This is a genomic window from Pseudoalteromonas sp. HM-SA03 (assembly GCF_002289345.1).
In the GTDB taxonomy this organism is placed as follows: domain Bacteria; phylum Pseudomonadota; class Gammaproteobacteria; order Enterobacterales; family Alteromonadaceae; genus Pseudoalteromonas.
The window spans coordinates 1-53,732 of the sequence record NZ_NSDG01000031.1 but is presented as its reverse complement, the minus strand read 5'-3'; the positions used below and the strand labels follow the sequence as shown (position 1 = coordinate 53,732).

General features: G+C 43.5%; 46 protein-coding genes and 2 pseudogenes. 24 read left to right on the top strand and 24 right to left on the bottom strand.

The window, feature by feature from the left end; all coding sequences use genetic code 11:
- Positions 1-237: 237 nt before the first annotated feature.
- Together clpA and clpS are read right to left on the bottom strand one after the other, a co-directional pair.
- On the bottom strand, positions 238-2,502 hold the full coding sequence (gene clpA / locus CKO50_RS06835) for an ATP-dependent Clp protease ATP-binding subunit ClpA (protein WP_095727554.1): 2,265 nt from the start codon (positions 2,500-2,502) through the stop codon (positions 238-240).
- A gap of 28 nt (positions 2,503-2,530) precedes the next feature.
- Positions 2,531-2,848, bottom strand: coding sequence for an ATP-dependent Clp protease adapter ClpS (gene clpS / locus CKO50_RS06830; protein ID WP_010379297.1), 318 nt, complete (start codon positions 2,846-2,848; stop codon positions 2,531-2,533).
- A 199-nt stretch (positions 2,849-3,047) separates the two neighbouring features.
- Here clpS and cspD point away from each other — a divergent pair, with 199 nt between their 5' ends.
- The 8 genes from cspD (at position 3,048) to CKO50_RS06790 (ending at position 12,105) form a co-directional block, all read left to right on the top strand.
- Entirely contained in the window at positions 3,048-3,266 is a 219-nt protein-coding gene (gene cspD, locus CKO50_RS06825) for a cold shock domain-containing protein CspD (protein ID WP_010379294.1), read from the top strand.
- Positions 3,267-3,756: 490 nt separating this feature from the next.
- Positions 3,757-5,976 (top strand): NADP-dependent isocitrate dehydrogenase, encoded by a 2,220-nt coding sequence (locus CKO50_RS06820; RefSeq protein ID WP_095727553.1) that lies wholly within the window; start codon positions 3,757-3,759, stop codon positions 5,974-5,976.
- Positions 5,977-6,087: 111 nt separating this feature from the next.
- Complete coding sequence (locus CKO50_RS06815; RefSeq protein WP_095727552.1) at positions 6,088-6,756, top strand: pseudouridine synthase; 669 nt, start codon at positions 6,088-6,090, stop codon at positions 6,754-6,756.
- Positions 6,757-6,869: 113 nt separating this feature from the next.
- Positions 6,870-7,970 carry a tRNA 2-thiouridine(34) synthase MnmA gene (gene mnmA, locus CKO50_RS06810; protein WP_095727551.1) on the top strand — a complete coding sequence of 367 codons (1,101 nt, stop codon included), beginning with the start codon at positions 6,870-6,872 and terminating at the stop codon, positions 7,968-7,970.
- On the top strand, positions 7,970-8,572 hold the full coding sequence (hflD, locus tag CKO50_RS06805; protein WP_095727550.1) for a high frequency lysogenization protein HflD: 603 nt from the start codon (positions 7,970-7,972) through the stop codon (positions 8,570-8,572). The genes mnmA and hflD overlap by 1 nt, the downstream gene beginning before the upstream one ends.
- Before the next feature lie 274 nt (positions 8,573-8,846).
- Entirely contained in the window at positions 8,847-10,217 is a 1,371-nt protein-coding gene (gene purB / locus CKO50_RS06800) for an adenylosuccinate lyase (protein ID WP_095727549.1), read from the top strand.
- Between the two features lie 108 nt (positions 10,218-10,325).
- Entirely contained in the window at positions 10,326-11,513 is a 1,188-nt protein-coding gene (locus tag CKO50_RS06795; RefSeq protein WP_095727548.1) for a cupin domain-containing protein, read from the top strand.
- 133 nt (positions 11,514-11,646) lie between these two features.
- Positions 11,647-12,105, top strand: coding sequence for a GNAT family N-acetyltransferase (locus CKO50_RS06790; protein WP_095727557.1), 459 nt, complete (start codon positions 11,647-11,649; stop codon positions 12,103-12,105).
- Here the strand turns inward: CKO50_RS06790 and CKO50_RS06785 are convergent.
- From CKO50_RS06785 to CKO50_RS06715, 15 genes are all read right to left on the bottom strand, one after another.
- A complete protein-coding gene (locus CKO50_RS06785) occupies positions 12,089-12,538 on the bottom strand; it encodes a DUF4826 family protein (protein ID WP_095727547.1) in 450 nt (149 codons plus the stop codon). The two genes, CKO50_RS06790 and CKO50_RS06785, sit on opposite strands and share 17 nt — an antisense overlap.
- A 397-nt stretch (positions 12,539-12,935) precedes the next feature.
- Positions 12,936-13,451, bottom strand: coding sequence for a hypothetical protein (locus CKO50_RS06780; RefSeq protein ID WP_095727546.1), 516 nt, complete (start codon positions 13,449-13,451; stop codon positions 12,936-12,938).
- 63 nt (positions 13,452-13,514) lie between these two features.
- On the bottom strand, positions 13,515-15,155 hold the full coding sequence (locus tag CKO50_RS24490) for a biotin/lipoyl-containing protein (RefSeq protein ID WP_095727545.1): 1,641 nt from the start codon (positions 15,153-15,155) through the stop codon (positions 13,515-13,517).
- A 125-nt stretch (positions 15,156-15,280) separates the two neighbouring features.
- Positions 15,281-16,231: a sensor histidine kinase gene (locus CKO50_RS06770; RefSeq protein WP_095727544.1), complete on the bottom strand. Its 951-nt coding sequence runs from the start codon at positions 16,229-16,231 to the stop codon at positions 15,281-15,283.
- Positions 16,232-16,235: 4 nt separating this feature from the next.
- Complete coding sequence (locus CKO50_RS06765; RefSeq protein ID WP_095727543.1) at positions 16,236-16,775, bottom strand: heme NO-binding domain-containing protein; 540 nt, start codon at positions 16,773-16,775, stop codon at positions 16,236-16,238.
- 130 nt (positions 16,776-16,905) lie between these two features.
- Positions 16,906-18,303: a hypothetical protein gene (locus CKO50_RS06760; RefSeq protein WP_095727542.1), complete on the bottom strand. Its 1,398-nt coding sequence runs from the start codon at positions 18,301-18,303 to the stop codon at positions 16,906-16,908.
- A 100-nt stretch (positions 18,304-18,403) separates the two neighbouring features.
- A complete protein-coding gene (locus tag CKO50_RS06755; protein ID WP_095727541.1) occupies positions 18,404-18,700 on the bottom strand; it encodes a DUF1330 domain-containing protein in 297 nt (98 codons plus the stop codon).
- A gap of 25 nt (positions 18,701-18,725) precedes the next feature.
- The gene (locus tag CKO50_RS06750; protein ID WP_176474620.1) at positions 18,726-19,133 is read right to left on the bottom strand and encodes a VOC family protein; all 408 of its coding nucleotides are present in this window, start codon (positions 19,131-19,133) and stop codon (positions 18,726-18,728) included.
- Between the two features lie 100 nt (positions 19,134-19,233).
- Positions 19,234-19,995 carry an SDR family oxidoreductase gene (locus CKO50_RS06745; RefSeq protein WP_095727539.1) on the bottom strand — a complete coding sequence of 254 codons (762 nt, stop codon included), beginning with the start codon at positions 19,993-19,995 and terminating at the stop codon, positions 19,234-19,236.
- A gap of 6 nt (positions 19,996-20,001) precedes the next feature.
- On the bottom strand, positions 20,002-20,889 hold the full coding sequence (gene mmsB / locus CKO50_RS06740; RefSeq protein ID WP_095727538.1) for a 3-hydroxyisobutyrate dehydrogenase: 888 nt from the start codon (positions 20,887-20,889) through the stop codon (positions 20,002-20,004).
- 12 nt (positions 20,890-20,901) lie between these two features.
- Positions 20,902-22,041, bottom strand: a complete 1,140-nt coding sequence (locus tag CKO50_RS06735) for an enoyl-CoA hydratase/isomerase family protein (RefSeq protein ID WP_095727537.1) — start codon at positions 22,039-22,041, stop codon at positions 20,902-20,904.
- Positions 22,041-22,817 (bottom strand): enoyl-CoA hydratase, encoded by a 777-nt coding sequence (locus tag CKO50_RS06730; protein WP_095727536.1) that lies wholly within the window; start codon positions 22,815-22,817, stop codon positions 22,041-22,043. The genes CKO50_RS06735 and CKO50_RS06730 overlap by 1 nt, the downstream gene beginning before the upstream one ends.
- 10 nt (positions 22,818-22,827) lie before the next feature.
- Entirely contained in the window at positions 22,828-23,985 is a 1,158-nt protein-coding gene (locus CKO50_RS06725; protein ID WP_095727535.1) for an acyl-CoA dehydrogenase family protein, read from the bottom strand.
- 107 nt (positions 23,986-24,092) lie between these two features.
- Positions 24,093-25,583 carry a CoA-acylating methylmalonate-semialdehyde dehydrogenase gene (locus tag CKO50_RS06720; protein WP_010378628.1) on the bottom strand — a complete coding sequence of 497 codons (1,491 nt, stop codon included), beginning with the start codon at positions 25,581-25,583 and terminating at the stop codon, positions 24,093-24,095.
- Positions 25,584-25,679: 96 nt separating this feature from the next.
- Positions 25,680-26,858: an acetyl-CoA C-acyltransferase gene (locus CKO50_RS06715; RefSeq protein ID WP_095727534.1), complete on the bottom strand. Its 1,179-nt coding sequence runs from the start codon at positions 26,856-26,858 to the stop codon at positions 25,680-25,682.
- Between the two features lie 314 nt (positions 26,859-27,172).
- Here CKO50_RS06715 and CKO50_RS06710 point away from each other — a divergent pair, with 314 nt between their 5' ends.
- From CKO50_RS06710 to CKO50_RS06670, 9 genes are all read left to right on the top strand, one after another.
- Positions 27,173-27,565: a MerR family DNA-binding transcriptional regulator gene (locus CKO50_RS06710; RefSeq protein WP_010378624.1), complete on the top strand. Its 393-nt coding sequence runs from the start codon at positions 27,173-27,175 to the stop codon at positions 27,563-27,565.
- A 24-nt stretch (positions 27,566-27,589) separates the two neighbouring features.
- Complete coding sequence (locus CKO50_RS06705) at positions 27,590-28,765, top strand: isovaleryl-CoA dehydrogenase (RefSeq protein WP_095727533.1); 1,176 nt, start codon at positions 27,590-27,592, stop codon at positions 28,763-28,765.
- Positions 28,766-28,774: 9 nt separating this feature from the next.
- Positions 28,775-30,382, top strand: coding sequence for a carboxyl transferase domain-containing protein (locus CKO50_RS06700; protein ID WP_095727532.1), 1,608 nt, complete (start codon positions 28,775-28,777; stop codon positions 30,380-30,382).
- Positions 30,383-30,391: 9 nt separating this feature from the next.
- Entirely contained in the window at positions 30,392-31,174 is a 783-nt protein-coding gene (locus CKO50_RS06695; RefSeq protein WP_095727531.1) for an enoyl-CoA hydratase-related protein, read from the top strand.
- A gap of 8 nt (positions 31,175-31,182) precedes the next feature.
- Complete coding sequence (locus CKO50_RS06690; protein ID WP_095727530.1) at positions 31,183-33,126, top strand: acetyl/propionyl/methylcrotonyl-CoA carboxylase subunit alpha; 1,944 nt, start codon at positions 31,183-31,185, stop codon at positions 33,124-33,126.
- Positions 33,126-34,034 carry a hydroxymethylglutaryl-CoA lyase gene (locus tag CKO50_RS06685; RefSeq protein WP_095727529.1) on the top strand — a complete coding sequence of 303 codons (909 nt, stop codon included), beginning with the start codon at positions 33,126-33,128 and terminating at the stop codon, positions 34,032-34,034. Before CKO50_RS06690 ends, CKO50_RS06685 begins: the two co-directional genes overlap by 1 nt.
- 27 nt (positions 34,035-34,061) lie before the next feature.
- Positions 34,062-34,760 carry a CoA transferase subunit A gene (locus CKO50_RS06680; RefSeq protein WP_095727528.1) on the top strand — a complete coding sequence of 233 codons (699 nt, stop codon included), beginning with the start codon at positions 34,062-34,064 and terminating at the stop codon, positions 34,758-34,760.
- 9 nt (positions 34,761-34,769) lie between these two features.
- Positions 34,770-35,435 carry a CoA transferase subunit B gene (locus tag CKO50_RS06675; RefSeq protein ID WP_010378611.1) on the top strand — a complete coding sequence of 222 codons (666 nt, stop codon included), beginning with the start codon at positions 34,770-34,772 and terminating at the stop codon, positions 35,433-35,435.
- A 695-nt stretch (positions 35,436-36,130) separates the two neighbouring features.
- On the top strand, positions 36,131-37,705 hold the full coding sequence (locus CKO50_RS06670; RefSeq protein ID WP_095727527.1) for a BCCT family transporter: 1,575 nt from the start codon (positions 36,131-36,133) through the stop codon (positions 37,703-37,705).
- Positions 37,706-37,766: 61 nt separating this feature from the next.
- Here the strand turns inward: CKO50_RS06670 and CKO50_RS06665 are convergent, their stop codons facing one another.
- Together CKO50_RS06665 and CKO50_RS06660 are read right to left on the bottom strand one after the other, a co-directional pair.
- Positions 37,767-38,468 carry a 3'-5' exonuclease gene (locus tag CKO50_RS06665; RefSeq protein WP_176474619.1) on the bottom strand — a complete coding sequence of 234 codons (702 nt, stop codon included), beginning with the start codon at positions 38,466-38,468 and terminating at the stop codon, positions 37,767-37,769.
- A gap of 9 nt (positions 38,469-38,477) precedes the next feature.
- A complete protein-coding gene (locus CKO50_RS06660; RefSeq protein WP_095727526.1) occupies positions 38,478-40,373 on the bottom strand; it encodes a DUF294 nucleotidyltransferase-like domain-containing protein in 1,896 nt (631 codons plus the stop codon).
- A 342-nt stretch (positions 40,374-40,715) separates the two neighbouring features.
- On the opposite strand from CKO50_RS06660, the gene astB reads away from it, so the two are divergent.
- On the top strand, positions 40,716-42,056 hold the full coding sequence (astB, locus tag CKO50_RS06655) for an N-succinylarginine dihydrolase (RefSeq protein WP_095727525.1): 1,341 nt from the start codon (positions 40,716-40,718) through the stop codon (positions 42,054-42,056).
- Positions 42,057-42,129: 73 nt separating this feature from the next.
- Here the strand turns inward: astB and CKO50_RS06650 are convergent, their stop codons facing one another.
- Positions 42,130-43,116: a WD40 repeat domain-containing protein gene (locus tag CKO50_RS06650; RefSeq protein ID WP_095727524.1), complete on the bottom strand. Its 987-nt coding sequence runs from the start codon at positions 43,114-43,116 to the stop codon at positions 42,130-42,132.
- 116 nt (positions 43,117-43,232) lie between these two features.
- Between CKO50_RS06650 and CKO50_RS06645 the strand changes: the two genes are divergently transcribed.
- On the top strand, positions 43,233-43,682 hold the full coding sequence (locus CKO50_RS06645; RefSeq protein ID WP_095727555.1) for a hypothetical protein: 450 nt from the start codon (positions 43,233-43,235) through the stop codon (positions 43,680-43,682).
- Positions 43,683-43,757: 75 nt separating this feature from the next.
- Here CKO50_RS06645 and CKO50_RS06640 read toward each other — a convergent pair whose 3' ends face one another.
- Positions 43,758-46,028 carry an acyl-CoA dehydrogenase gene (locus CKO50_RS06640; RefSeq protein ID WP_095727523.1) on the bottom strand — a complete coding sequence of 757 codons (2,271 nt, stop codon included), beginning with the start codon at positions 46,026-46,028 and terminating at the stop codon, positions 43,758-43,760.
- Between the two features lie 362 nt (positions 46,029-46,390).
- Here CKO50_RS06640 and CKO50_RS06635 point away from each other — a divergent pair, with 362 nt between their 5' ends.
- From CKO50_RS06635 to CKO50_RS06625, 3 genes are all read left to right on the top strand, one after another.
- Entirely contained in the window at positions 46,391-48,211 is a 1,821-nt protein-coding gene (locus CKO50_RS06635) for a M2 family metallopeptidase (RefSeq protein WP_095727522.1), read from the top strand.
- A gap of 175 nt (positions 48,212-48,386) precedes the next feature.
- Entirely contained in the window at positions 48,387-49,193 is an 807-nt protein-coding gene (locus tag CKO50_RS06630) for an ABC transporter permease subunit (protein WP_095727521.1), read from the top strand.
- Positions 49,190-50,083 (top strand): ABC transporter ATP-binding protein, encoded by an 894-nt coding sequence (locus CKO50_RS06625; RefSeq protein WP_095727520.1) that lies wholly within the window; start codon positions 49,190-49,192, stop codon positions 50,081-50,083. The genes CKO50_RS06630 and CKO50_RS06625 overlap by 4 nt, the downstream gene beginning before the upstream one ends.
- 57 nt (positions 50,084-50,140) lie before the next feature.
- Here the strand turns inward: CKO50_RS06625 and CKO50_RS06620 are convergent, their stop codons facing one another.
- From CKO50_RS06620 to CKO50_RS06610, 3 genes are all read right to left on the bottom strand, one after another.
- The gene (locus CKO50_RS06620; RefSeq protein WP_095727519.1) at positions 50,141-51,754 is read right to left on the bottom strand and encodes a M56 family metallopeptidase; all 1,614 of its coding nucleotides are present in this window, start codon (positions 51,752-51,754) and stop codon (positions 50,141-50,143) included.
- Positions 51,754-52,146: a BlaI/MecI/CopY family transcriptional regulator gene (locus CKO50_RS06615; RefSeq protein ID WP_095727518.1), complete on the bottom strand. Its 393-nt coding sequence runs from the start codon at positions 52,144-52,146 to the stop codon at positions 51,754-51,756. The genes CKO50_RS06620 and CKO50_RS06615 overlap by 1 nt, the downstream gene beginning before the upstream one ends.
- Before the next feature lie 675 nt (positions 52,147-52,821).
- Entirely contained in the window at positions 52,822-53,286 is a 465-nt protein-coding gene (locus tag CKO50_RS06610) for a hypothetical protein (RefSeq protein WP_095727517.1), read from the bottom strand.
- Positions 53,287-53,418: 132 nt separating this feature from the next.
- Here CKO50_RS06610 and CKO50_RS23925 point away from each other — a divergent pair.
- Together CKO50_RS23925 and CKO50_RS23645 are read left to right on the top strand one after the other, a co-directional pair.
- A pseudogene (locus CKO50_RS23925) lies at positions 53,419-53,526 on the top strand (IS110 family transposase); the annotation flags it as partial.
- A gap of 129 nt (positions 53,527-53,655) precedes the next feature.
- Positions 53,656-53,732: pseudogene (locus CKO50_RS23645) on the top strand (Mobile element protein); the annotation flags it as partial.

Genomic DNA, 53,732 nt, shown 5'->3' with positions numbered 1-53,732 from the left:
GCCAGTGTATGATAAATAACTGACAGAAATCATCGACATCGCAGTAGGTTTCAACTAACTTATTCATGCTCGTTCCTTTTGGTTTAATCACTCTTGGTCGAATGATCGGATCAGGGAACGAGCAATTAGTATACACGAACGACTAGCACTGAGTTTGAGAGACGGTAATGCCGCATCAAACTGAGTGATAACAAAAAGCCCAGCAACGCTAGGCCTTTATCAAATACTTCAAAGGTTTTATGCTGATACCGCTTCCGTTTGGTAATCAAAGGACAACTTGTTGTCTTTCACTGTGACTTTCACTGTCCCACCATCAGACAAATGACCAAACAAGATTTCATTGGCAAGTGGCTTTTTCAGGTTGTCCTGAATAACTCTCGCCATTGGACGAGCCCCCATTGCCTTGTCATAACCAAGATCTGCCAGCCAATCTCGTGCTTGAGCCGTAAGTTCCAGGTTAACCGATTTCTTATCAAGCTGCGCTTGCAATTCAACAATGAATTTATCAACAACTTGCAAGATAACTTCTTTCTCTAGGTGGTTGAACCAAATGATGTTGTCCAAGCGGTTTCTAAACTCTGGTGTGAACACCTTATTGATTTCTACCATGGCATCATGAGAGTAGTCTTGCTGCTGGAATCCAATCGATTGACGAACAGTCTCTTGCACACCCGCATTTGTTGTCATCACCAACACAATGTTTCTAAAGTCTGCCTTACGACCATTGTTGTCTGTTAGCGTACCATGATCCATAACCTGCAATAGAATGTTGTAGATGTCCGGGTGCGCTTTCTCTATTTCATCGAGCAACACCACTGCGTGGGGATGCTTGATTGCAGCCTCAGTCAACAGTCCCCCCTGCTCAAAGCCCACATACCCCGGAGGCGCACCAATTAGTCGGCTAACGGCATGGCGTTCAGAGTACTCAGACATGTCGAAGCGAATAAACTCTATACCCATACACTTAGCAAGTTGCTTGGTTACTTCGGTTTTACCGACCCCTGTAGGACCTGCAAACAAGAATGAACCTACAGGCTTGTCTTCATTAGCAAGACCGGAGCGTGATAAGCGAATTGCTGATGTTAACGCGTCAATCGACTCATCTTGACCAAACACCAACATCTTCAAGTTGCGATCAAGATTCTTAAGCGTTTCTTTATCACTAGATGATACGCTTTGCTGTGGAATACGCGCCATTTTAGAGACGATCGCTTCAATGTCCGACACATTAATCGTTTTCTTACGTCTTGACGTTGGCTGTAGCCTTTGACTTGCGCCCGCTTCGTCAATGACATCGATTGCTTTGTCTGGCAAATGGCGCTCATTGATATATTTAGCACTGAGTTCAGCAGCCGCTTTTAACGCTTTTTGCGTGTAACGAATACCATGGTGCTCTTCATAACGCTCTTTCAATCCATGTAAGATCTTAGTGGTATCTTCGACACTTGGTTCAACCACATCAATTTTTTGGAAACGGCGCACTAACGCTCTGTCCTTCTCAAAAATATTTTTGAATTCAGAGTATGTTGTTGAGCCCATACAGCGAAGTTGTCCACTCGATAACAATGGCTTAATTAGATTAGACGCATCCATCACACCACCTGAAGCAGCCCCAGCGCCGATAATGGTATGGATTTCGTCAATAAATAATATTGCATGCGGTTTCGATTGAAGTTCTTTCAGTAGCGCTTTAAACCGCTTCTCAAAGTCACCGCGATATTTTGTCCCCGCAAGTAACGCCCCCATATCCAGTGAGTAAACTACTGCATCGGCAATTACATCGGGTACCTGATTATTAACGATCCGATACGCTAAACCTTCAGCAATCGCAGTTTTACCAACCCCCGCTTCACCAACGAGTAATGGGTTGTTTTTCTTACGACGGCACAGTACCTGAACCGTACGTTCAACTTCCTCATCACGACCAACCAGCGGATCTATACGACCAGATTCCGCTTGCACATTTAAGTTGGACGTAAAGTTTTCCAGCTTGGTTTTCTCTTCCTGTTGCATTTCACCGCTATCGTCTTGCATCTCTTCATGATCTTCTTGCTCGTGATCATCTTCAATCTTAGAGATGCCATGACTAATAAAGTTAACGATATCTAAGCGACTCACGTCGGCCTTTTTCAGTAAATAAACAGCTTGGCTCTCTTGCTCAGAAAAAATAGCAACAAGTACATTTACTCCAGTCACTTCTGAGCGACCAGAGGATTGAACATGGAATACCGCACGCTGCAACACGCGCTGAAAGCCAAGTGTTGGTTGTGTTTCTCTGTCTTCCTCTAAATCTGGAATAACAGGCGTAGTTTCATCAATAAACTCTGATAACTCGCGCTTCAAGGTATCCATATCGACACCACAGGCATCTAGCGCCTCACTAGCAGAGGGGTTATCGATCAATGCAAGTAATAAATGCTCAACCGTCATAAACTCGTGACGGCGAGAACGGGCCTCGCGAAACGCGGCATTAAGAGTAAGTTCTAAGTCTTTGTTTAGCATTGGCAACCCCCAACAAGAAATTTATAGGTCATTCCTGCTCACAACTACAGAGCAGCGGGTGCTCGTTGTCACGAGCATATCGGTTTACCTGCTCAGCCTTAGTATGGGCTATATCAGCAGGGTATACTCCACATACCGCTTTTCCCTTGTGATGCACTTCAAGCATCACCTCAGTTGCTCTCTCGCTATCCATATTGAAGAATGTCGTCAATACCTCGACAACAAAATCCATGGGCGTGTAATCATCATTGTTTAAAATCACTTTATATTTTCGCGGCGGTTGAAGCTGCTGCTTCTGTTCCTCGCGAACGGCGTCCAATACACCCGAATCTTTTGTCCCACTCATAATAAATATAGTCTTGTCTTATATACTCAAGCAAATAGATTTGAGAAATAAATAAAATGTTAAAAAAAATAGCAAAAAACTTGACTGTTTGCTCATATAAACTACAGTCGTACATGACTGTCTAATCTATGGGCAGTTTAGCAAAATTAAAAGAGTAGATTAACTTAAATTTAGTCAACTTATAGAAGGATGTAGAAGTATGGCTTGCGGAAAAGTCAAATGGTTCAATAACGCCAAAGGGTTTGGTTTCATCGTAGAAGACGGCAGTGACGAAGATATCTTTGCTCATTACTCAACGATTGTAATGGATGGATACAAGACGCTTAAAGCTGGTCAGGATGTATCATTCGAGCTACAACAAGGGCCCAAGGGTCTACACGCAACTAACATTGCTCCAATTACGGAAGATGTTGTTTAAGTGTTAAGTAGTTTTTGGCTAAAGCGGGTTACATGAGTGCTCGCTTATTCCTCTCTTTGAATCACTCCTCCAAATCGAAAAGAAATCTTCAGGCTTTTCTTATCTCATTTGTTATAACTTTTCACTTTTACACTTTAAATTTAATAATTAGCCCCCATATGCAAACACTGTTAGACTAAAGCACGCTTGCAAAGTCAATTTCAGGTTGGTTAGATATTGCTACTTTAATGCATTTCAATGCTGAATGAATACCAGTTATTGTGATAAGCCAAAAGTATAAATACCTAACAAACTTGCTAATGCTGCGCTACCTAGACATAGATCCTAACGAGGATTGTCGAGGTTTTTTACATCTTTCACTAATCGCTTAGTGAACTGGTCCAGTTTAAACCGGCTACAACAACACGTTGTTGAGTGTGAAAATTGCGTTGCTTAGTCCTATTAGCAATTGTTGAACGGCGTAACAGCCCACAACTATCTAGGAATGATGATGACATCGAAAATTATCTATACCAAAACAGATGAAGCCCCGGCTCTCGCAACATACTCGCTATTGCCAATCATCCAAGCATTCACTAAGCCTGCAAATATCGAAGTTGAAACTCGCGATATTTCACTTGCAGGACGTATTATTGCGACTTTCCCTGAGTACTTAAAAGAAGAACAACGTATTGGTGATGCACTCGCTGAGCTAGGTGCACTTGCTAAAACGCCTGAAGCTAACATCATCAAGTTACCTAATATCAGTGCTTCAATTCCACAACTTCGTGCAGCGATTAAAGAATTGCAAGCTAAAGGTTACGCGCTGCCAGAGTATCCTTCTGAAGCCAAAACAGACGAAGAAGCCGATGTTAAAGCGCGTTATGACAAAATCAAAGGTAGTGCAGTAAACCCCGTACTTCGTGAAGGTAACTCAGACCGCCGTGCTCCAACTTCAGTTAAAGGCTATGCTCGTAAAAACCCGCATTCAATGGGTGCTTGGTCTAAAGATTCACAGTCTTATGTTGCATCAATGGCTGACGGTGACTTCTTCGGTTCTGAACAGTCGGTAACGGTTACTGAAGCGACTGATGTTCGTATTGAACACGTGGCGAGCAATGGTGACATCACCGTACTTAAACAAAGCACGCCACTACTTGCGGGTGAAATCATTGACGCCTCTCGTATGAGTGTACAGGCACTACGTGAATTCTTAGCAGCGCAAGTACAAGAAGCAAAAGATAAAGGCGTTTTATTCTCGCTACACATGAAAGCAACCATGATGAAGGTGTCAGATCCAATCATCTTTGGTCATGCTGTAAAAGTATTCTACAAAGACGTATTCGAAAAGCATGCGGCGACATTTGCTGAAATCGGTGTTGATGCAAGCAACGGTGTTGGCGACGTGTACTCAAAAATTGAGTCGTTGGACGACGCGAAGCGCAAAGAAATCGAAGCTGACCTTGCAGCAGTTTACGAGACAGCACCTGATATCGCGATGGTAGACTCAGACCGTGGTATTACAAACCTGCATGTACCTAGTGACGTGATCATCGATGCATCAATGCCTGCTGCCATTCGTTCAAGCGGTCAGATGTGGAATGCTGAAGGTAAACAACAAGATACGGCTTTTGTGATCCCAGATCGTTGTTACTCAGGTGTATACGGCGCAACTATCGATTTCTGTAAAGAAAACGGTGCATTTGACCCACGTACTATGGGTACGATCCCTAACGTCGGTCTAATGGCACAAAAAGCGGAAGAGTACGGTTCACACGACAAAACGTTTGAAGCGCCATCAGCTGGCACAATCCGCGTTGTAGATGCGGCGGGTAACACCTTACTTGAGCATACCGTTGCTGAGGGCGACATCTGGCGCATGTGTCAGGTGAAAGATGCGCCGATCAAAGACTGGGTAAAACTAGCGGTTAACCGTGCGCGCGCAACGAATACACCTGCCGTTTTCTGGTTAGACGAAGCCCGTGCTCACGACGCTGAACTTATCAAAAAGGTAAACGCTTATCTGCCTGAGCATGATACTGATGGCCTTGAAATTTTAATCAAAGCACCAGTAGATGCAACGCTATACTCACTAGAGCGCATGAAAAAAGGCGAAGATACTATTTCAGTAACGGGTAACGTATTACGTGATTACCTAACTGACCTTTTCCCAATTTTAGAGCTTGGTACCAGTGCAAAAATGCTATCTATCGTTCCACTAATGAATGGCGGTGGCTTATTCGAGACTGGTGCGGGTGGTTCTGCGCCTAAACACGTACAACAGTTCGAAAAAGAAAACCACTTGCGTTGGGATTCGCTAGGCGAATTCCTTGCACTTGCTGCTTCTTTTGAGCATTTGAGCCAAACAACAGGTAATGCTAAGGCACAAGTACTTGCAGATACATTAGATGCAGCAACGGCTAAATTCTTAGATGAAAACAAGTCGCCTTCACGTAAAGTGAAAGAGCTTGATAACCGTGGTAGCCATTTCTACCTTGCAATGTACTGGGCTCAAGAGCTTGCTGCACAAGACAAAGATGCAGAGCTTAAAGCTAAGTTTGAAAATGTTGCTGCGGAACTAACAGCAAAAGAAGCTGATATTGTTGCTGCACTGAATGAAGCACAAGGTCAAGCAATGGATGTTGGTGGTTATTACCAGCCTGAAGATGACAAAGCGTTTGCAGCTATGCGTCCTTCTGCGGTATTTAACGATGTACTAGCGTCACTGTAATCTTCGGATAACAGTCAAAAAGCGGCCCGAGGGTCGCTTTTTTGCTTTCAGGCGACACTCGTGAGCAATTACGCTAAAATGCCATTTTTCGTGAACCTTAGGAATGTGGCGATGAACACAAGTAGTAAAGCCCGCACAAATAACAAAAGAAAATCACATGCTAACAAGCCCGCATTCTCTAGACACACCACAACGCGGAAAAAGCCAATAACTAACCGGCAGTCAAAACCCGCCCTACCGCCAGAGCAAGTAAAAGTGGTTCTATTTAATAAGCCTTTTGATGTTTTGTGTCAGTTTACTGATGATCAAAATCGGCAAACATTGGCTGATTTTATTGATATCAAAGATGTGTATGCTGCAGGCCGCTTGGATAGAGATAGTGAGGGGCTATTGCTACTGACCAACTGCGGTAAATTACAAAACACCCTGACTTCTCCTAAAAAATCGACATATAAAACCTACTGGGTTCAGGTCGAAGGAGAGCCAAGTGGCGAAAGCCTAAATGCGCTTAGAAACGGTGTAGAACTAAAAGATGGTCCAACTTTACCTGCCAAAGTAGAAGTAATAACTGAGCCCAATGTTTGGTCACGTAATCCGCCGATTAGAGAGCGCAAAAATATTCCAACAACCTGGCTTTCTATTTCCATCAAAGAAGGACGTAATAGACAAGTTCGTCGTATGACGGCACACATTGGTCACCCCACGCTTAGACTTATTCGCGCACAAATAGGTAAATATAGTCTGGGCGATCTTAAAAACGGTGAATATCGAGTGCTTTAGCATTTCTACAAGGACTTTTCTCCCGCGCTTGAACGCCTCACGGGCGTGCAATTTAAAGAGATTTAAGTATAATAAGCGCTTTCTATCTGAGCACTAAGATTAATAGCGAAATTATGAGCGATAATAGTCACATTAAAGTCATTGTCGGAATGTCCGGCGGTGTAGATTCTTCTGTATCTGCCTACCTTTTAAAACAACAAGGCTATCAAGTTGAAGGCCTGTTTATGAAGAACTGGGAAGAAGATGACAATGATGAGTATTGTGCAGCAGCTGAAGATCTAAAAGATGCTCAGGCAGTGTGTAATAAGCTAGGTATTGAGCTACACACTGTGAACTTTGCTGCTGAATACTGGGACAATGTGTTTGAACATTTCCTTGAAGAATACAAAGCTGGCCGTACACCAAACCCAGACATCATGTGCAACAAAGAAATCAAATTTAAAGCCTTTTTACAGTTTGCAGCAGAAGCGTTGGGTGCGGACTATATCGCAACTGGCCACTATGTTCGTCGCGCAGAGCGTGACGGTAAATTCGTTATGCTTCGTGGAGATGACGAGAACAAAGATCAAAGCTATTTCCTTTACACATTAAGCCATGAACATATTGCACAAACACTCTTCCCTGTGGGTGAAATTGAAAAGCCAGAGGTGCGTAAAATCGCAGAGGAGCAAGGCTTAATCACGCATGATAAGAAGGATTCAACCGGGATCTGCTTTATCGGTGAACGCAAATTTAAAGACTTCCTTGCCAAATTTTTACCCGCGCAGCCTGGTGTGATTGAAGATTGTGAAGGTAATCATGTTGGTGAACATGAAGGCTTGATGTACCACACGCTAGGTCAACGTAAGGGTCTATTAATTGGTGGTTCGAAAGAAGGCAACGGCGAACCTTGGTATGTGGTAGATAAAGATATCGAACGTAATGTATTGGTTGTTGGGCAAGGTAAAAACCACCCTCGCCTGTTCAGCAACGGTTTAAACGCAAATCAGCTACATTGGGTTGACCGCGTAGGTCCACAAGGCACAACTCGCTGCACGGTAAAAACACGTTATCGCCAAACCGACATCCCTTGTACGTTATTAGTTGGTCAAGATGGTATGGCACGCGTGCTATTCGATGAACCACAAAAAGCCGTAACTCCTGGACAATCTGCGGTATTCTACGCAAATGATGTGTGCCTTGGCGGCGGTATTATCGAGTCGGTGATTAAATAATGCAAAACCAATACGTAATGCCTCTGGCGGCAATGTGTCAGATCAGTAAACTGGTACAAAAATGTGCGCGTTACGGCACCTTCAATGAAAACGAAGTTGAGGGCTTTTTAAGAAGCATTATTAACACTTCTCCTGAACGTCCTGAGGACGTTTACCCAGACAAATTTGCCATCAAAACAGGCTGCCGAACGCTAATCGAGCAGCTTTCAGCTGGCGGCGAAAAAGACGTTGAAATGGTTAAGTATGTTGGCGCTATGATGCAGTTAGAGCGGGTGCTAAGTAACGATAGCAAATCTCTTGATTTATTAGCGCAAAAAATTCAGCAAGTTGAGCGCCAGTTATTACACTTTGATATCTGTGAAAGCCAAGTTGTTGCAGCACTTGCCGACACTTACGGTCAAGTAATAAGCCCTCTAGGCCCTAAGATCCAAGTATTCGGTAAGCCTGAGTTATTAAAACAAACAGCAACACAACAAAAAATTCGGGCATTATTACTTGCAGGGATACGTAGTGCAGTACTGTGGCGCCAGCTCGGCGGTAAACGTCGTCAATTCTTTTTTGCGAAAAAGAAAATCGTTACTGCTGCAAAAAGTTATATATGATACCAATTTGTCTTAATACTTGCTCAATTTGAAGGAGTAAATCTGACGCTAACAGGGTTAAAAATTTTTTATTTAGAACACTAAATAGCAAAATTTTCGCCTTGCCTACATGGATGTAAATACCTTGGCGTGAGCAGGATGCGGAAGCGGTGTTATCGATTAGATTTTATCGCCTCAAAGTAGACCACTTAATTAATCAAGTTGGTATAAAATTCGTAGTGGTTCTAATACCATTATCTAAGTATCGTTCAAAAACAAATAGTTAGGAGTTATTATGGAGCTTTCAGCGTTAACCGCTATCTCTCCTGTGGATGGTCGCTATGGTAGCAAGACCAAAGAACTGAGAAGCATCTTCAGTGAATTTGGCTTGATCAAATACCGCGTCATCGTAGAAGTTCGTTGGCTACAAGCGCTAGCGAGCAGCGACGCCATTAAAGAAGTACCCGCTTTCAGCGATGAAGCCAACGCACTTCTTGATAGCATCGTTGAAAACTTCAGCGAAGCAGACGCAGCACGCGTAAAAGAGATTGAGCGCACCACTAACCACGACGTTAAAGCTGTAGAATACCTTCTTAAAGAAAAAGTAGCTGACAATGCCGAGCTAAATGCCGTCAATGAATTTATTCATTTTGCATGTACCTCTGAGGACATCAATAACCTTTCTCATGGCCTAATGCTAACTGAAGCGCGTGACAAGGTATTACTGCCATACTGTGATGAACTACTGAGCGCAATCAAAGGCAAAGCGATTGAGTATAAGTCAATTCCAATGATGACTCGTACACACGGCCAACCTGCTTCCCCATCAACCATGGGTAAAGAGTTTGCAAACGTGTATGTTCGCCTGCAACGTCAACGTCAGCAAATCTCTAACGTACAAATGCTTGGTAAAATCAATGGTGCCGTTGGCAACTATAATGCTCACCTAAGCGCTTATCCAGATTACGATTGGCATGCACACAGTGAACGTTTTGTATCAAGCCTAGGTTTGACTTGGAACCCATTCACAACGCAAATCGAACCGCATGACTATATCGCTGAGCTATTCGATGCGATTGCACGCTTCAATACTATCTTAATTGATTTTGACCGTGACGTTTGGGGTTATATCGCGCTAAACCACTTCAAGCAAAAAACCATTGCTGGTGAGATTGGTTCTTCAACAATGCCTCACAAAGTTAACCCTATCGACTTTGAAAACTCTGAAGGTAACCTTGGCATTGCTAACGCTATCTTTGCTCATCTTGCACAAAAGCTACCTGTTTCACGCTGGCAACGTGACCTAACTGACTCAACAGTTTTACGTAACTTAGGTGTTGGTATGGGTTATGCGCTTATCGCGTATCAAGCAACGCTAAAAGGCGTTAGCAAGTTAGAAGTTAATGCTGAGCGTTTACTTGCTGAGCTTGATGATAACTGGGAACTACTTGCAGAGCCAATCCAAACGGTAATGCGCAAGTACGGTATCGAAAAGCCATATGAAAAGCTAAAAGATCTTACTCGTGGTAAACGCGTAAACAAAGAAATCATGGCTGACTTCATCGATAACCTAGACTTGCCAAATGAAGTAAAAGCACAAATGAAAGAAATGACGCCAGCAAACTATATTGGTCGTGCTGAAGCGTTCATTGACGAACTAAACTAAGTAACCTGAACTTCGGTTAAGTATAAAACGACACTAGTTTTTATACTAATTAGTATAGAATAAGCGAAAGAGTGCACTCTTTCGCTTTTTTATTACTGGAATTTCCCTATGTATCAACTGCAAATAAATGACCTTACCTTCGAACAATTTCTTGCCCAGTATTGGCAAAAGAAGCCACTACTCATCAAGCAAGGATTCCGAGACTTTGAAGACCCAATTGAGCCAGAAGAACTTGCCGGCCTTGCAACTGAAGAATGCATAGAATCTCGAATTGTTACTAATCACAATGATAACTGGGAAGCCCATCACGGCCCTTTTGAACAATTTGATTTACTCACCGATAGCAACAGCACCCTGTTGGTTCAAGCCGTTGATCACTGGCACCCACAAGCCGCACAATTAATAGAAGCGTTTAGATTTATACCAAATTGGCGTATAGACGACTTGATGATCAGCTTTTCGACGCCTGGTGGCGGCGTTGGTCCGCACTTAGATCAATATGATGTTTTTATAATTCAAGGACAAGGTAAACGTCATTGGCGAGTTGGCAAACAGGACAACAGCCTAAAGCAATTTGCGCGCAACAAGAGTCTATTACAAGTAGAGCAATTCGAAGCGGTCATTGATGCAGTTCTTGAACCGGGTGATATCTTATATATTCCACCAGCTTGTCCTCACGAAGGTTATGCAGTTGAGGATGCTTTAAACTACTCAGTTGGCTTTAGAGCGCCTGATCAAAAAGACTTGCTTTCAAGCTTTGCTGATCATGTAATTGATATGGAAGCTGGAAAACGCCGTTTTAGCGATCCAGAATTACAACTCAGAGCGTCTATTGGCGAAGTGACCTGCGACGACCAACAACAGATAAAGTCTCTGCTCAATGCTTTACTTGAAGATAAGGCACTATACAGTCAATGGCTTGGAAAAACACTCAGCGAACCAAAACATGAGATGGATCTCGCGCCATTAGACCCCGTAATTGATCCTCAGGAGCTTCTCGAGATCGCCAAAGATAACCCATTGGTTTATCGCGCTGGTGGAGTACGTGCTATTTACCAAATCTGTGACGATCATATTTTGTTCAGTGTCAATGGTGAAAACTATGAATTAGACCATCATTGTTTAGATGCCGTAAAGCAGCTAAGCGATCATGTTGTGTTTGAGTTTAATGCAATAATTCCTGCATTAAATAGTTTGGAATTTAAACAAACGTTAACTAAACTGATTAATGATGGGACCTACTTCGTTGAAGACAGTGATCCAGCCGATGCTGACTTCAATGAGGGCTGGGAGTAGAGCCTGTTAGAACAAGATAGCCGCGTTCACAAAAACAACAATATGCCGCGAACGCCTTGATCTTCAAGGTTTTCGCAAGCTCTAGCTTGTCGCTAAACAGGGAATGCAGGTGCAATCTGTAGATGGGGGCAGTATGAGTTATAGGATCAGTAAAGTAACTTGGCAAACCAAAAAATTGGAGCTCAAAGCGATACGCGAACGCGTATTTGTGTATGAACTTCACATTCCTAAAGAAGTTGAATTTGATCAGCAGGATATCACAGCCGAGCACTTAATTATTATTGACGATATCGATGGGCCAGTTGGCACAGGACGACTGTGTGAAGATGGGCTATTAAGCCGTATCGCGATATTCAAATCTCATCGTAATCGAGATGCCTACGCTTCATTGATTGGGGGACTTGTTGACTTGGCAAAAGACAAAGGCTTTGAAGATGTTTTTATCCAATGCATTTTGGATGAAGTGCCCGAATTTTTACAATCGGGGTTTTCCACGCATGGGCACGTATTTATGGAAGCTGGCATTCCAAGACAGCGCTTGAAATGCCCTATCCAATCACTCAAGATGGATCCGTTTACGATGCTTCATTAGCCCAAAGTTCGTCTTTAGCGAAAAGGTCATATAGACCGTGAGCTCGGTTTACTAGTAGATTAGCAAACTGGGCTTGTGTTTTTTCTACTGGCTTTGCAGACATAATTTCTTCCGCTTTCATCTGCCAATGGAATGAAAAATAGCGCAGTGCTTCACGAGCTGTAGCGGCTGCTGATGCCTCAATATGATCTGTCGGTAGATTACCTGTGATCACCCAATACTTTTTGCCGTTTTGACCTTTGATTTTCCAAAGCGCAACCAATGGTTCAATGTAGCGACATTCTTTTTCAATAATACTCCGCGGTAACACTCCTTTATCCGCGAGATGTTTTTGTGCAGCTTGCACGCAGTTCCGTTGCCATTGTATTGATCTTTGCTGTTGTTGTTCTGGTGTTAACGCCTCTTGCTGCGGTTGGTTTTGTTCTTCACTCATTGTTCACCCTTTTATTCTTTTTAGATTACCGAATAGCATTTTACTTTATCGTTATTTACGCGGTGCGTTTCATAGCAAATTATTCAGCAAATCAGTTTTGATTTTTATACATCAAGCACTCAAGTGCTTGCGAAGTTACCTGATACTAAGCTTTTGCAGTCATAACGGCAATACGAACGAAGGAATTTTGAGTTTATATGACTAATTACTGAGCTGTAAGTTTCGAGNTTTTTTTTTTTTTTTTAGCCACATCAACATGATTACTTACACTCAAGGAATGCTGACTATGGCTAGATTACTATTACTCATTGTCTTTTCATGTAGAGGCTATTTGCGCTGCTCCAAACAGCGCCGTATTTATTGTCAGAAATTTTAATCGGTAGATTGAAACCTCAAATCAATAACCAAAGAAAACCAGAGCTTTGTGGTTTTGAACTGCTGTATCGAAAATGAAGTTTACCGTTTCTATATAGGAGGTTTCTTTAGTGTATGTTTCGTCACTGCCAAGAAAGACCTGTCGACCCTGCTCTAATTCTTCAAGAGGGACGCTGTAGAATTCAGGCCAATCATCATTTTTGGGGATAGGAATAAATGCTTTATGATTAGATGGCGTCACATCTTCCATTATGTCTAGAAAGTCATCATGGCGAACCATCTCACCAAATTCTTGGCACAGCATTTCATATAGGTAACCGTAAATAAAGTTGTCTTCGTCGTCCTCATCTATACTCGTTCCATTTATAATATTCGCCATGCAAGCGGCATATCCCTTAACATCCAGCTCTTCTTCTTGCCCTGCAATTTCATCTCGATATTTGGATAAAAACCTATCCAAAAATTGCTGATCTTTACTTCCCCACACCGCTTTTACTTTTTCTGCATCAACTTGATATGCAATGATATTATAACTCATTAAAAATCTCCTTTTTGAGTAAAATAGCTGGCTAACTTCTTTGCAGCTGCTACAAGCGCGAAGCTATACCAGCAAAAAATAACCTGCCAGCGCAATAACGATTACACTGGCGACAAACGTAAACACTTTGCCAGAGCTTGCACCTCCTTCTTGACTGTCTTTGCTACAATCTTCTCCTACATGGGCAATCACTGCAGACTCTGATCGTAAAACCGTTGAAGCTGGACTAACATGGTCATTTGTTAAATCAACATAGCTATCGCCAGTTTGAGTACTAAGAGGGGGAGATTCATTTTTAAGGTCCGTATCAATAACCGTGCTATCGGTTGCTTCGACTTCCGCTACGTCTTCCTGAGCTTCTAAATTATCGCATGTAGCCTGATGAGAGGATGCATTGAGTTCAACCAGTGTAGAGGGTTCATTGTCCAAAACTGGGTCTAACAGCACTTGAGCCATTAAAGCATCAATATTATCCTCTTGTAGCTCAGGCTCGAGCTCAGACGCGACATACTCGGGGTGATACAAAGTGACAATTGTTTCGTCAGGTGTAACTGTTTGTTCAAGCTTTTTGACAAAGTCGCATACTACACCATCGTGGGGAGCACTTACTTCAAGAACAGCCTTATCGGTATAAACATCGCAAAGCCTATCGCCACAAGCAACCATGTCTCCTTCTTTCACATAGATTTCAATAATTGTCGCACTATCTACAAACTCGGGTAATGCATCAATCTGCACGNTGCCTTTCCCTTTCAACTCATGCTCAGTAGTGATGTCTTCATTACTGAGCAGCTGATGAACTCTCTTCGATATCACTGCAGACTCTGATCGTAAAACCGTTGAAGCTTGACTAACATGGTCGTTAGTTAAATCAACATAGCTATCGCCAGTTTGAGTACTAAGAGGGGGAGATTCATTTTTAAGCTGTGTGTCAATAACCGTGCTATTGGTTGCTTCGACTGCCGCTATGTCTTTATGCGCTTCTAAACTATCACATGTAGCCTGATGAGAAGGCCTATTAAGCTCGACCAGCGTAGAGGGTTCATTATCCAAAGCTGGATCTAACAATACTTGAGCTATTAAGACATCGATATTATCTTCTTTCGACTCAGGAAGTGTAGTCTCAGGCGCAATATACGCGGGGTGATACAAAGTAACGATCGTTTCACCTGCAACGACTTCTTGCTCAAGCGTTTTGATAAAATCGCACACTACGCCATCATTGGGAGCACAAACTTCAAGGATGACCTTGTCAGTATAAACATCGCAAAGCCTATCGCCACAAGCAACCTTATCTCCTTCTTTGACATAGATTTCAATAATCGTTGCGCTATCAACAAAATCGGGTAATACATCGATCTGCACANTGCCTTTCCCTTTCAACTCATGCTCAGTAGTGATGTCTTCATTACTGAGCAGCTGATGAACTCTCTTCGATTCAAGTACAACTAAGTGGTTTAGTTCTGGATCAGGAATGATTGACATAATAAGCGCATCGGCTTTCAAAACATCGCCTTCGTTCACCACAATTTTACCAATACGGCTGGCTTCTGGCGCTCGTAGCTCCAATACGACCTTATTCGTTTCGATATCACATAAGACTTGATCTTTTGCAACTTGATGTCCCTCAGCTACATAGAGTGTTGCTATTTTTGCTGTATCTATTAACTCAGGCAGCACGGGGACTTTCATTTCAATCGTCATAATTTCCCTATTACGTTTAAGTATCCAATTAAAAGTTGAGGCTCAAAACCTCAAATGAAAATCATTGATAATATGTCTAATTTAGTCGATTAACGTATTACAAAGTGGGGACAGGTGCAAGCTTCTCACTGCTCCAAAGGAAAGGAAATAGTAAACTGACTACCCACTCCTTCTTGACTTTGAACATCAATTTTCCCTTTGTGCTCTTTTACAATCGCATGAGTAATGGCAAGTCCCATGCCCGTACCTTCGCCGACAGGCTTAGTCGTAAAGAAAGGATCGAACAATCTAGGAAGCACGTCAGCATCAATTCCAATTCCGTTGTCGCTAACGCTTAAGATAATATCTTGGTCGTTACCTAGTGCGAGTAACACTTCGATTGATTTATGCGATTTATGGCTCATGTCTATCGCATATTTAGCATTCACCAAAAGATTGATGATCGCTTGTTTTAGCGCTCCTTCCTTGCAATAGATAGTTGGCACATCTTCGACCGCAACGGTTAGCTCGTATCCCTTGAGTTGACCATGGAGTAAGCGAAGCGTGTCTTCAACAATAGACCTTAGAGACACCCTACCGAAACTATCGTTATTGGAGCGGGAGAAATTCATTAAATCATTTACTATGGTTTTAATTCGCTCACAACCGTGCAGCGTATCGTGAACGAGATCCGGCAAATCATTCTTAATTTCGTCAATACGCTGCCTAAAATATATGTCAATAAGGCGAGCTTCCAACTGCTCTCCTCTCAATTCATTTTGTTCAAGTAATTTCACTGATTCAAGCAACTGCAATATTGGCGAGATATAATAATTAAGTGACTCAAGATTACCCGCCACATATGCTAACGGGTTATTTAATTCATGTGCAACGCCTGCAGATAGTGTCCCTAATGTCGCCATACGTTCGTTGTTTATTAATGCGGCTTGTTGATTCTTAAGCTGTTCTAATTGACGTTCAAGTGTTTGGTTAGCCAAATATAACGCACGCGTTTTCTCTTCAAGTAATGACTCGACTTCATCACGTGCACGGCGCTCTCTTAGGTAGGCCTTTTTATAGTCGTTATATTCAGACATCGAATTAATCCAAATGAAGAATAAGTACGCAATGTTTAGCGCCGCTGTGCATGCACTGTGGATGTTCAATTTTTAGTTTGCGACTATAAAACTGGGCAGCACCATAAAGTAGCCCTTCTGCACAAAAACACAATTTACGATTCGAGCAATACTCTAATACGATAGTCTTGTCATCTTTCACTATCGCCGCAATTGAGGGGAGATTAGGTTCATCGTAAAGCTTTTTTACCTCCATGTGTATCATGCTATCGATAGATAAAACCAACTCGTCAAACGACGTAAATTTTGATGAAATACCTTTATGCTTTTCCGCTAAAAATCCAAATAGCGACTGTCCGAAAATAGCCAATACATCTGTCAATGGCTTATTCAATTTGTCAGCGACGCCTTGCGCTAACGCAAATAACTCTGCATCTGGGTAGGATGTAGGGGAAACATAAACCCTTCCCTCAGGTGCATGTGCTTCAAGTAACTCATCCCAAGCTTGCATGCCAATCGCTTCTACAACTAATTCTTCTAAACCTCTAAATATCACGCCGCGCATTAAACTCTCCCTTAACAAAGTTGCTGCGTTATATAGTCAAGACTCACCTCGAAACAAGCCTTTGAATTAACTAGCTTGTTTCGTTCTTAATTAAGTGTAGAACAATATTTGGGATGTAATAGATCTTTCTCTATTCAACTAAAGGAGTTTGTTCGTCAAGTTCAATTGTATCGAGTTCAATTCTTTCAAGCATAGACATATTGAGAAAGTTATCTAGCTCCTCATTATGCGCAAATACCTTATCTTTTATGCCTTGATAGTAGTCATTTACAATTCCAGCTAAATTGCGCTCCATCCAAGTTTCGACAGAGTCTGAGCGTTTAAACGCATCGGGGTTTTCTTCAACATCTTCTAAAATAGATAGCCACATATTGAGTTCAGCTCGCACTGGCATACCTTCTGATTGTTCCATTACGTCATTCATCCAACCGAGTCCCTGATTTTCATAGGCTTTTATCAGCTGATTGTATAACCTACTTTTTTCGTTATCGTCAGCTGGTGCACCTTTAAATTTAACGTATTCTCGATTGTCAGTTCTAAAGTATTCTGTATTCTCATTTTCGTAATTGAGTTTGCTCAATCTTGCGAACAGGTTATTCGGCTCCCGCGTATCCACTTCGTTTAACATTTCTATAAAAGTAGTTCGGTCATTTGCCTTAACCAAGGTTGCCATATCTAGCATGCCACGACTCGTATCAAAATCAGAATTTGCTAAATGCGCGTTCAGATCTAAAAGATCACCGTCTGAGAATTTGTTATCAATGACAAATTTTGCATAGTCATTTAATAATTGGTTGTTCATGTCACCATACGCGTTTACATCTTCAAAAAAGCCTAAACCTCTTACATTTAAATCGAAATCAGCATGGCCGTCTTTATCAAGCAGATAAGCTGGTAAATTTGGTTCAGCGAAGACTTTATTGTCAGCTTGCTCCATCAGCTTAGACATGGTCTTCACCGTATCTTGTAATACCTCATCTGACATATTGCTAAGCTTATTTATTAGCTTGGTAGAATAATCATCCTTTTTTTGATCCAGTAAGTTGATAGTCAACGACTCGACAATAAAATCGGTGAGCTGTCCAAGCTCCTCATCAGTTAATCTGTTAGCAACGTCAAGAAGTGCTTCTGTTGGTTTAAAGTGGGAAAACTTTATTTTTTGTTCTTCGTCCAAGCGATCGAAAATAGCTAGAAATTCGTCAATTTTCTCTCTTCCTTCAAAATCACCATAAGTATCTTTATAAATATGGCCGTTTTCATCCGTTCCCATATGCTCTCGATGAATCCCATAGCGTTTAAGCCCGATCATGCTGAGGTCTAGGTTGAGAAAAAATTCTTTACTGTATGTGACTGGTGATTGTGTGTAAGAAAAATCAATAGTTAATTCATTGTCTGAACTGAGTAATTGATTGGGATCATCATCGACCCTATTTGTCGCAACTTCTCTGACCTTTTCATGTAGTTTTTCTGACGATGTTGAGTTTACAACATTGCCGTTATTCATTTGATATGGTGGTCTTATATTCATAACCTATATCCTTGTTACAAATTCAATTTACCGCGGAGTTATTAAACGTTATCGACCCACATAGAATAAACTTTACCCAATTTTGCTCCTTGTTTTAGCCTTACCTAATGTAGCTCGCCAAAATATCGAACCCACTGACGCTATCTTCAAAGTATCGCGCTTTTACCTCTACATATTCAGCATCACTGAAGAAGGACTCCATTGAAGCTTGATCAGGAAAATATATGGTAAAAAGTCGATTAGCTTGGCACTGTCCCTCTGTTAGCAAGGTTTCTGCAATATGAAAATCGTTACTAAATCCGCCACCATATTGTCTTAAGATTGGCCTCATTGCTTCACGATATTTGGCATATCGCTCGCTGTTATGAATTTCCATCGCCACTAACATCTCATACATAATTTAGCCCTTTTAAAGTAGTTAACTAACATTGCTCATAAAGCTCCAGCGGCAAACCATCAGGATCGCTAAAAAAGGTAAACCGTTTGCCTGTATATTCATCTATTCGAACAGGCTCTACAGCAACTTGATACTGCAAAAGGTGTGCAATACAAGCATCGATATCTGATACGCTAAATGCTAAATGTCTCAGCCCTTGCGCCTCTGGGTGTGATGGCCGTTTTGGAGGATTTGGAAACGAAAACAACTCAATCTGACTCCCATCAGGCAGCGCAAGATCTAATTTATAGGATGCTCTATCTTTTCGATAATTCTCATTGAGTACGCGCAAACCAAGTACTTCGGTATAAAACACCTTTGATCTTTGGTAGTCAGAACAAATAACAGCGACGTGATGTATTCCAGATAACTTCAAGCACTTCTCCTCAAGCATTTAGTGTCTTTTAAATAAAAAAGCGGCAATTTGCATTGCCGCTTCACACACTCAAGTAGGAACTTGGACTACACGTTGTAAAACCAAGCCTATTTTTTCATTACAGGCGAATGCCGCCGTCAATCTCAACGACACGTCCCGTAAAGAAATCGTTTTCAATGATATATTTTGCTGTATGAGCAATTTCTTGCGCTTCACCAAGACGCCCTACTGGCTTCATTTTCACTAGGCGCTCTTTGGCTTCAGGCTTCATTGCATCGGTCATTTTTGTACGGATCACACCTGGTGCAATTGCGCCCACGCGAATACCAAAACGACCTAACTCTTTAGCCCAACTGGTAGTCATCGCAACGACACCAGACTTTGCTGCTGAATAATTGGTTTGTCCCATATTACCAGCGCGTGCAACGCTCGACATATTAATGATCACGCCACCGTTACCCGCTTCTACCATTTTGACAGCAGCTTCGCGGCCGCACAGGAAAACACCTGTGAGATTAACATCAATAACGGATTGAAATTGCGAAAGCGACATTTTGTCGATGACATGCCCATCTTTTGCTTTGAGTAGCAAACCGTCACGCAAAATACCCGCATTATTAATTAATACCGAAATATCGCCGAAGTCATTTACGATGGCATTAAACACATTTTCAACGTCTGATTCTTGACTAACATTAGCGACATACGTGTTAACTTGTGTGCCGAATTGAGCAAGTTCGTGCTTCGCTTCTGCTAAAACGTCTTCTTGCATATCAATCAGAGCAAGTTTTGCCCCATGCTTTGCTATTTCCGTCGCCATGGCAAGACCTAAGCCTTGCGCACCACCGGTGATCACAACTGTTTTATTGTTAATATCCATAGTGTCTTATTTCTCTGAATAAAGCTTAAAAATCGCACTAAAGTCTTCACTGCCTTTGCCTTGATTTTGCATCAAGTTATACAAATTCTTCGCCAGCGCCCCCATGGGCGTCGCAGAATTCGTTTGCTGCGCAGATTGCATCGCAAGGCCAAGATCTTTAGCCATTAAATCAACCATAAAGCCCGGCTTATAACCGTTCGAAGAAGGCACATTTTCTAGTACATCAGGACATGGGTTGTATAGCTCTAGCGTCCAGTTACGACCAGAGCTGCTTAGCATAATTTCGCTCAATACTTTAGGATCTAAGCCATGATCCACACCCATTTGCAGCGCTTCACTTGTGCCCGCCATAAGTATTGATAACAGCATATTGTTACATATCTTAGCGACTTGTCCGGCACCAATATCTCCAGCATGGAAGATATTCTTGCCCATATTGGTCAGTACCACATTCGCACGTTCAAAGTCTGCTTTATTACCGCCGACAATAAAAGTTAAGGTACCGGCCGCTGCACCTGCCACACCGCCAGACACTGGCGCATCGACAAATGAAATACCCGATTCTGCCAACTTGTTGCCAACAAACTGAGCAGATCCAGCATCAATGGTCGAGCAATCAATTACTTGTGTATTTTTACTAAGGTAATTAATTAATCCGTCATCGCCAGTATACACTGCTCGAACATGTTTGCCTGCAGGCAGCATACTGATCACATAATCGGCTTCGCGACATACATCGCTCACAACCGTCGCCTTCGTCGCGCCACTTGCTTCAAGCGTCGCAACGGCCTCAGGGTTCAAATCGAATACACATACTTGGTGGCCAGCCTTTAATAGGTTAATGGCCATTGGACCACCCATATTACCTAAGCCGATAAATCCTACTTGTGCCATTTAAGTCACTCCTTATAAGTCACGCAATGGGTGATCGTTTTCATCCCAGCGAGGTGCAAAAAAGCGTTCTATTGCATCGTTTGTAACCTCGGCGACAGATTTAAATCGCCAATTTGGCTTGCCATCTTTATCAATAAGCAACGCACGAACACCTTCTTGAAACTCACCAAACTCGCCAGCCGTTACCGACATTCCTAATTCCTGCTTAAAACAGTCTCTTAGTGTTTTGCCCGCACTTCTAGTGAGCTGCGCTTTAACCAATGCAGCACTTAATGGTGAACCATGCTTTAATGCGGCCTGTGCCTTGCTTAGCCATTTGTTGTCAGTGCTATCCAACGCCAAAATAAATTCAACCTGCTCTGATAAAGTATCTTTCTCATCAAGCGCTTCGAATACCTTGATAAGCGGTTTAATTTCGCTTTTTGGCGGCGCATGAGACGCTTCATCTAGTGACAACAGCAACTGAGTAAGCTTTTCATGATTTAATACATTGGTTTTGCCCCAGTTCACTTCAACTAGGTTTTGTAATAGTAAGCTCAGCTTTTCTGAGTCCATAAAGTGGTCGGCGAGCCCAACCAGCTTGGCATCCGCAGCGTTAATGTTTGCAGCGGTGAGCCCCAAGAATAGTCCAACGCCTTTTGGCATCTTATTGAGGAAATAGCTCCCTCCCACATCAGGGTATAAGCCAATGGTGATTTCCGGCATAGCAATGCGCGACGTTTCGGTCATCACTTTATGGCTTGCACCAGCCGTTAAGCCCAGTCCACCACCCATGATGATGCCATTACCCCAAAGTAGGATTGGTTTATCATAGTTATGGATTTGATAATCTAACCGATATTCTTCACTAAAAAAGGTTTCAATTAATGCGTTACTCGTATCAGACGACATTTCGCGATATAAACTCACGACATCGCCGCCGGCACAAAACGCCTTCTCTCCAGCACCTTTTAGCATAACCATTGCTATTTGCGGGTCGTTTGCCCAAGCGTCAAGTTGTGGCGCGAGCAAACGGATCATATCGAGGTTTAAGGCATTTAACGCTTTTGGTGCATTTAATGTCGCCAGCGCTATTTTCATCCCGTTATGGCACGTTGCCTGTTCGAATATAACCGGCGCCTCTTCGTGATTTATTAGCTCAAATTCAGTCATTAGCCATTTACCCAATTCGCTTTACGCTTCTCTAGAAACGCGTTTACGCCTTCTTTTTGATCTTGCGTATCGAATAGTGTTACGAAGAGTTCGCGTTCCAGCGGCAATGCGCTATTGATTGTGCCAGTGCGACCTTTTTGAATGAGGGCCTTACAAGCTGTGACCGCAACTGGACTTTGATCTTCCACTTTCTTAGCAAGTTCAAGCGCAGCCTCCAGTGCTTTACCCTGCTCGACCACTTCTTCAACTAAGCCAATTTGCTGTGCTTTATCAGCTTTTAAGCGTTCACCGCATAAAATCATACGTTTTGCCCAGCCTTCACCCACAAGCCAAGACAAATTTTGTGTGCCGCCAGCACAAGGTAACAATCCGACTTTCGCCTCAGGAAGTGCCATTTGGGCTTGAGCTTCGGCAATACGGATATCGCATGCTAGTGCGACTTCTAAGCCGCCACCCATTGCAAAACCATTGATAGCAGCAATTGATACGCCTCTAAAGTCGCTGAGTGTTTCAAACGCTTCGCCAAATACTCGAGACATATCCGCAGCGACCCCTTTGTCGCCGTCGGCAAATACGTTTAGATCCGCACCGGCTGAAAAGAACTTTTCGCCTTCACCAGTGATCACTAAAGAATAGATTTCTTTATCTCCATTCAATTCGATTACTAGATTTTTAAGTGCAGTCAATGTGTCTTTAGTCCACGTATTCGCCGGTGGATTTGACATAGTAACAACGGCAGTATGGCCTTGTTTTTCGAGTTTTAATTGTGCAGTCATGATACTCTCCTTATAGGACGCTTGCCGCGCCTTCAGCTAAGATCCGACGTGCAATAATTACACGCATGATTTCGTTTGTACCTTCAAGGATCTGATGAACACGTACGTCACGTAAATGACGTTCAAGTGGATATTCTTTGATATACCCGTAACCACCATGAATTTGCAGTGCATCATCACACACCTTAGTACCTACATCAGTGGCAAAGCGCTTTGCCATAGCGCAATAAGTGGTCTTTTCTGGGTCGTTGCTATCCAGTTTAAATGCCGCAAGTCGAACCATTTGGCGCGCAGCCACAAGTTCTGTATTCATATCTGCAATTTTAAATTGAAGTGCTTGGAACGCCGCTAAAGGTTTGCCAAACTGAGAACGCTCTTGCATATACTGCTTGGCGGTATTGAGCGCCTGCTGGGCTGTACCAATCGAGCAAGTTGCAATATTAATACGACCACCATCAAGGCCTTGCATCGCAAATTTGAAGCCTTCTCCTTCTTGGCCTAGCAGGTTGGTAGCTGGGATACGGACATTTTCAAGCGTGATAAGGCGCGTAGGTTGTGCGTTCCACCCCATTTTTTCTTCTGCTTTGCCATAAATAACGCCGTCAGCATCGGCAGGTACAACAAATGCAGAAATACCTTTTGGACCGTCTTCACCGGTTCTTGCCATTACCACCAATACGTCGGTTTCACCTGCCCCTGAGATAAACATCTTAGAGCCAGACAAAACGTACTCGTCGCCTTCTTTTATTGCTTTTGTTTTCAGCGATGCGGCATCTGAGCCAGAACCTGGTTCAGTTAAGCAGTAAGAAGCCAGTAGCTCACCTGTTACCAACTGATCCATATATTTTGCTTTGGTTTCGCCCGTTGCAAAGCTCGCTATCATCCACGTTGCCATGTTATGAATAGTCAACATGGCGGTTGTTGCTGTACAACCCATAGAAAGTTGCTCAAAAATAATACTTGAGTCAAGGCGAGATAAACCCAGACCACCTGCCTCTTCTGGCGTATATAGACCGCAAAAACCAAGCTCACCTGCTTTTTGAATTACGTCTTTTGGAAAAATGTGCTCTTGATCCCATTTTGCAGCATGTGGAGCAAGCTCGCTCATTGCAAATTGGTGCGCCATATCGGCAAATGCTTGTTGATCTTCGTTTAGGTTAAAGTCCACGCTAGACCTCTCTTGCTGTTCTGACACCCTGAATGTGTGTCGGTAATTCTTATCGTTTTGGTAAAAAATAGCGTACTCCCCCTGCAGAGCACGCTATGCAATATAAGTTATCTAAGGTTGATACTCATATTTGGACCACTGACGGCCTCATCGTCAAACCAACGTGAGGTAATCGTTTTAGTTTCTGTATAGAAACGCACGCCTTGCTTACCATAGGTGTGTTGGTCACCGTAGAATGAATTCTTCCAACCGGTAAATGAGAAGAACGGCAATGGCACAGGAATAGGAATATTAATGCCGACCTGACCCACTTCGATTTCACGCTGGAACTTACGTGCTGCGCCACCGCTTGCAGTGAATAATGAGGTGCCGTTACCGTATGGGTTGTTATTAATAAGCGTAATTGCTTCATCTAAACTATCGACAAAGACACAGCAAAGGACAGGGCCAAAGATTTCTTCTTTGTAGATATCCATTTCAGTTGTGACATTTGAAAACAGGGTGGGACCTACCCAGTTACCATTTTCATAACCCTCAACTGTAAAATCAGAGCCATCTAGCAAACACGTTGCGCCTTGCTGCTTACCACTGTCAATCAGCGACAGAATGCGTGCTTTAGCCTGCGGCGTCGTTTGCGGACCATAAGCAGCTTCAGGATCATCCCAAACGCCAGGACGAACCTTCGCCATTGCGTCTTTTAGTTCCTCTACCCACTGTTGTGATTGCCCAACAAACACGGCAACTGAGATCCCCATACAACGCTGACCACCCGCGCCAACCGAAGAGCCAACCAGGTTATTGATCACTTGTTCTTTTTTCGCATCTGGCATGATAACCATGTGGTTTTTCGCGCCAACACATGCTTGAACGCGTTTGAGGTTTTGCGTACCTTTGCTGTAAATGTACTGACCAACACCACAAGAACCCACGAAAGAAATCGCACGAATTTCCGGCGCTTCAAGGATCTGGTCAACCTGATCCTTACTACCGTGTACTACCTGTAGTACGCCTTTTGGCGCACCGGCTTCTTCAAACAATTCAACCAAGCGCATTGGCGTTAGTGGGTCTTGCTCTGATGGCTTAAGTACAAAGGTGTTACCGCATACAATTGCCATTGGGAACATCCATAGCGGGATCATCGCTGGGAAGTTAAATGGCGTAATACCCGCACAAACGCCTAACGGTTGGGTATACGAATAGGTGTCGATATTACGGGCAACGTTTTCTACCGTCTCGCCCATCATCATTGAAGGGGCATTGCATGCTTGCTCAACCACTTCAATACCGCGCCATACATCACCTTTCGCATCTTCAAAAGTTTTACCTAGTTCATGACAAATGATGGTTGCGATTTCTTCTTGGTGCTCCTTTAGAAGCGCCGCATAACGCATCATAATTCGCGCACGCTCAGTTACCGGAACATTACGCCACGTTTTAAATGCTTCTTGAGCTGAATGAATTGCAGCTTGTACTTCTTCGTTAGTAGCACAAGGTACTTTTGCTAATACTTCTTGATTAGCCGGATTAACAACGTCTAACCATTTGTCAGACTGAGACTGTGAAAATTCACCGTTGATGTATAAAGGTACTTGGTGCATGAAGCACTCCTCCCCATAAAACGAGTTTATGCGCTGCGTGAATGATTAGAATTATGGAAAACGCAGCGCCCCTTGAACGAAATAAATTGCAGTAACTTACACTTCTACCGCGAGCGCTACAGCTTCACCACCACCGATACATAGTGACGCTACGCCTTTTGATAAGCCGCGGTTTCTTAGTGCATGGATAAGTGTAACTAAGATGCGTGCACCGCTTGCACCGATTGGGTGACCAAGTGCACAAGCACCACCGTTGACGTTGACTTTGTTGCTATCTAACTGCATTTCGTTGATAGCCAACATAGTCACCATGGCAAACGCTTCGTTGATTTCCCAAAGGTCAACATCTGCGGTTGACCAACCTGCTTTTTCAAGCAGCTTATTCATCGCACCAACCGGCGCAACGGTAAATTCAGCAGGCGCTTGTGAGTGCGTTGCATGGGCAACAATCTTACAAAGTGGCGTCAAACCGTGCTTTTTCGCTTCTGATTCACTCATTAAAATCAGCGCTGCTGCACCGTCAGAAATAGACGAAGAGTTGGCAGCAGTGATAGTGCCGTCTTTTTTAAATGCTGGACGAAGTGATGGAATTTTGTCTGGACGCGCGTTACCAGGTTGCTCGTCAGTATTAACCTCAACATCCCCCTTACGTGTACTCATTACATGAGGGGTAATTTCATTGCCAAAGCTGCCATTTTCGATTGCGGCGTTTGCTTTACTTAGTGAGCCAAGTGCAAATTCATCCATGTGCTCGCGGGTAATGCCATATTCATCAGCGGTAGCTTGTGCGAAACAACCCATCGCTTTATTATCATAAGCATCTTCTAAGCCATCAGCCATCATATGGTCTTTGATTTCTCCATGACCCATGCGCATTCCGCCACGGGCTTTTGGAATAAAGTAAGGTGAGTTAGTCATGCTTTCCATGCCGCCCGCGATAGCAGACTTAATGCTACCTGAGCGGATGAGATCATGCGCGAACATCGCCGCTTTTAGACCCGAGCCACACACTTTGTTAATTGTCGTCGCTCCCGTCGAGCGCGCGAGACCCGCGTGTAGCATTGCTTGACGCGCTGGCGCTTGACCAAGGCCTGCGGGTAAGACACAGCCCATGATAACTTCGTCTATACTCGCGTCACTAAGACCTGTTTCATTCATTACTGCTTTAATTGCAGTCGCACCTAAGTCTGTCGCGGTTGCGTCAGATAGGCTTCCCATAAAGCCACCCATTGGTGTACGCTTAGCAGCGACGATGACAACAGCTTCGTTACTCATTGCAAAACTCCTGTTTACAAGCCAATCTTGGCTTGTTAAAAATTAACTCTGTATTCGAGCATACATAATATTTACGTTTACGCCAACGTAAATCTAAAATCAAGCCATACGAGATCAGTGAAAGTGTAAAGCTAACTTGCACAAATTTGTTTCCAAGGCTTATTTTCTCTAGCTGTAATGAAGATTTGATGACAATTCAAACGTACAGATTATTCCTTTTATAAGACTAAAGAAGGATCTGTTATTCTTACTTTACCTTTACGTAAACTTCACTTATATTGGTCTAATCAGTGACGTTGTAAGTGTAAATAAAAATGCAAGAAATTAATGAACCTACCTATTCAATCAGCGAGTTAGCTAAAGAATTTGATATTACCACTCGCAGTATTCGTTTTTACGAAGACCAAGGACTCCTTTCTCCTAGGCGTCAAGGACAAACGCGTATTTACTCAAAACGTGACAAAGTTCGATTAAAACTGATCCTTCGCGGCAAACGCCTTGGTTTTACACTTGCTGAAACTGGCCGACTATTTGAGCTTTACGACGCCGACAAATCGAGCGAAAAGCAACTTAAAACCATGTTGCAGCTCATTGAAGAGAAAAAAGCCGACTTAAGCCAACAGATGGACGACATTAAAGTTGTCTTAATGGAACTGGTGACGGCTGAGCGCCGTTGTCGCGACACCCTACACGAGCTCGAAAAATAAACTCTCACAACAGGATGAATACCGATGAGCACAGTATCTTTATATAAAGAATTAAACTTTGGACTAGGCGAAACAGCAGACATGATCCGTGATCATGTGAATAGCTTTGCGACCAGTGAAATTGCCCCACTTGCTGAAAAAACAGATCAAGAAAATGCATTTCCAAACGAAATGTGGCCAAAGTTTGGCGAAATGGGCCTACTTGGGATCACCGTCAATGAAGAATTTGGCGGCTCAAACATGGGTTATCTTGAACACGTTATCGCAATGGAAGAGATAAGCCGTGCGAGTGCATCAATTGGCTTAAGCTACGGCGCACACTCAAACCTATGTGTGAACCAAATTAACCGTAACGGAAACCAAGCCCAAAAAGAAAAATATCTACCAAAACTTATCAGCGGTGAACACATCGGTGCACTAGCAATGAGTGAGCCCAATGCTGGCTCTGACGTCGTGTCAATGAAACTACGTGCTGAAAAGCAAGGTGACAAGTTCATCCTAAACGGTAATAAAATGTGGATCACCAATGGTCCAGATGCCGACGTTTTTGTGATTTACGCAAAAACGGATACCAATGCAGGCCCTCGCGGGATCACTGCCTTTATCGTCGAAAAAAGCTTCCCTGGTTTTTCAACGGCACAAAAGTTAGACAAACTTGGAATGCGTGGTTCAAACACCTGTGAGCTGGTATTCGAAAACTGCGAAGTACCTGCAGAAAACATCCTTGGCGAATACAACGAAGGCGTTAAGGTACTCATGAGTGGCCTAGACTACGAGCGTGTGGTATTGGCAGGCGGTCCGCTTGGTATTATGCAGGCTTGTATGGATGTGGTAGTACCTTATATTCACGAGCGTAAACAATTTAACCAATCCATCGGTGAATTCCAGCTGGTGCAGGGCAAAGTTGCTGACATGTACACGCAAATGAACGCAGCACGCTCATACGTTTATACCGTGGCAAAAGCCTGTGACCGTGGCGAAACCACTCGTAAAGATGCTGCTGGAGCGATTTTATATGCCGCAGAACTTGCAACCAAACTTGCACTTGATGCTATTCAGCTACTAGGCGGAAACGGTTATATCAATGAATATCCTACAGGTCGACTACTTCGCGATGCCAAGCTGTATGAAATTGGCGCTGGTACGTCTGAGATCCGCCGTATGCTTATCGGACGTGAGCTATTCAACGAAAGTCGCTAGGAGTGCTACATGACGGTACTAAATTCTGCGGTTAATCCGCATGATCCCCAGTTTAAGGCAAACAGCGATGCGATGGCATCGCTAGTTGCTGATCTTAAAGATAAAGTCGCCACACTGAGCCAAGGCGGTGGTGAAGCGCTTATTGCCCGTCATCAAAGTCGCGGTAAATTATTTGTACGCGACCGAATTGAAACCTTGCTTGACGAGGGCTCGCCGTTTTTAGAAATTGGCCAATTCGCCGCATTTGGCGTTTACGAACAAGATATTCCTTGTGCTGGTGTGGTCGCCGGGATCGGACGCGTTAAAGGCGTTGAATGCATGATTGTGGCAAATGATGCGACGGTAAAAGGGGGAACCTATTTCCCTATTACTGTAAAAAAACACCTACGAGCGCAAGAAATCGCTGAGCGCTGCCATCTTCCTTGTATTTATTTAGTGGATTCTGGCGGTGCGAACCTGCCAGAGCAAGATGAAGTGTTCCCAGATAAATTGCATTTTGGTCGAATTTTCTACAACCAAGCACGTATGTCTGCAAAGGGGATCCCACAAATCGCAGTGGTCATGGGGTTATGCACCGCCGGTGGCGCGTATGTACCAGCAATGGCCGATGAAAGTATTATCGTCAAAGAACAAGGCACCATTTTCTTGGCAGGGCCACCACTTGTTAAAGCTGCTACAGGTGAAGAAGTGAGTGCAGAAGACTTAGGCGGCGCAGATGTTCACTGTAAAGTCTCTGGTGTAGCCGATCACTATGCAGAAAATGATGAACATGCGCTTTCTATCGCAAGGCAGTGCGTGTCACGCCTTAATCACCAGCGCCCCACTCGCCCGTTCCTGCAAGATGCCAAACCACCACGTTATGACATCAGTGAGGTGTATGGCATTGTCGGTACGGATCTGAAAAAGCCATTTGATGTACGCGAAGTCATTGCCCGTATCGTGGACGATTCTCAGTTTGATGAATTTAAACGCTACTTCGGCGAAACACTCGTGACTGGTTTTGCTGAAATTTATGGTCACCCTGTAGGGATCGTAGCAAACAACGGTATTCTCTTTTCTGAATCCGCGCAAAAAGGCGCACACTTTATTCAACTCTGTGCACAGCGCAATATTCCGCTGCTATTTTTGCAGAACATTACTGGATTTATGGTTGGTCAAAAATACGAAGCGGAAGGTATCGCTAAGCACGGTGCAAAAATGGTAACAGCCGTTTCCTGTGCTGATGTGCCTAAGTTTACAGTATTGATTGGTGGCTCATATGGTGCTGGTAACTATGGCATGTGTGGTAGAGCGTACGAGCCAACCATGATGTGGATGTGGCCAAACGCACGGATCTCCGTAATGGGTGGTGAACAAGCTGCAGGCGTATTAACGCAGGTTAAACAAGATGGTTTAGCGCGCAAAGGCCTTAGCATGAACGATGCCGAAGTGAGCGAATTTAAAAAGCCAATTATCGAGCAGTACGAAAAGCAAGGACACCCATACTATGCCAGCGCAAGGCTTTGGGACGATGGCGTTATCGACCCTGCGGATACGCGCACAGTACTTGGTCTTGCCTTAGAAGCTGCGAGCAATGCGCCGCAAAAAGAGTCTAAATTTGGCGTCTTCAGAATGTAAGGAGCACTTATGCCTGTCACTTTAACTATAACAAAAAGCAAAGTGGCGATTTTAGAGCTAAGTCGCCCAGAAAAACATAATGCCTTCAATGCGGAGGTGATTGCCGAACTCATTAAGAATATCGAATATGCCAGCGGCCTCGATGTCAGAGCGCTGGTATTAAAAACCGAAGGTAAACACTTTTCAGCGGGGGCTGATCTGGCGTGGATGAAATCCATGGCAGACAACGACTATGACGAAAACGTCGCTGATTCTTTAGAACTTGCTAAATTAATGCAAGTGCTGGCCACTTGCCCTCACCCAACGCTGTGTTTGGTGCAAGGTGCTGCTTTTGGCGGTGCGCTTGGGTTGATCGCCTGTTGTGATATCGCCATTGCTGAGCGCAACTCTAAATTCTGTTTAAGCGAAGTCAAGCTTGGTCTTATTCCGGCAGTAATTAGTCCTTATGTCATTAAAGCCATTGGGGAACGCCAAGCGCGACGCTATTTTTTAACAGCCGAAGTATTCGATGGTGAAAAGGCGCTAGAAATGGGTTTAATTCACGAATTGAGCGATGATTTAGCAAAAAGCGAAGCGGATTTTCTCGAGACCTTGCTTAACAATGGCCCTGCTGCTGTGAAAAGTGCCAAAGCACTGATCAGCGAAGTTGCTGGTAAAGAAATAAATGAAGCGTTGATCGCCCATACCGCAAAGCGTATCGCTGAAATTAGAGTAAGTGACGAAGGCCAAGAAGGGCTTAGCGCCTTTTTCGATAAACGAGCACCACGCTGGCAAACAGCCGCAAGCGAATAGGAGTCAACATGCTAACTAAAATTCTAGTCGCGAACCGTGGTGAAATTGCCTGCCGCGTGATGCGCACCGCAAAGAAATTGGGCCTAACCACAGTGGCAGTTTATTCTGATGTAGATGCCAATGCGATGCATGTGAAAACAGCTGACGAAGCCTATCATATCGGTCCGGCACCAAGTAAAGAGTCTTATTTGGTCGCAGACCGAATTCTTGAAGTCGCCAAAGCGGCGGGCGTCGATTGCATCCACCCAGGTTATGGTTTTTTGTCTGAAAATGAAGTATTTGCCAAAGCATGTGAAGCGGCAAACATTGCGTTTATCGGTCCGCTGGCAAGTTCTATTGAAGCGATGGGTTCTAAGACTCGTGCCAAGGAAATCATGCATGACGCTAATGTACCTTTGGTCCCTGGGTATTATGGCGACAAACAAGAAGATGATTTCTTACAGGCAGAAGCTGAAAAAATCGGCTTTCCGGTACTTATCAAAGCCGCTTACGGCGGTGGTGGTAAAGGGATGCGCGTGGTACGAGAAAGCAGCGAGTTTTTATCGGCGCTGCATGGCGCTAAACGTGAAGCTGCAGCGAGTTTTGGCAATGACTTAGTACTGCTTGAGCGGTTTGTTGATAAGCCTCGTCACGTTGAAGTACAAGTTTTTGCCGATAGTCACGGTAACTGTATTTACCTCGGCGATAGAGACTGTTCACTACAGCGTCGTCACCAAAAAGTGATTGAAGAAGCGCCCGCGCCTGGTTTGAGTGATGCTATGCGCAAAGCCATGGGTGAAGCAGCAGTACGCTGTGCGCAAGCGATTAACTATCGCGGCGCAGGTACAGTAGAGTTCTTATTATGTGGCGATGAGTTCTTCTTTATGGAGATGAATACTCGCCTGCAAGTAGAGCACCCAGTGACAGAAATGGTAACTGATCTTGATTTAGTCGAGTGGCAACTGATGGTTGCTGCGGGTGAACAGCTACCGCTGACTCAGGAGCAGGTTTCGTTATCTGGTCATAGCTTTGAAGCGCGCATTTACGCAGAAGACCCTGAAGAAAACTTTATGCCGTTTTCTGGTGTACTTTCACACCTTAGCTTTCCTGAAGCCAAAGATGGCGTAAGAATTGACACTGGCGTGCAGCAAGGCGATGAGATCAGTCCATTTTATGACCCTATGATCGCCAAGCTTATTGTTCATGGCAAAAATCGTGAACAAGCGTTACTCAAATTAAAATCGAGTTTAGAGCAAGTACATCTGTGTGGTTTAAAATCCAATATTGCATTTTTGCATCACTTAGCAGGCCACCCTACTTTCACAGCTGGTGCGCCTGATACCCACTTTATCGACACGCAAACTGAGGTATTAACTCAATCGAATACGCCGCTGGATAAAATGGTGTTATTAGCAAGTGCGGCCTACCTTAGCCACCAACAACCATGTAAAAACACGGTGTGGGGAAACTTAGGCTTTAGGCTTAACCAAACCGCGAAAGTGGATTTACCATTTGCAGATCATGTCGCCTGTGCCTATCAATCTCAAGGTGGTTGGAAGGTTTCGTTTAACGAGCAAATCCACCAAATTGAATGTGAATTAAATGGACACCAGTTAACAGTGGTGATTGATGGTGCAAGGTTACACGCCAGTGCCATTGTGACCGAAACCGCGATCACTATTATGTATGGCCCGTATCAACATACCGTTGAACTCAAGTCAAAGCATTACATTAGCGATCATGAGCACGAAGCTGCACCGCTGGCAGCGCCATTGAACGGCACCGTGGTTAAGCATTTGTTAGCCGTCGGTACCCAAGTTAATAAAGGCGATGCCGTGGTGATAATCGAAGCCATGAAGATGGAATATACGCTCAATGCACCATTTGATGGCACGCTCACTTCATACTGCTATGCAGAAGGCGAACTGGTCAGTCATGGCGATATGCTGGCGATTGTTGAGGAGCAAGACTAATGTCTCAGTATCCGGCTAAGGTCAAAATTGTAGAAGTCGGCGCACGTGACGGCTTACAAAATGAGGTCAGTGTTGCCACAGAAGCTAAAATCTCGCTGGTTAACGCATTAAAAGACGCTGGCCTCAAGCACATAGAAGCAGGCGCGTTTGTGTCACCCAAATGGGTGCCACAAATGTCCGATTCTGCTGCGGTGATCCAAGGCTTTGAGCGTAGTGAAGGCGTTGAAATAAGCGCCCTAACGCCAAACCTTAAAGGCGCAGAGCTTGCACTAGAAAATCAGGTCGACGAATTTGCCATTTTTACTGCCGCCAGTGAGGCATTTACGCAAAAAAACATCAACTGCACGATTGAACAAAGTATTGAACGTTTTCGTCCCGTTGTTGAACTTGCACAAAAAAACAACATAAAAGTAAGAGGTTATGTTAGCTGTGTGGTTGGTTGCCCATATCAAGGTGAAGTACAACCAGAGCAAGTTTTAGCGGTATGTAAACAATTGTTGTCACTTGGTTGTTATGAAATCAGCCTAGGCGACACCATAGGTGTTGGTACGCCTAAAAAGGTCCAGCTGCTGCTCACCTTGTTACTGCAACATATCCCTGCTGACAAGCTTGCGGTGCATTTCCATGATACCTACGGACAAGCATTAACGAATATTCACACGGCCCTGCAAATGGGGATCGCAACTATTGATAGCGCCGTTGCAGGTCTAGGTGGTTGCCCTTACGCCAAAGGCGCGTCAGGAAATGTTGCCACTGAGGATGTAGTTTACTTGCTGCAAGGACTTGGCATTGAGTGTGGAATTGATTTAGAAAGGCTAGCAAAAGCAGGATGGACAATTTGTGATGCGCTAGGCAAGACACCAAGCAGTAAAGTGTCGTTGGCACTCAAACAAACTTGTCAATCTTAAAACAATAACATTATTAGGAGTGGGCTTATGGCCGGTTTCGATAAAGTCGTATCAAGCTACAGCGAAGCGATGACGGGTCTTAAAGACGGCGATACCATCATCGCAGGTGGCTTTGGTTTGTGTGGTATTCCAGAAGGCTTAATTGCAGAAATTAAGCGCCTGCAAACAAAAGAACTTACCGTGGTTTCAAACAACTGTGGGGTCGACGACTTTGGTTTAGGTATTTTGCTTAAAGATCGTCAAATTAAGAAGATCATCGCCTCTTATGTTGGTGAAAATGCGCTGTTTGAACAGCAACTTCTCGATGGCATTATTGACGTTGAATTAACACCACAAGGTACGCTTGCAGAGAAGATGCGCGCTGGTGGCGCTGGGATCCCTGCTTTTTACACGGCAACAGGGTACGGTACTCCCGTTGCGGAAGGTAAAGAAGTAAAAGAATTTGATGGCCGACCATATATTTTGGAAGAATCAATTACCGGTGAGTTTGCTATTGTTAAGGCTTGGAAAGCAGATCGCTATGGCAACTTGGTGTTCCGCCATACTGCAATGAACTTTAACCCAATGGCAGCGACAGCCGGAAAAATCACCGTCGCGGAAGTTGAAGAAATCGTAGAACCGGGTGAACTTGAGCCGAGTCAAATCCACACCCCAGGTATTTATGTCAATCGCGTGATCAAGGGTAACTTTGAAAAACGTATTGAACGTGTCACAACGCGCAAATAGGAGGCAATCATGGGTTTAAATCGTGAACAAATTGCGATGCGCGTGGCGCAAGAGCTTGAAGACGGTTACTACGTTAATTTAGGCATAGGTATTCCAACCTTAGTGGCTAACTACGTGCCAAAAGGCATCGAAGTGATGCTGCAATCGGAAAATGGCTTGTTAGGTATGGGTCCCTACCCAACCGAAGACCAAGTTGATGCTGATATGATCAACGCGGGTAAAGAAACCGTGACAGCAGCGACAGGTGCAGCAATTTTTAATAGTGCGGAAAGCTTTGCCATGATCCGTGGTGGTCATGTAGACTTGACGGTACTAGGTGCATTTGAAGTTGATCAACAAGGCAATATCGCGTCTTGGATGATCCCGAAAAAATTAATCAAAGGCATGGGTGGTGCAATGGACTTAGTTGCTGGTGCACGCAACATCATTGTGACCATGACCCATGCTAGCAAACACGGCGATTCTAAATTACTTGAATCATGCACATTGCCACTGACCGGCGTAAATTGTGTAAAGAAAATCGTAACAGATTTAGCTGTGTTAGAAGTAAAAGACGGCGCATTCCATTTGCTAGAACGCGCACCGGGTGTTAGTGTTGATGAAATAATCAGCAAAACTGCAGGCAAGCTTATCGTCGACGGTGAGATCCCTGAAATGCAGTTTGAGGCGTCGTAAGACACACCCTAACTTACAAATGTACCGACCTCATTCCCAGTGCCAAAGGCGCTGAGTTACCCAAAACCCCTCGCAAGAGGGGTTTTTTTTCACATGCCATCAAAGAAAAACTCTTTAGTCTACATCACTCTTCATGTCTAGTTGATGAATGTGATGATTTTTAAATAAAAAATTCAGTAGCCATTTACTTTTCAATCTCACCCCCTAAACTAGTAGAGATAGTTTTAGTTGGCATTGAATATTCACCTGCCAGTACAACTTAAAACTAAAAAGTTGCTGCTTTGAAGCATCGACTGAATATCAAGTTGACACAATATATTGATACCATAGCTTAGTAGCATAACGGTTCGGTTGGTTTATCTTAATTACAAGTATTGAGGCAGTATTGTCGCTGTAACTAACATAAACCCATCATATATTTAGATAGTCATTCGGCTGATGTGATTGAAACGCACAAATCGAATGAATACGCTAAATAATCTAAACTAGACTAAGTAGTTTTTGTGGCTTATGGCTAGCATATTATATGGCTGATAAAGTCATTCTAAACCGCTAACGATTAGCATTAATAGCCAGATTACATTTTGCTTTGTTGCATAGTTAGTTTATGTCGAATTGTTATCAACCATTTTCTAGCGATTAATTCAGTATATCAGCTTGGTGTCGTATCACGATGAGAACAACAAGAGGATATCATGGGCAATCACCACGATAAGTACAGCATCGATAATACAGACTACACCGTTGGACAAGACAATGTTCAAAAGTGGGGGTTTGACGTACATAACCCAGTATTTGGTGTAAGTGCTGGATTAATACTGGCGTTTTTAGTCGCCGTATTATTAGTTGATGCAAACACAGCTAAAACCACTTTAGACGGCATAAAGTGGGATATCATAGGTAACTTTGATGCCCTATTTATGTGGTCTGGTAATTTCTTTGTGCTATTTTGTTTGGTGCTCGTTTTATCGCCTTACGGTAAAATCCGTTTAGGTGGTGAAAACGCCAAACCAAGCTACACTCGGGCGTCATGGCTGGCGATGCTATTTGCAGCAGGTATGGGGATTGGTCTGATGTTTTGGGGTGTAGCGGAGCCTGTCGCCTACTACACTGGCTGGTACAAAACACCGTTAAATGTTGCAGCAAACACTCCTGAAGCGGCGGAACTTGCAATGGGCGCGACCATGTACCATTGGGGTTTGCATCCTTGGGCCATTTACGCCGTTGTCGCGCTTTCTTTAGCATTCTTTGCCTACAATAAAGGCTTACCACTGTCGATCCGCTCAATCTTTTATCCTATTTTAGGAGACAGAGCTTGGGGTTGGCCGGGCCATATCATCGATATTCTCGCCGTTCTTGCTACCTTGTTTGGCCTTGCGACATCACTCGGTCTGGGCGCACAGCAAGCTGGTGCTGGGATCCAACATGTATTTGGCATAGAAGCAGGTCTCGGTCTAGAAATTGCCGTGATTGTGGGCGTTACTGCCCTTGCGATTATTTCGGTTGTTCGCGGTATTGATGGCGGTGTAAAGATACTTAGTAACGTTAATATGTTAATTGCATTTGTGTTATTAGTATTCGTTGGTATTGCAGGTTTTGCGATTGCCATGGGTAATATTCCGACGACTTTAATGGCCTACGTTGAAAACATCATTCCACTAAGTAATCCACATGGTCGTGATGATGAAGCATGGTTCCAAGGTTGGACCGTATTTTACTGGGCATGGTGGATTTCTTGGTCACCGTTTGTCGGTATGTTTATCGCACGCGTTTCTGAGGGTCGCACCATACGCGAGTTTATCACCGCAGTATTATTAATCCCAACCTTGGTAACCGTGATCTGGATGTCAATCTATGGTGGCCTTGCTATCGATCAGGTAAAAAATGGCATTGGCGCTCTGGGTACTGATGGCTTAACTGAAGTGCCACTGGCGATGTTCCAAATGTTTGAAAACCTACCTATGAGCGATTTACTCTCGTTCACGGCGATTGTACTTGTACTGGTTTTCTTCATCACCTCGTCGGATTCTGGTTCTTTGGTTATCGATAGTATTACCGCTGGTGGTAAAATAGATGCCCCAGTACCACAACGTATATTCTGGGCGAGTATTGAGGGTGCAATTGCTGCAGCGCTATTGTGGATCGGCGGTAAAGAGGCAATTGAAGCACTGCAAGCGGGTGCTATTTCAACAGGTTTACCGTTTACTTTTGTACTACTACTGATGTGTGTAAGTTTGATCCTCGGGCTTCGAACTGAGCCTAAAAGCTAACGGTCGTTAATCTCATTACAGGCGGAGCTTGGTGTATGCTCTGCCTTTTTGTTATTTGGGGTTAGCTCCACCAGCGTTTCACCATGTCTGATGGGTCTAAACAATATTGAGCTTGAGCTTGAAATAGCTCCGCAGTTGCTAACGCATCGGACAAGGCATGATGTGGCTGATAATAGGGAAGCCCATAGCGCTTTCTGCAGTCAGCTAAACGTACCGAAGGAATAGGTTTACGTTTGAGCTTATCAAGCCAACCTCTGGCGTTGTTTATCGCTGACTTTTCAATTTCCATCGTATCAATCACTGGAAACTCAATACCCTCACCCAATCTCGCTTTTAGCGCAGAATCGAAAAATGACTTTTCGACAAACTGGTAGTGCACCACTATGACTTTACCATGCAACGAAGCAAACACTTCCTCAAGAATATCTTGCAGATCTGGCGCGCTTTCAACTTGTGAGTGTGTGATCCGGTGCAGTACCACAGATTCCTCAGCCAGCGGACTGGTTGGCTTCACTAACCAATGCTTCGCTTGAGCCAAGCGGATCCGTCGTAAATCAAATGGCACCACGCCAACGCTCACAATATCATCGGTGTTTGGGTCGAGCCCTGTAGTTTCAAAATCAAGGGCAACAAACTCGCACTGGCTCAATTGCTGGTAAGGATCTACCACTCCTTGCTTATAAAATGCTTGAATTCTCGGGTCTTTCGACGTTTCTACCAAATGCTGAAAGCGATTTGGCCATGACATAATCTCGCCTTGCATATTACACCGCTACTTCATCATGGATTTGTTTTGATAGCGAAACTTTAAAAAGCTCTGTGCTTTGTCTAACACGCCAAAAGCTTCTTTAAGATTACGCTGTTCAAAATCAGAGAGTGTTTCTGGTGGCAAGCTGTTATCAGGCTTTTCGCCCTGCTCAATTTGCCATGCTTGATGGCGAATACGCATGATGGCAATGTATTCAAGCGCAGCTTGCAAATCTAGCACTTTGCCCTTTGGCAGTATATTTGCCTCATCAATATCTTCTAATCGCTCGAAGGAGTTTTGTTTTTTAGAACCAACACCAAGGGCATGCACTCGAACCAAGTCTGAAAGCGGTGCTGTGCCACGGCGTTTAATGTTCATCGAACGCCTGTGTTCACCGTCTTGCTCAAGGACAAAACCATTAAAAAAGCCTAAAGGTGGCGTTCTTCTTAGCGCATTATGTGCCATCGCAGCCAAAAATTTAGGGGTGTTTTTGGCCTTTTTACTAATAAAAGCAGTGAGTTTCTCAGCCCATTTTGTTTCACCCCAGACACCTTCCAGATCAAAGAAAATCGAACTATTCAGCAAAGCCTCAGGACTGGGGTTTTCTATCCAGTCTTCAAATTGTGCTAACCATTGACTGTAAGTTAGACGCCAAACAGGATTGCTTGCCATGATCCCACCATCACAATATTTATAGCCGCAATTGGCTAGACCATCACACACAAACTTCGCCAACTTTTCGAAGTAAGCGCCATGCTCAGCGGGTTGATAACTGTCATCCAAGATCAGTGCATTATCCTGATCGGTCACAATTAATTGTTCGTCCCGAGCCATTGAACCAAGGGCAATAAAGCAGTAAGGAATTGGTGGCGGACCTAATTTAGCTTCCGCGAGTTCGAGTAACTTGTGTTTAAACGTTTTACCTATAATCGACATCGCAGAACCAATCATGTGTGAATTGGCGTCTTCATTCACCATGCGAGTGAAAATTGCAGGAAGCTGTTTGGCGTAACTACTCAAGTCTTCAACACTTTGCTGGTCCATTAGCCCTCTAACAAACAACAGGCTGCTTTGAGACTCATAGCGCAAAATATCGGATAGCGCGACCACTCCTATCGGTTTACGCTTATGAACAACGGGCAAGTGATGCACATTGTCTCTTAGCATCAGCATCATGGCTTCGAAGACGTAGGCATTAGAGTCAACAATAATAAGGTCAGTCGACATAATCTCAGAGACCGGAGTTTGATAATTCAGCCCCTCAGCGACTACTTTTGTGCGAAGATCTCTGTCACTGATAAGGCCAACCACCTGACCATCATCTTCATCTGGATCTTCGACAACTGGTTTCTCGGGATCGTAGATAAGTAGTGATGACACATGCTCTTTTGCCATCACTTGAGCTGCCTGCTGTACCGTGGCGTTGCGTTCAACGTATACCACGTCGCGTAGCAATAGTTTACGCACTTTGGCCGTGGTCAAATCGTTGCTGTCGGCTTGCTCAGAAACCGTGATTTTTAGTCTAGCATTATCGTCTGCTTCAAAATAATCAGCAAACGCTTCATAAACGTCGCAATACTCATCAAAAATGCCTACAGGAATACAGTACACCAGCGTATCTTCAAGGCTTTGAGCGCCAAAACGAACTTTACGATTCATCAATAAACCACGCTGGCCAAAGATCCCACCTGTGGAAATACGATTGTATAACTCACCTGAGCGCCGATAGAGCTCGACAGCACCAGATCGGATCACATACAGGTAAGTGATCTGCTCTCCATATTCCAAAATGCCGCTGCCCGCTCGGTAGTAACCTACTTCGACTTGGCTTGCGAGTTTATGTAGTGCCTCTTGAGGCAAATCCGAAAATGGCGGGTAAGCTACTAAAAAATTGGCAATTTCCTGATGTTCAACTTCCATGGTTTGCCTTGATATAAAAAGGAATTTAACCCTATTGTGGGCAACGAGGGATAAATTTGCAATGAAAGCAGGTTTAACTAGGGTAATAAACAAAGGCTGTGGCCATTGTTTTTCCGCTGTTCACCACTACGCTCATAAGACTCACTAGGATGCAATCGAATTTAGTAAAACTGAGGAGTTGCGTTGTCATAGGTTAATTCCAATCCCCAATTAATTTATTTTACAATGACTGCGTGTTAGCTAAATAAGTACAAACGCCAAATTTGACCTCAGTCACTTTAAAAACCAGCGAAACCGCCTCATACTAGTTAGCTATAACTATTCGCAACAGGAACCGCACTCATGACTTATGAAGTCAATTTCGACGGCTTAGTAGGGCCGACACATAATTATGCCGGATTATCTTATGGTAATGTCGCGTCACTTTCTAACGCTACCAGCGTCTCTAATCCAAAAGAAGCGGCATTGCAAGGACTTGAAAAGATGAAAGCAATGCATGATATTGGTCTAAAACAAGGAGTATTTGCACCTCATGCACGTCCGAGCTTAGCCCCACTGCGCCGTGTCGGCTTTTCAGGTAGCGATGCTCAAGTACTTGAAAAAGCATATAAACACGATCCAATATTGCTTCGAGCTTGTTACTCTGCCTCTGCCATGTGGACGGCAAATGCGGGGACTGTATCGCCTTCTATTGATTCCAGCGATGGTAAAGTACATTTCACAAGTGCCAATTTAAACTGCAAATTCCACCGTTCAATAGAGCCCGAAACCACCACGAATTTACTTCGTGCTATGTTCGCTAATGCGCAATATTTTGTACATCACCAGCATTTGCCTGAGCAGCCTTTTTTTGGCGATGAAGGTGCTGCAAACCACACTCGCCTCGCCGATAGCCATGGCAGTAAAGGTCTACAATTATTTGTGTACGGTTCAAGTGGCTTTAACAGCGATATAAAGGGTCCTACTAAATATCCTGCTCGGCAAACATTAGAAGCAAGTCAAGCGATTGCAAGGCTACATCAATTAGATGATAAGCAAGCAATTTTTATCCAGCAAAATCCAAATGTGATTGATCAAGGCGTGTTCCATAATGACGTCATTGCGGTGGGCAATGAGAATGTGCTGTTTTGCCATGATCAAGCCTTCATTGATCAAACCTCCAGTCTAACCAAAATTAGACAAGCGTATATCGGCGAAAAGCCTTTACATATTGTAGAAGTTCCGACGCATGCAGTGAGTGTTGAAGACGCAGTAAAAAGCTACCTATTTAACTCACAATTGATCACCTTGCCATCAGGCGAGATGATGCTGGTTGCACCGGAGGAATGTGCGAAGAATGATAACGTTGCCGCGTATATCGAATATATGCTCGGTGCAAAAAATCCGATTTCGCAAGTACGCTTTTTTGACTTACGCCAAAGCATGCAAAATGGTGGTGGACCTGCATGTTTGCGATTACGTGTAGCACTCAATGAAGCTGAGCTAAAAGCGGTAAATCCAGAAGTAATGATGAGTGAAGATAAATTTATTCAACTAAGCACGTGGGTCAATAAACATTATCGCGATAAAGTCACAGAGCAGGATTTAGCTGATCCGAGCCTACTGCAAGAGTCCTATGCTGCACTAGATGAACTCACCCAACTACTCAATCTTGGTAGCGTTTACGAATTTCAACGCACCTAATTGCAAGATTTGCTTGTCAAACTGTAATTAATCTGAGCTTTAGATAATTAACAAAGGGAGTGCTGTCACTCCCTTACTTTTTAGCAAGTACATTAACCGCCCACGTCTCAAGCATACCATCGCTATTTAGCGTTACTAAGGTGTCTGGGTTTGGGACATACATATCGACTACCGTTGCCCCCTCATTCTCAGTATGAATAGACCAAGTACCTAATTCTTCCCCACTCTCATAGCGCCAGATGGAGAGGTGAGACTTTGACGATGATGTCGCGAGTAAGCCTGAGTCAGAAATAAATTTGGCCTTTCTAAACATCTTAAAACGGGCCATATACTTTAGCTCACTGAGCTGTTTTCCAGACTCAAAGTCTAGTACATGTTGCGCATTCAACCCATCTGAGACGAATAAATGCTTGCCATCATGACTCACTGTTAAACTGGTAACACGATGACTAAATTGATGCTCATATAAAGGTTCTGGTGAGGCAAATTGCCAAAGGGCAACCAACCCATCTTGCGCGCCTGTAACAAAATAGTCGCCACTATTATCAAACGCCAAATGCTCTATCGGCCGAGTATGTGGCATAAAACGATTGTTTAACTTAGTGAATAGATCCGCCATATTGAGTGAGCCATCATCCATCGCAACAAGCAAACGCTGATTGTTATGGGAAAGCGCTAAAGCAGAGATTGAAGCAAGTGGACTGACCCCAGCAAAAGGTACGTTCGTTATCAACTTTTGCTTGGGAACAGACCAAATTGAGATAAGGTTTTCACCTGCCACGATGAGCATTTCCTTATCATCTGACAATAAAACTTCTTTGACTGGTGTTTTTATTTTGTCTTTGGGTACTGAGAATATGACAGACTGATTGGCATTGTCATAAATATGGATTTCAGCATTACTGTCTAATGTTACGCTCCACTTTCCATCTTTAGAAAAGTGTCCAAGTATTATGCCATTTTGCGTCAACTGGCTTGTTACCCCTTTACTAATTTCAGGCTGCGATCCACACCCTACTAAAAACAAAGCGAACCAAGCTAGTGATATTAAACGAGACATCTTAAACCCTTAGCACATAATATATTTATTTCATTTACTGGCTTTACATATCGGCCATTAGCAGACAAACTTAACTTATTGTGAATAATTTTAGACTGCATATGATGTATTTTAGCATGACAAAGTCACTTATTAAGCAAACTTTCGTTGTCTTAGCCGCAATGATTTTACTCTCAGCGTGCGGCTCAGAGGATAATGTCAGTGGTGACAAGGACACTCCTGGATATGCCGCAACAATGTATTTTGACGCACTCTATAATCAAAAAGATTTAGACGCTGCAATGAAAATCGCCACTCCCCGTCACGCGCGTATCATGCGCTCTTACGGTACTGCGTCGCAATTCGCCAGAAATTTAGTGAATATGCAATACGATGAAGTCACCATAGAAGTCGATATGACCAATCAAAGTCTGCGCGAACAGTATGGCGACAGCGCAAAAATTAATTTAATTTTTACAGGTCAGCTCCACGGTGAGCAAGTAGACGACATGCGTAGTGTCAGTATGATACGCAAAAAAGGCAAATGGTACGTAGACAAGGTACTAGCCGACCCCTTTGCACGTTAACTCAAGAATAAGAAAGGAAAGCCCCGTTGTCGGGGCTTTTTTAACAAATTAGCCAAAATCCTCCGTCACAACAAACTAGTTGGGCGCTTTTGCATCAACAGCAATCGCTTTTGCAACTAACGTTTCAATACAAAAGATGGTTTCAGAACTCTTATCATCAATCACCTTGTCATCCATTGCGATACTGAGTTTTTCATTCAATGTCTTACCTACCAGTTTCACGCTATTTTGTTTACACCACTGACGATATTTTGCCATTAGTGGAGCATGCGCCTTTTCCAGTAAGTAAGCGTGCTCAACCGTGTCTATCGCAGAGTGCTTTACCACGGCGCACAGATGCGAGATACGTTCTCGGGTCGAGTTGTGATCAGAAACATTGCTACATACCTGCACAGCCAATTTATCGCTCGGCGCTTTGAGCCACTTACCAACGGGAAACGCCAAACGTTTTAACAAAAATGCCAGAGGTGCTGCGGTAAAGTTATCGCAAAATGCATAAATAGCCTTACTTGCTTCGTTAAGACAGTGATCTAAGGCAAACTTTACCAGCGGTAAGTCCCCTTGCTGACGGCCATCATCTTCGTATTTTTTTAATATGCACGAGGCAATATAAAGAAAGCTCAGGACATCTCCTAATTTTGCAGAGAGCATTTCTCTACGTTTTAGTGAACCGCCTAGTTTTAACATAGCGATATCGCTATACACAGAAAGCGCTTGGCTCAACCATGTTAGGCGTCGGTAATACGCCGCCACATCACCACTAACTGGCGCACGTTCGAAACGTGCAAGCGTGAAGCCATTAAAAAACGCCCTAAGCCCATTCACAGCGGTATGCTGCAAGTGTTTGCAAAGCACTTCATCAAACTCTTTCAATGCGATTAATTGATCTTCTTGCTGTACGATACTCATTTCTTTGAGTATGAAAGGATGGCAACGCGTTGCACCTTGACCAAAAATCATCAAGCTTCGCGTTAAAATATTGGCGCCCTCAACGGTAATAGAAATCGGCATCCCCATATAATTGTGGGCAAGATAATTCATTTCCCCCATTTGAATGGCTTTGCCGCCATGAATATCCATCGCATCATTCAATGCCACCCTTGCATGCTCTGTGAGATGATACTTGGCAATCGCAGTGACTACCGAAGGGCTTTGCTTTAAATCAATTGCCAACGCAGTGGTTTGTCTCACCGCTTCAATAAGATAGCTATAGCCGTAAATTCTGGCTAACGCGCTTTGCACTCCTTCAAAGGCAGAGATAGGTACACCAAATTGACGACGGACACCGGCGTAAGCCGAAGTCGTTCTGGCACTTAATTGAGCGGTTCCCGCGCTCAGTGCAGGCAAAGATATCCCCCGCCCAGCACTTAAACACGACACCAACATGCGCCACCCTTTGCCGATACCTGCCTGTTCGCCTATCACCCAAGCCATTGGAATAAAAACATCTTCACCACTGGTTGTACCATTCATAAAAGCTTGCCCCAGCGGATTATGTCGATCTCCAGTTTTTACGCCTTCATGTGCCGTAGGAATAAGTGCACAAGTGATCCCAAGCTCTACTTTATTTGAAAGCAATTGATCCGGGTCGTAAACCTTAAACGCAAGTCCTAATACATCAGCGACGGGCGCCAGCGTGATGTATCGTTTTTGCCAAGTTACCGCAAGTCCAATTTGTTTTTCTCCCTCAAATTCACGCTCACACACAATCGCAAAGTCTTGAATGCTACCAGCATCCGATCCCGCCTCTGGAGAGGTCAATGCAAAACAAGGTAGCGCCTCACCCGAGGCAAGCTTTGGCAGCCAAGTATTCTGCTGAACATTGGTACCGTAATGAAGCAGCAGCTCTGCAGGGCCTAAACTATTTGGCACCATCACGGTCACTGCAGTAGATAAACTACGACTGGCTATTTTTGCTACGATGGTAGAGTTCGCCTGAGCACTAAATTCTCGACCACCAAAAGCCTTTGGAATAATAAAAGCAAAAAAGCCCTTTTCTTTTAGAAATTGCCAAACTTCTTCCGGCAGGTCTTGAGCCTCAGATATTTTTTCTTCATCAAGCATTTTTAGCAGCGTATGTAATTCGTTATCTATAAATGCCTGTTCTTCATCGCTCAGCTTTGGTTTATCATTACTTAACCACTTTCGCCAATTCGGCTTACCCGAAAACAACGCACCATCCCACCAGATACTCCCCGCTTCCATCGCTTCTCGCTCGGTTTGGGAGAGTTCAGGTAATGACGTTTTGAAATAATTAAAGAGCGGTTTAGTGATCAACTTAACCCTGATATCACGGACACAAAATACCACCACTATGGCCAATATCACCAATAAAACTAAAGTCATATGCACTCCTTTTTGCAGGCTTCAAATACGGCCTTTTGATACAATTGAATGCCTTAATTATGGTGAATAATCACACTAACTCAACTTTTATCTGCGCTCGCATGTCATTGTTTGTCCATCGCAAAATTGTCGTTTTAAAGTCGTCCTGCTATTATTCTTGCCACCACAGCAAAAAATGATGCTTTGCTGCGCGTAAAAGCCGTGCTCACTACGATTAGTTGTTCATACGACTAATACTAATTGGATTAATTTACTTGCTGATTTTTAGCAATTAACCCAATTAGTGTAGCTGGCTATAGATACTGAAATGCCGCCTAGCGTTAAGTCGGCTCGTGTATTCATTAAAACAACAAGTGAACCCTATGAAACCAAGATTTAAGTTAAGTGTTGGCGCACTCATCGTTGCCAGTACTTTTGCACTCTCTGCCTGCAAATCCACTGAAACTACAAATAAAGCGTTATCAGAAGCCGATGCGGTTGCATTTTTAGATAAGGCGTCAGAACAACTGGTTGACCTTAACTTCCGCTCTAGCCGCTCAGCTTGGATTTATGCAAACTTTATTACTCACGACACCGCTTCACTTGCTGCGGACGTGAATGAGGAATACACCGCGGCGCTCGTAGAGCTTGCTAACCAAGCAGCACAATTTGATGGCTTGGCGTTAAGCGAAGATACCCGCCGTAAGCTTGACAAATTAAAGCTAAACCTGACATTACCTGCACCAAAAGATGCTGACAAAACAGCGGAACTTGCAAAGCTCACTGCTGAGCTTGATGGTATGTACGGCAAGGGCAAATACTGTAAAGATGATGGCACTTGCCTAAGCCTTGGCGACATGACGGCTAAGATGGCGAATAGCCGCAACTATGAAGAGCTTTTAGACATCTGGCAAGGTTGGCGTGAAGTGTCGAAACCGATGCGTCCACTCTATGAAAAGCAAGTGGTACTTACCAATGAAGGTGCTAATGAGCTTGGCTACGCAGACACAGGCGCCATGTGGCGCAGTAAATACGACATGCCAGCGGACGACTTTGCAAAAGAACTTGACCGTACTTGGAACCAAGTAAAGCCGCTATATGATTCGCTGCACTGTCATGTAAGAGCCAAGCTTGGCGAGAAATACGGCGAAGATAAAGTGCCTCAAGACCAGCCTATTCCTGCGCACTTGCTTGGCAATATGTGGGCACAAAGCTGGGGCAATATCTATGACCTAGTCGCGCCAGAAAACGCAGATCCGGGTTATGATGTAACGGCGCTACTGGCTAAACACAATTACGATGAAATCAAAATGGTAAAAGGTGCAGAAAAGTTCTTCACCTCTATGGGTTTTGCCCCATTACCTGAGACTTTCTACGAACGTTCTTTATTTATTAAACCACAAGACCGCGACGTACAATGTCATGCATCAGCTTGGAACTTAGATGCCAAAGACGACCTACGCATCAAAATGTGTATCCAACGCACCGGTGAAGAGTTCTCAGTTATCCACCATGAACTAGGCCATAACTTCTATCAGCGCGCTTACAATCAACAGCCTGTGTATTACCAAGAAAGTGCCAACGATGGCTTCCACGAAGCTATCGGCGACACCATCGCGCTATCTGTAACACCTGGCTACTTAAAGCAAATTGGTTTGTTGGATAACGTACCGGATGAGTCAAAAGATATCGGTCTATTGATGAAGATGGCACTCGATAAAGTTGCATTTATTCCATTCGGTTTACTTGTCGACCAATGGCGCTGGAAAGTATTCTCTGGTGAGATTTCTCCAGCAGAGTACAACCAAGCTTGGTGGGAATTAAGAGAGAAATATCAAGGTGTTAAAGCACCAATTTCACGTACTGAAAATGACTTTGACCCAGGCGCAAAATACCACGTACCAGGTAATGTACCTTACACACGTTACTTCTTAGCGCATATTTTGCAGTTCCAGTTCCACAAATCACTTTGTGAAATTGCTGGCAGCAAAGAAGCCATTCACCGCTGTTCTGTTTACAACTCGGAAGCAGCTGGTGAGCGTTTAAATGCCATGCTTGAAATGGGCAGCAGCAAACCTTGGCAACAAGCACTGAAAACGCTAACGGGTAAAGATGAAATGGATGCAACAGCAGTACTTGACTACTTTGCACCATTGCAAAAATACCTAGATGAGCAAAATAAAGGCCGTAATTGCGGCTGGTAATTGCTAGCAAATTTAAACTCAGAAACGGGCACACTCAATCGTGCCCGTTTTTTATTGGTTTAATTTTGTTACAGTTCAGTAACTTTCTTTTTTAGCGCCAATCATATACGCTCAAATCAAAATCAGCCTACCGCTCTAGTAGTGAAAGTCTGTGTTGTCACTTGCAAGGATCCTTATGAATATAAAAAGAACTGGCCTAATAGCCATCTTTGAATTGCAACGCTTGTTTGCAACGAAACGCGGATGGATAGCCATCGCCGCGTTTGTTTTGGTTTGGTATGCCATTTTGCGCTACGCCATTGCAGAAGCGGTATCCATTGTCAGCGACCCCAACTTCAAAAACATGATCCAGAGTTTTTCTGGCGTCGTAGGTATGCATCGTATTGCCCAGTGGCCTGAAATGGAGCTTGCCCTCTACTTAGTGTGGTCAATCTTCTTATTTCCTCTTTTTGTGATCTTTTCAAGCGCAGATCAAACTGTAGAAGATAGAACCCGCGGCACACTGAGATTTCTAACCCTGCGCACATCTCGCGCGGAAATTGTTGTTGGCCGTTTTGTTGGGCAGGTATTCAATACGTTGCTGCTCATAGCGATTTCTGCTGTTGGTGCTTGGATATTAATGGTGGTGCGCGACCCAAGCTTGTGGCTCACAGGGCTAAGTCGGGCTACATTAATTGTTTTAGAACTAACGCTTATTACTGCGCCATTTATTGCCCTGATGTCTGTGGCAAATCACTTTGCTAACTCAAGCAAAATGAGCATGATTTACGCAATTTTAACCTACTTAACACTCGCTACTTTGGTCGCTTTTGCACTTGAGTACAGCGCTTACGCGGAGTATCTTTTTTATCTTTTTCCTGGATTCCAAGGCACAGAAACCATCGCACAAAATATCAACCTCACTCGCTTTGCCACACCGGTGCTGCATAGCCTCGTGTTAATTGCAATTAGTTGTGAACTATTAAGAAGGCGCACGCTATGAGTAGCATTATTGAAGTTAATAATTTAGTGAAAGAGTATGGACGAAAGCGCGCACTAGATAACGTATCTTTTACCCTAAACGCAGGTTCACCCATTGCACTTGTTGGCCCAAATGGTGCGGGTAAAACCACCCTTTTTAGCACACTTTGCGGGTATCTAAATGCAGATGCTGGCAATGTTCAGATTTTAGGTCACAAACCTGGCAGCGCTGCACTTTTTGGTCGCCTTGCCGCACTTCCACAGGATGCTCAGCTTGATCCAAGGTTTTCTGTCAGTAATCAGCTACGTTTATACGGACAACTTCAAGGTTTAGATGCGAAAGCGGCCGAGCGTGAAACGCACAGAGTGCTTGAGCTTGTCGACCTCAAAGACTGTTATCACGCCAAACCTCATGAGTTATCTCATGGCATGCGAAAACGTATCTGTATTGCTCAAACGCTACTTTCAAAGCCTGAAATTGTACTGCTTGACGAAGCCACGGCTGGATTAGATCCCGTGAATGCTCGTGAGATCAGAAACCTAGTAAAAAGGCTTCAATCTGAAACGACTTTTATTTTGAGTTCACACGATTTAGTCGAACTCGATGATTTGTGCGATCAGGTATTACATTTACAGCATGGTAAATTAACTGCTGTTGACCGCATCCAAGAAGCGGAACTTGCCACGCTGACTGTAAAACTTAAAGAGTCTGGCACCAGTAGTCACATAGCGCTTTTGAAAACCTTACAAGGCGTTGAAGAGGTGACAGTAAATGCCAGTGGCGCCCTACTTATTGAGTATCGTAGCGGCCAGCAGGTTGATATTGATGTACTCAGGCTTTGCCGTGATCAGGGCTGGCGTTACAAGTCGTTAGTTAACGGTAAAACACTAGAAGATGAACTGTTCGGCTAGCACACGGTTAGTTTAGTAAATTAAAAAAGCCTGCATCTTACAGGCTTTTTTAATGATTTATAACTTCGCCAGTAACAAAGAGCCGGGTCGAGGTAAGCGAGGTAATATTGCCGGCGTTTTCGCATAATCCGTAGGTAAACGCTCTTTCAACTCGTTCACCTTTGTTTGGTTATTCAGTTTTTCGTATGCATAGTATCTTAGGATATCTTGATATGTTTGATTTTCAGCGCTGGTTACAACATCACTGTTTAATACAGCTAATGCTTTATCGTAGTCTGCCATTTCAATGTAAGCGCGTGCCAAATCAGTAGCGCTACCGATTTGAAAGCGACTTTGCATTTTTTCAGATAAACTCTCTAGTTGTTCTGCTGCCTGCTGATGTTGCCCAAGGTGCATATAAGCTGATGCCAATCTATTTTTTAAAAATGGCGGTTGAGTAGAGCCTTCAGGAAACCAATTAGTGTAAGCGGTCAAGATTGCTTCGTATTGACCTAGCTTATGATAGGTTTGGTCGAGCAAGGTAAAGCTTTTTACTTTGATATCCAGCTCTTCAAAACCATTTAACGAACCGCGGTTACTATGCCAATTTAAAATGTGTGAAACCGCTGCTTTAAGCTGTGTTTCATCATTCGATTTCGCGCCTTTCGCCCCAGCGAGTAGCTCCCTTAATTGCTGTTGATATCGCGCTGACTTTTCACTCTTTTGTTTACTAGCTCCTTGTGTTATCTGCTTTTCAGAGACGATTTGGTTAGCAGCTAAGGCACTACAAGACAGTGCTGCCGTGATAATCATTAAATGGGATAATTTCATTTTCTTTTCCTTGTTTAGTGTTTTAACTCTTTGAATATTGAAACTTTTCGAGTGAGATACGGCTAATACTGAATGACCTAATGACGCATGTTCATACCGGTATTGATGTTCGGATAACAGTAAGCTGGCCAAATCGTATCTATATTTATCACTCAGTTTTTCCATACAGCTTTCATCGCAGCTGAGTTCGATTTGTTGTCGCGCCAAATTTGCTAACAACAAACAGAGTGGATTCCAAAAGAAGACGCTTTCAGTCGCACATATTAGCCATAACCAATATGTGTCCTTATGCTTGATATGCGTTAACTCATGCTCAATCACAGAATCGAGCTCTGGTCGACCTTTCATCTTAAAATCTAACCAAATGGTGTGCTGTAATGGGCCTGTCGTAATTGCTGGGGTACTCAATTCTGTAAATTTTACGGTGCAAAATGAGTGTAGATATTGATGCTCTTCACTGATGTAGGCACCTTTTTCTATGCCACTTAGTAACCTTTTATACGACCACACTCGCGCTAAAAATAGTCCTCCACCTATCACTGTCAGAAATACAAACAAATTTGAAAACACTTGGTTTATGGTATAGCCAGAAAGCCAGTTTGATTCGGTTTGCAAAGTGGTTTGCTTGATGCTGTTCGGTGGAGTTGACCCTGAATCTGAAATAGAACTTACCTCAATAGTGTAAAGCTCCAGATCTATTAAAAAAGGGGGTGGGGAAAGTTGCTGCCATGGAATTAGCCAACTCAATAACCCTACTACCAACACATAAAAGCGCGTTCGTGCAGGCGCAGTTTTCAGAAAATAGCAGCTAGTCAAACTAAACATGCTGAGCAAGCTTGCGGTGAGTAAGTAATCAAACATTAGTCGCTCTCTTTCTTCTGTTTTTTGCTCTTAAGTAGGTTTTGTAAATACTCAATATCATCATCGTCTAAACTCTCTTCTTTAATGAAATGAGCTATCAGGCTGCGTGAACTACCTTTAAAAAAGCGATCCATAAAACGCGGTGTTGCCTGCTGTGAAAGCGCCTGCTGAGTCACTTTTGCTTGATAGACGATTGACCTCCTCTGCTGACCACAGCGCTCGACCGCACCTTTTTGCTCTAGTCGATCTACGATTGTTTTGACTGTGTTATAAGCCACTTTTTTTGTTCTTGTATCATCTGCAAGAAGATATTTATGAAGCTCACTGGCAGTACATGCATTTTGTTGCCAAAGTAACTTCATCACGTCTAATTCAAATTCACTTAGTTTCACTTATCACCTCTACCACTACATTTGTAGTTTTAAACCACTACAAATGTAGTGGCTAGTGCCCATGAAGTCAACTAGAAATTTTTGATGAGAAAACAGAAGGTGAAGCTATACATGAAAGCTGCATTACCTTAGGGGAAAATGAGGGTGTGTAACTGCCCCAAGAAGCGGCATAAAATATGCAACAAAGGAGCGCAAGCCTGCTATTTTGCGTTCCTTGGTTAAAGCCTTTGTATGGATAATAACAACTCAAATTAGGGTAAAGTGAGACCCAAACTTTAGCTACAACTAAAGCTCTCTATGTTGTAGNTCGCTGACACCCATCACTAATGTGTTAAAGCGTTTGTATGGTATTGATTACCCGTGGTGTCGACGAATGTGCTTAACTAAGCCCTGTATTGATCGCTGACACCCATCGCTTCTTGATCGCTGACACCCACCACTAAGTCTATTGATCGCTGACACCCATCACTAATGTGTTAAAGCGTTTGTATGGTATTGATTACCCGTGGTGTCGACGAATGTGTAGGTCTATTGATCGCTGACACCCATCACTAATGTGTTAAAGCGTTTGTATGGTATTGATTACCCGTGGTGTCGACGAATGTGTAGGTCTATTGATCGCGACNGATCGCTGACACCCATCACTAATGTGTTAAAGCGTTTGTATGGTATTGATTACCCGTGGTGTCGACGAATGCGCTTAACTAAGCCCGCTTGATTAAACTCAAGTGAAACAATATTGGTTTTATTATATTCAATAGCTTTATCTAAATGAGCAGGTTTTACTTTACCTGATTCGGTCATTTTTACAAAGACGACATTAGCGCCAACCATTACCTCATTTATTTCTATTGAACTATGGATGACTTCATCTTTTAATTTATTAATCATATCCTCTCGGAGTTTAGATTTATCTGTATAAGTAAATTTAAATTTGACGTGTTCATCGATAAAGTCATCAGAAAGCAGTGAGATATAGTTTTCTATCTCTTTAATTGTTGTATTTGGCTGTTGACGCGCATTTTTTGCCGCTACAAATACTTTTGCTTTCTCAATTAGTTGCTCTGATGTGAAATTATCATGTGCACTACTAGAAAATGAAAAAAGAAAACAAAATAACACTAATATATATTTATTCACGGTTTTTTCCTTCCTGCTATACCTAGACATAATGAATCCTACATGATGCTAGCCTCCGCTTATTCGTGGCTAAGCTTAAAGCCAGTCCCATACTTAGTTTGTCAAATAACTAAACAGCAGAGGCTAGCATGAATGAACAAACATAACATACTTTTCATTGGCTTAGGTATTTATAAAGAGCTTGTTAAAGTCGCTTATTGTAAAGAACAACGAGGCGCTCGACCCGTTCATTTTGGTCAAGAAGAAAACAAATCGCTGAAAACAAATCGCTGATGAAAACAAATCGCTGACACCCACCACTAACTTGCACCTTCCTAAGATCCAGCCTAAGCTTTAATTCTGCACTCAAAGGATTGAGGAAACCAAACGATGGCAACAGCCCGTAAAAAACAAATCAGTTTAACCGACACCAAATACTACCACTGTATCTCCCGCTGCGTAAGGCG

Excerpts from the sequence above, each read along its gene's own strand:
- clpA (WP_095727554.1), bottom strand. The coding sequence starts at position 2,502 with ATGCTAAACAAAGACTTAGAACTTACTCTTAATGCCGCGTTTCGCGAG.
- clpS (WP_010379297.1), bottom strand. The coding sequence starts at position 2,848 with ATGAGTGGGACAAAAGATTCGGGTGTATTGGACGCCGTTCGCGAGGAA.
- cspD (WP_010379294.1), top strand. The coding sequence starts at position 3,048 with ATGGCTTGCGGAAAAGTCAAATGGTTCAATAACGCCAAAGGGTTTGGT.
- CKO50_RS06820 (WP_095727553.1), top strand. The coding sequence starts at position 3,757 with ATGACATCGAAAATTATCTATACCAAAACAGATGAAGCCCCGGCTCTC.
- CKO50_RS06815 (WP_095727552.1), top strand. The coding sequence starts at position 6,088 with ATGAACACAAGTAGTAAAGCCCGCACAAATAACAAAAGAAAATCACAT.
- mnmA (WP_095727551.1), top strand. The coding sequence starts at position 6,870 with ATGAGCGATAATAGTCACATTAAAGTCATTGTCGGAATGTCCGGCGGT.
- hflD (WP_095727550.1), top strand. The coding sequence starts at position 7,970 with ATGCAAAACCAATACGTAATGCCTCTGGCGGCAATGTGTCAGATCAGT.
- purB (WP_095727549.1), top strand. The coding sequence starts at position 8,847 with ATGGAGCTTTCAGCGTTAACCGCTATCTCTCCTGTGGATGGTCGCTAT.
- CKO50_RS06795 (WP_095727548.1), top strand. The coding sequence starts at position 10,326 with ATGTATCAACTGCAAATAAATGACCTTACCTTCGAACAATTTCTTGCC.
- CKO50_RS06790 (WP_095727557.1), top strand. The coding sequence starts at position 11,647 with ATGAGTTATAGGATCAGTAAAGTAACTTGGCAAACCAAAAAATTGGAG.
- CKO50_RS06785 (WP_095727547.1), bottom strand. The coding sequence starts at position 12,538 with ATGAGTGAAGAACAAAACCAACCGCAGCAAGAGGCGTTAACACCAGAA.
- CKO50_RS06780 (WP_095727546.1), bottom strand. The coding sequence starts at position 13,451 with ATGAGTTATAATATCATTGCATATCAAGTTGATGCAGAAAAAGTAAAA.
- CKO50_RS06770 (WP_095727544.1), bottom strand. The coding sequence starts at position 16,231 with ATGTCTGAATATAACGACTATAAAAAGGCCTACCTAAGAGAGCGCCGT.
- CKO50_RS06765 (WP_095727543.1), bottom strand. The coding sequence starts at position 16,775 with ATGCGCGGCGTGATATTTAGAGGTTTAGAAGAATTAGTTGTAGAAGCG.
- CKO50_RS06760 (WP_095727542.1), bottom strand. The coding sequence starts at position 18,303 with ATGAATATAAGACCACCATATCAAATGAATAACGGCAATGTTGTAAAC.
- CKO50_RS06755 (WP_095727541.1), bottom strand. The coding sequence starts at position 18,700 with ATGTATGAGATGTTAGTGGCGATGGAAATTCATAACAGCGAGCGATAT.
- CKO50_RS06750 (WP_176474620.1), bottom strand. The coding sequence starts at position 19,133 with ATGCTTGAGGAGAAGTGCTTGAAGTTATCTGGAATACATCACGTCGCT.
- CKO50_RS06745 (WP_095727539.1), bottom strand. The coding sequence starts at position 19,995 with ATGGATATTAACAATAAAACAGTTGTGATCACCGGTGGTGCGCAAGGC.
- mmsB (WP_095727538.1), bottom strand. The coding sequence starts at position 20,889 with ATGGCACAAGTAGGATTTATCGGCTTAGGTAATATGGGTGGTCCAATG.
- CKO50_RS06735 (WP_095727537.1), bottom strand. The coding sequence starts at position 22,041 with ATGACTGAATTTGAGCTAATAAATCACGAAGAGGCGCCGGTTATATTC.
- CKO50_RS06730 (WP_095727536.1), bottom strand. The coding sequence starts at position 22,817 with ATGACTGCACAATTAAAACTCGAAAAACAAGGCCATACTGCCGTTGTT.
- CKO50_RS06720 (WP_010378628.1), bottom strand. The coding sequence starts at position 25,583 with ATGCACCAAGTACCTTTATACATCAACGGTGAATTTTCACAGTCTCAG.
- CKO50_RS06715 (WP_095727534.1), bottom strand. The coding sequence starts at position 26,858 with ATGAGTAACGAAGCTGTTGTCATCGTCGCTGCTAAGCGTACACCAATG.
- CKO50_RS06710 (WP_010378624.1), top strand. The coding sequence starts at position 27,173 with ATGCAAGAAATTAATGAACCTACCTATTCAATCAGCGAGTTAGCTAAA.
- CKO50_RS06705 (WP_095727533.1), top strand. The coding sequence starts at position 27,590 with ATGAGCACAGTATCTTTATATAAAGAATTAAACTTTGGACTAGGCGAA.
- CKO50_RS06700 (WP_095727532.1), top strand. The coding sequence starts at position 28,775 with ATGACGGTACTAAATTCTGCGGTTAATCCGCATGATCCCCAGTTTAAG.
- CKO50_RS06695 (WP_095727531.1), top strand. The coding sequence starts at position 30,392 with ATGCCTGTCACTTTAACTATAACAAAAAGCAAAGTGGCGATTTTAGAG.
- CKO50_RS06690 (WP_095727530.1), top strand. The coding sequence starts at position 31,183 with ATGCTAACTAAAATTCTAGTCGCGAACCGTGGTGAAATTGCCTGCCGC.
- CKO50_RS06685 (WP_095727529.1), top strand. The coding sequence starts at position 33,126 with ATGTCTCAGTATCCGGCTAAGGTCAAAATTGTAGAAGTCGGCGCACGT.
- CKO50_RS06680 (WP_095727528.1), top strand. The coding sequence starts at position 34,062 with ATGGCCGGTTTCGATAAAGTCGTATCAAGCTACAGCGAAGCGATGACG.
- CKO50_RS06675 (WP_010378611.1), top strand. The coding sequence starts at position 34,770 with ATGGGTTTAAATCGTGAACAAATTGCGATGCGCGTGGCGCAAGAGCTT.
- CKO50_RS06670 (WP_095727527.1), top strand. The coding sequence starts at position 36,131 with ATGGGCAATCACCACGATAAGTACAGCATCGATAATACAGACTACACC.
- CKO50_RS06665 (WP_176474619.1), bottom strand. The coding sequence starts at position 38,468 with ATGCAAGGCGAGATTATGTCATGGCCAAATCGCTTTCAGCATTTGGTA.
- CKO50_RS06660 (WP_095727526.1), bottom strand. The coding sequence starts at position 40,373 with ATGGAAGTTGAACATCAGGAAATTGCCAATTTTTTAGTAGCTTACCCG.
- astB (WP_095727525.1), top strand. The coding sequence starts at position 40,716 with ATGACTTATGAAGTCAATTTCGACGGCTTAGTAGGGCCGACACATAAT.
- CKO50_RS06650 (WP_095727524.1), bottom strand. The coding sequence starts at position 43,116 with ATGTCTCGTTTAATATCACTAGCTTGGTTCGCTTTGTTTTTAGTAGGG.
- CKO50_RS06645 (WP_095727555.1), top strand. The coding sequence starts at position 43,233 with ATGACAAAGTCACTTATTAAGCAAACTTTCGTTGTCTTAGCCGCAATG.
- CKO50_RS06640 (WP_095727523.1), bottom strand. The coding sequence starts at position 46,028 with ATGACTTTAGTTTTATTGGTGATATTGGCCATAGTGGTGGTATTTTGT.
- CKO50_RS06635 (WP_095727522.1), top strand. The coding sequence starts at position 46,391 with ATGAAACCAAGATTTAAGTTAAGTGTTGGCGCACTCATCGTTGCCAGT.
- CKO50_RS06630 (WP_095727521.1), top strand. The coding sequence starts at position 48,387 with ATGAATATAAAAAGAACTGGCCTAATAGCCATCTTTGAATTGCAACGC.
- CKO50_RS06625 (WP_095727520.1), top strand. The coding sequence starts at position 49,190 with ATGAGTAGCATTATTGAAGTTAATAATTTAGTGAAAGAGTATGGACGA.
- CKO50_RS06620 (WP_095727519.1), bottom strand. The coding sequence starts at position 51,754 with ATGTTTGATTACTTACTCACCGCAAGCTTGCTCAGCATGTTTAGTTTG.